Below are 54642 nucleotides of genomic sequence, written 5' to 3'. Positions count from 1 at the left end.
GGCGCGTAGCGCCAAGACGGTTGAGGGGTGTTGGCCGGAGTGCTGTTGGTGCCAAGCTGGAGCACCCCTCATCCGACCGAGCTTCGCTCGGCCACCTTCTCCCACAAGGGGAGAAGGGGGAGCCAAGCTCGAATGTCGGGCGACTATCGCTCATGGCGTTCGGCTTTCAAGCCGCCTGTTTGCGCGTATCAAAAACATGATCGACAAGGCCCCATGTCCTTGCCTCCGCGGCGGTCATGAAATGGTCGCGGTCGAGCGTGCGTTCGACCTCTTCGAACGTGCGACCACAGTGGTGCGCGTAAAGCTCGGTCATGCGCCGCTTGGTCCTGAGGATGCCTTCGGCGTGGCGCTGGATGTCGGAGGCCTGGCCCTGGAAACCGCCTGACGGCTGGTGCAGCAGGATGCTGGTGTTGGGCAGCGCGATGCGTCGCCCCGGGGTGCCGGCCATCAGCAGGAAGGAGGCCATCGACGCAGCAAAGCCCATGCAGACGGTCGATACGGGGCAAGAAACGTACTGCATCGTGTCGTAGATAGCGAAGCCGCTGGTCACCACACCGCCCGGCGAGTTGATGTAGAGGGAAATTTCCTTGTCTGGATTGTCGGATTCCAGCGACAGGAGCTGGGCACAGACCAACGCCGACACATTGTCGTCGATCGGACCGTTGATGAAGATGATGCGCTCGCGCAGCAGCCGCGAGAAAATGTCGAAGGCGCGTTCGCCGCGGCTCGACTGCTCGATCACCATCGGCACCAGGTTGGCAAAACCGCTCATCGCTTTTCTCCGTTGTGCTGCTCAGGCCGCGCGCAGGGAGAGGCGAGGCGTGTTTGCGGCTATGGTCTGTCTGGGGCTGTGTGCGTTGAGCGAAAGCCGGCAACCAGCGCCGGCAACCGCAGGCGTAGCTACTCGCGCAAATCCGTCGTGGACGATGCGCAGATGCGTGCCGCCCGACACAGTGCGGTCAAGCGTGAAGGTGACGATGCTGTCCATTGGGCTGTCTATTGGGCTATCCATTGGGCTGTCCAGCGGGCTGGTGAGCGGATCCGCTGTATTGCCGGGCGCCGGCCGCTCCCGCCAGGAATAACGCAGCAGGCGTTCGGGCTCGGCGTCGAGGATTTCGCACTCGATCGGCGCGTCCGGCCTGGCAAAGGCAAAGCGGCTGCCGATCTCCGGCTTGATGTCGTTCGGCATCATCCAGGCCGCGAGCAGGTCCGGCACCGTCAGCGCGCGCCACACTTTCTCCGGCGGGTCTGGAAGTTCGCACTCGAACTCGATCGAGTCTGCCGCCATGTTTGAATGCTGTTTTGCCGTCATTGGTCCATATCCTTCAAAACCGCCTTGAGCCGTTCGATACGCTCGGGCCAGAACGCACGGTAACGCTCGATCCAGCCGAGCAGAGGCTCAAGCCCTTGCGGATCGGCGCGATAATAGGCGTTGCGGCCGGCTCGCCGCTCGGTCACCAGGCCGGCGCCGCGCAGCACTGTGAGATGCTGCGACACGGCCGGTTGCGACACGCTCATGCCGCTGCGCAGTTCCGACACCGTCATTTCGCCGGCGGCGAGCCGTTCGTACACGGCGCGGCGCGTCGGGTCGGCAAGCGCTCGAAAAATCTCGGCTTCGATCATAGCAAAAGCATAAGTCTACACTTATTGATTTGGCAAGCAGTCTTTTCGCGCCCATATGGAACGGCACGGCGGAACCCATCGATTGCTGACATTCCTTGACAAAACGGATTGGTGGTTTTAGAACGAAAAGAGAACAAAAACCTTGTGGGAAAAGCCAGCCACGGCAGGCGGGGAATGTCCGCAGTCTATAAGGTGGGAGTGAGAAAATTTGTTTCGGATGAGCGCGGAGAAGTATCATGGCGGGTAGCGTCAACAAGGTCATTCTGGTGGGCAATCTCGGGGCGGACCCGGAAATCCGCCGTTTGAATTCGGGTGAGCCGGTCGTCAACATCCGCGTCGCCACGTCGGAAAGCTGGCGCGACAAGACTTCCGGCGAGCGCAAGGAAAAGACCGAGTGGCACAATGTTGTCATCTTCAACGAGCAGCTCGCCAAGGTCGCCGAGCAGTATCTGAAGAAGGGTGCCAAGGTTTATGTCGAGGGCCAGTTGCAGACGCGCAAATGGCAGGACCAGACCGGCAATGACCGCTACACGACCGAAATCGTGCTGCAGAAATTCCGTGGCGAGCTGCAGATGCTCGACGCACGCGGGCAGGGCGAGGGCGGTCAGGTCGGCAGCTATGCCGGTGGCGGCAGCAGCCGCGGTTCCGATTTCGGCCAGTCCGGCCCGGGCGAGAATCTCAATCGCGGCGGCGGCGGCGGCAACAAGGGTGGCGGTGGTTCGTCGCGCGAACTCGACGACGAAATTCCGTTTTGATCGCTTGGAGCGAGCGGCTCTGCGCGAGCTGACAGCCAGCCACTTGAGGCCACGCATTGGCGTCCCGAAGATCTATGTTGGATTTTCGGGACGTTGTGCGTTTGAGCGGTGTGCGGTGAAAGGACGTATCAGGTGAAAGCACGGGTCAAATGGGTCGAGGAGCGCACTTTCGTCGGCGAGTCCGGTAGCGGTCACAAGGTGGTGCTGGGAACCGCGTTCGGACCGGATGGCAAGACGCCGGGGCCGAGCCCGATGGAACTGGTGCTGCTCGGCACTGGCGGCTGCTCAGCCTATGATGTCGTCCACATTCTCGAAAAGGGCCGCGAGGCGGTCGAAGACTGCGTGGTCGAACTCGATGCCGACCGGGCGGAGAAGGAGCCGCGGGTGTTCACCCGCATTCATATGCATTTCATCGTTAAGGGCCGCGCGCTTTCGCATGACAAGGTCAGGCGGGCAATCGATCTTTCGATCGAAAAATACTGCTCGGCCTCGGCAATGATGGCCAAGACCGCCGAGATCACCCACGACTTCGAAGTTATTGATACGACGGCGAAGTAGGATAGCGCCCGCCAGGGGCGGTTCGTTGCGCGAGCTGGACAACGAAAATGACGGCCTCGGCAATCAAGCGCGAGGCCGCTTTCATTTTCATGCCGCCATCAGCGCCTTGACGCCATCGGCGACGAACTGCACGGCGAGCGCCGCCAGGATGACGCCGAGCAGCCGGGTCAGAATCGAGCGGCCGGTCTGGCCGAGGACCCGGTCGATGCGCTCGGCCAGCACGAACACCAGGTAAGTGATGACAAGGCAGATCGCGATGATGCCGACAAGGGCTGCCTGCGCGCCAAGACCTGGAAACGAGCCGGACAGCAGGACCGTCGCTGAAATCGCTCCCGGACCGGCGATCAGTGGGATCGCCAGCGGAAAGGCGGCGATGTTGTGGATCATGTCCTTGGTGATGGCGACGTCGCCGATCTTCTCCTTGCGGTCCTGCCGGCGCTCGAACACCATTTCGAAGGCGATGAAGAACAGCAGGAACCCGCCGGCGACGCGGAACGCCGGCAGCGTGATGCCGAACACCGACAGGATCGATGCGCCGGCGATTGCAAACAGCGCCATCACCAGGAAAGCGATGATCGAGGCACGGACGGAAACCTGGTTGCGCTCCTCGCGGTTCATGCCGCGCGTCACGGCGAGGAAGAGCGGCGCCAGGCCAGGCGGGTCGATGGTCACCAGAATGGTGACGAAGGCGTTGAACAGGCTGTCGAAGCTCGGCATCTCCGACCCTCCCCGCCGGGCCGTGCCCGAGATCCCAGCATTGGTAGAGCAAAGCGGCGTCAGGGGGAACCGTGCAGGTCAGGCGCTGGCGCCGCGCCGCGCCAGGAACTCGACTTCGAGCCGCCAGGTCGCGCCATCGTCCTGAGAGCGTTCGCCTAGCCAGCGGAACGAATTTTCGGTGATCCGGGAAAAGCTCCAGCGCACCGAGGCGCCGGTGCCGTCGGCGCCTTGCTGGACGATGGTGTCGCCCTCGGCGCGGCCGAGCTGGCGGCTGTAATACTGGGTGCGCGGATCGCTCCAGAAGATATGCCAGGCGTCGACGCCGGGGTCATAGACGCGCAGTGTCGTGCCATAAAAGGTCCATTTGCCGAGCGAGCTCTGTGCGCCACTGTTCCGCGCGGGCAAGATCCATACGTCCTGGATCGCCCGGCCCTCGAGCACCCAGCCGAAATGCACCTCGCCGCGTCCGGTCAGAACCTGGCCGTCTTCGAGATGGCGCGTGGCATCGAACGCCCAGGCGCCGACGAAGCGGCCGTAAAGGTTCAGTTTTTCGGCAAGGCCTGCGGCTGGCCCGTCACTGTGCAGGGCTTCGGCAAAGGAAGACGAATTGAACATGGTTTCTGCCCACTTTGTCAGGAGACCGGGAAGAATAGGCCGCGCCAGGCTTCTTGCGCTTGGGAAAAATTGCTACCTTTCGGCCATGACGACGAGCGTGCATACACTGGCGTCCGGAAAAGGCTGGCGGGTGTCGGACGTGGTCTGCACTGCCGGCGTCGCTGATCGCCCGTTCGAGGAAGAGCATCGCGACTTCTGTGTCGCAGTGGTGACCAACGGCACCTTCCGCTACCGCGCACGCCAGGGCACGGCGATGCTGACGCCGGGCGCAGTTCTGCTCGGCAACCCGCGCACTTGCTACGAGTGTGGGCACGAGCATGGCGCCGGCGACCGCTGCATCTCCTATCATTTCAGCCCGGCCTATATGGAGCAGATCGTCGCCGACACGCCGGGCGCGAAGAAGCTGGCCTTCGAGACGGCGCGGCTGCCGCCCTTGCCGGCGCTGGCACGGCTGCTGGCCGAGGCGGAAGCCGCGCGCGAGATGGCCGACATCGAGGCGTTCGAGGAACTCGGACTGCGGATTGCCGGCGCAGCCGTCGCCCCCGGTCTCGCGCCCGCTGCCCGGTCACCGAGCCGCCGCGATCAGAAACGCGTCGCGGAGGCGGTGCGGCGCATCGAAAAGGATGCCGAAAGCCCGGTCTCGCTCGCCGAGCTTGCAAGCGAAACGGCGACCAGTCCTTACCATTTCCTGCGCAGCTTCCGGCATGTCGCGGGCATGACGCCCTACCAGTTCGTGCTGAAAACCCGGCTGCACAGGGCGGCGGTGCGGCTGCGCATGTCGGACGAGGCGATCTCGACGATCGCCTTCGAAGCCGGGTTCAACGATTTGTCGACCTTCAACCGCCGTTTCCGCCGCGTGATGGGGGAGGCGCCCGGTGCCTACCGGCTCCGGCGGCGAGGCGATAAATTGCCGAACGCGTCCGTGGTTCCGGCTTTGTGAAGCAAAAAATTGGCCTGACAATGAGCTTTGCCCCGGCGGCCATGAAAGCGCCTCGGCCATATCGTCGCAATCAGTGATATCCTTTTGAAATCACCACAAAAACCGACACTGGAAAACTGCCGCGGGCGTTGGAGTTTCGGCCCGGCTTCCTATATAAGCACCGAGTGATTCCCGATTTGATTGTGACCTGATTTGACCGACCAGAAGACACCGCGCGGCGCCGACGGCGGGCCCACCGGCATCGAGCCGATTTCCATCATCGAGGAGATGCAGCGCTCCTATCTCGATTACGCGATGAGCGTGATCGTCAGCCGTGCGCTGCCCGACGTGCGCGACGGGTTGAAGCCGGTGCATCGCCGCATTCTCTACGCTGCCCATGAGAGCGGCTACCACTGGAACCGCAAATATGTGAAGTCGGCGCGCCCGGTGGCCGACGTGATGGGTAAATACCATCCGCATGGCGACGCCTCGATCTACGACGCCTTGGTGCGGATGGCGCAGGACTGGTCGCTGCGCGTGCCGCTGATCGACGGGCAGGGCAATTTCGGCTCGATCGACGGCGATCCGCCGGCGGCGATGCGTTACACCGAATCGCGGCTGACCAAGGTCGCGCATGAGTTGCTGGAAGACATCGACAAGGACACCGTCGATTTCCAGGACACTTATGATGCGTCCGGCAGCGAGCCGAAAGTCCTGCCTGCGCGCTTTCCGAACCTGTTGGTCAACGGCTCCGGCGGCATCGCCGTCGGCATGGCCACCAACATCCCGCCGCACAATCTTGGCGAGGTCTGCAACGGCGCGATCGCCCTCATCGACAATCCGGCGATCGATCTGCCGGCGCTGATGGAGATCATTCCAGGGCCGGATTTCCCGACCGGCGGCATCGTGCTCGGCCGCTCCGGCATCTACAGCGCCTATTCGACCGGCCGCGGCTCCATCGTCATGCGCGGCCGCGTCAACGTCGAGGCGCGCGGCAACGACCGTGAATCGATCGTCATCACCGAGGTTCCCTACCAGGTGAACAAATCGTCGATGATCGAGAAGATGGCCGAGCTGGTGCGTGACAAGCGCATCGAAGGCATTTCCGACATCCGCGACGAGAGCGACCGCCAGGGCTACCGTGTCGTCATCGAACTGAAGCGCGACGCGGTCGCCGACGTCATCCTCAACCAGCTCTACCGTTTCACGCCGCTGCAGACGTCGTTCGGCGCCAATATGGTGGCGCTGAACGGCGGCAAGCCGGAATTGCTGACGCTGACCGACATGCTGAAGGCGTTCGTCGCCTTCCGCGAGGACGTGATCAGCCGGCGCACGAAATTCCTGCTGCGCAAGGCGCGCGACCGCGCCCATGTGCTGGTCGGCCTTGCCATTGCCGTCGCCAATATCGACGAAGTGATAAAGCTGATCCGCAGCGCGCCGGATCCGCAGACGGCGCGCGAGCAGTTGATGGAGCGGCGCTGGCCCTCGGGCGACGTCGAATCGCTGATCCTGCTGATCGACGATCCGCGCCACCGCATCAACGAGGACGGCACCTACAATCTGTCCGAGGAACAGGCGCGCGCCATCCTCGAACTGCGCCTGCAGCGGCTGACCGCGCTCGGCCGCGACGAGATCGCCGACGAGTTGAACACGATCGGCGACGAGATCAAGGACTACCTGGACATCCTGTCGTCCCGCGCGCGCATCCAGCAGATCGTCAAGGACGAGCTTGCCGCCGTGCGCGACGAGTTCGGCACGCCGCGCCGCACCGAGCTGTCCGAGGGCGGGGCTGATATGGAAGACGAGGACCTGATCCAGCGCGAGGACATGGTCGTGACGGTCAGCCATTCCGGCTACATCAAGCGTGTGCCGTTGTCGCTCTATCGGGCGCAGCGCCGCGGCGGCAAGGGCCGCTCCGGCATGTCGACCAAGGAAGAGGATTTCGTCACCCGGCTGTTCGTCGCCAATACGCACACGCCGGTGCTGTTCTTCTCCTCGCGCGGCATCGTCTACAAGGAAAAGGTGTGGCGCCTGCCGATCGGCAACCCGCAGTCGCGCGGCAAGGCACTGATCAACATGCTGCCGCTGGAGCAGGGTGAACGCATCACCACCATCATGCCGCTGCCCGAGGACGAGACCAGCTGGGGCGAGCTCGACGTGATGTTCGCCACGACGCGCGGCACGGTGCGCCGCAACAAGCTGTCGGATTTCGTCCAGGTCAACCGCAACGGCAAGATCGCCATGAAGCTGGAAGAGGAGGGCGACGAGATACTCGGCGTCGAGACCTGCACCGACAATGACGACGTGCTTTTGACCGCAAGCTCCGGCCAGTGCATACGCTTCTCGGTCAGCGACGTGCGCGTTTTCCAGAGCCGCAACTCGGTCGGCGTGCGCGGCATCGCCATGGCTGCCAGCGACCGGGTGATCTCGATGGCGGTGATCGAACATGTCGATGCGTCGCCGGCCGAGCGCGCCGCTTATCTCAAGCGGGTGGCGGCCGAACGGCGGCTCGCCGCCGGCATTGCGGCGGGCGAGGACGAAGACTTCCAGCTCACCAATGAGGAGGTCGGCGAGGAGACGGAGCTTTCCGACGAGCGCTACGAATTCCTTAAGGCACACGAGCAGTTCGTGCTGACGGTGACGGAATATGGCTACGGCAAGCGCTCGTCTTCCTATGATTTCCGCCAGATAGGGCGCGGCGGCAAGGGCATCCGCGCCACCGATGTGTCGAAAGTGGCTGAGATCGGCCGCCTGGTGGCGACTTTCCCGGTCGGCAATGACGACCAGATCATGCTTGTCTCGGATGGCGGCACCGTCATCCGCGTGCCGGTCAACGGCATTCGCTTCGCCAGCCGCGCCACCAAGGGCGTAACCATCTTCAACACAGCCGACGGTGAGAAGGTCGTTTCGGTGGAGCGGATAACGGAACCGCAGTCGGACGAGGAAGCAGAAGAGAGTGTCGAGGGCGAGGCAACTCTGGATACCGGCACTGAAGGCGCTGGCCCGGACAATAACGCCTAGTAGGTCTTGATGAGCAATGCCGGCCCGATGGACCGGCGCCGTCAACCGATAGTGGCCGGTCTAGAAGTGGCGTGAAGGCTTGCGGATACCGAAGCCTCCGAATCGCTTGGCATTGGACTTGGCGCGGACGCGCTCTGCTTCCTGATGCAGCCCGAATACGGTGGCGATCAGCATGGCGATGGTCATTGCGGTGGCGAGCATGTAGATCAGCATGTGCGTGTTCTCCTGCACCTAGCAACGATCAAACGGGGTTTTGGTTTCATCTTCTGAAGCTGCAATCTAATGAACGCTGCGTGAAGCCTTCGTGATCGGCCCATTCATTGGTCGTTCATCTCGGCCAAAAGGTTCACTCAAAGCGCATCGCGATTACCGTGGCTCAGGCGATGCGCTTTGAAGCCCCGTTTGGGTGGATGCCGTTGTTCCAAACCGCTGCGCACCCTCGGGTCAGGCCCCAAAGGCAGGCGTTTGCGGCGACTTGCATTGGCGGCTCGCCGATCGGATTTGCCTTTGCGAGAGAGGCTCGCTAGAAGCACCTGCCATGACCGAACGCATCGCCCTTTATGCCGGCTCCTTCGACCCGCCGACCAACGGCCACCTCGACGTGCTGAAGGCGTCGCTGGCTGTGGCGGACACCGTCTATGCAGCGATCGGCATTCATCCCGGCAAGAAACCGCTGTTCTCGTTCGAGGAGCGGGTCGGCCTCATCGAAGCTGCGACGAAGGCCGAATTCGGCCGCGACGGCGCGCGCATCAAGGTCGTCGCTTTCGACGGGCTGGTCATCGACGCTGCCAGGAAGCAGGGCGCCTCGATCATGATCCGTGGCCTGCGCGACGGCACCGATCTCGACTACGAGATGCAGATGGCCGGTATGAACGAGACAATGGCGCCGGAACTGCAGACGGTTTTTCTGCCCGCCAGCCCTTCGGTGCGAACCATTACCGCCACACTTGTCCGTCAGATAGCCTCGATGGGCGGCGACATTCGCCCCTTCGTGCCGGCGGCCGTGGCTGGCGCACTCACCGCCAAATTCGCGAAATAATGCATGTCGCCTAAACGTGGAACCCGGTTTGGGGCAATGACATGCGTGAAACAAAGGTTTTCGGAGAAAGATCCATGCAGCTCAAAAGGCTCGCCACCTGCTTTGTCGTTCTTTTCGGTCTTGTGACCGCCTCCGTTTCGGCGTTTGCCGCCGATCCGGAAAACACGATGATCATCACGCTGAAGGACGGCGACGTGACCGTCGCGCTCAGGCCCGATCTCGCGCCGAAGCATGTCGAGCAGATCAAGAAGCTGGTGCGCCAGGGCGCTTATGACAACGTCGCTTTCCACCGTGTCATCGACGGCTTCATGGCGCAGACCGGCGACGTGAAGTTCGGCAACATGAAGAACGGCTTCAGCGCCGACGCTGTCGGCACCGGCGGTTCCGATCTTCCCGACCTGCCGGCCGAATTCTCGAAGACCGAGCGCTATCAGCGCGGCGTGGTCGGGATGGCCCGCTCGCAGGACCCGGATTCCGCCAATTCGCAGTTCTTCATCATGTTCGCGCCGGCGCCGCCGCTCGATGGCCAGTACACCATCGTCGGCAATGTCGAGAACGGCATGGAGTTGGTGGACAAGATCAAGAAAGGCGACGCGGCGCAGAACGGGGTCGTCACCGATGCCGATCGCATGATCAAGGTGCGCATCGCTGCCGACGGCAAGTAAACCCATTTATTTCAAAAGGATATTCTGACATGGCCGAGATCAAGGACCGCGAGAACGCGCTCATCATGGAAACGACCAAGGGCAAGGTCGTCATCGAACTGTTTCCCGATCTGGCGCCTGGCCATGTCGGCCGCATCAAGGAACTGGCGCGCGAAGGCGCTTATGACGGCGTCGTGTTCCACCGCGTCATCGAGGGTTTCATGGCGCAGACCGGCGACGTGAAATTCGGCAATTCCAGCAAGCCCTCTTTCGCACCGGCGCGCGCCGGCACCGGCGGCTCCGACAAGCCCGACCTGAAGGCGGAATTCTCCAACGCCAATCACGGCCGCGGCACCTGCTCGATGGCGCGCTCGCAGAACCCGAACTCGGCCAACTCGCAATTCTTCATCTGCTTCGACGATGCCGCTTTCCTCAACCGCCAATACACGGTCTGGGGCCAGGTCATCGAAGGCATGGACAATGTCGACAAGATCAAGCGCGGCGAGCCGGTGCCGGATCCCGACAAGATCGTGTCGCTGAAGGTCGCGGCCGACGTGAAATGACCTCCTCCGCTGTCGCGGCTATCACTCGGATACTTGCCGCGGCGGCCGCTCCGGCGCTGGCGACGGGGTCGATCGCTGGCACCTGGGCGGTGGCCTGCCCGGAACTTTGAGGCGGGATTTTCTTGCGCGTCGATCTTTTCGACTTCGATCTGCCGGAGGAGCGCATCGCGCTTCGACCGGCAGAACCGCGCGACAGCGCCAAAATGCTGGTTGTCAGACCGGGTCAGGGCCTCGAAGACCGGACGGTGCGCGGGCTGCCGTCGCTGCTCGAGACCGGTGACGTGCTGGTCTTCAACGACACCAAGGTCATTCCGGCACAGTTGAAGGGCATCAGGCGGCGCGGCGAAGCGGCGGCGCAAATCGAAGCCACTCTGCACATGCGGGTGGCGCCGGACCGCTGGCTGGCTTTCATGCGGCCGGGCAAGCGCATCGCCGCCGGTGACCGCATCCATTTCGGCCATGACGCCAATTCCTGCTTTCTCGGCCAGCTCGATGCCACGGTGATCGAAAAGGGCGAGGCCGGCGAGGCTTTGCTTGGTTTTGACCTCTCTGGTGCGTTTCTCGACGAGGCGCTGCACGCCGTCGGCCACATTCCGCTGCCGCCTTATATCGCTTCGAAGCGCGACGACGACGAACGCGACCGCAGCGACTACCAGACCATATATGCCAGGGAGGAGGGGGCTGTGGCGGCCCCCACTGCCGGCCTGCATTTCACGCCCGAGCTTTTCGCCGCCCTCGATGCCAAGGGCGTCGAACGGCGCTTCGTCACCCTGCATGTCGGCGCCGGCACGTTCCTGCCGGTGAAAGTCGACGACACCGTCGATCACAAGATGCATGCCGAGATCGGTTCGGTCAGTCCGGAAACCGCCAGGGCGCTGAACGCGGCAAAGGCGCGTGGCGGGCGCATCATCGCCGTCGGCACGACATCGCTGCGCCTGCTGGAGAGCGCCGCGCGGAAGGACGGCATGCTGGCTGGATGGTCGGGTCCGACCGATATCTTCATCACGCCCGGCTATCGCTTCAAGGCCGCCGACATGCTGATGACCAATTTCCATCTGCCGCGCTCGACGCTGTTCATGCTGGTTTCGGCGTTTTGCGGTCTCGAAACGATGCGCGCGGCCTATGCGCATGCCATCGAGAACCGCTACAGGTTCTACTCCTACGGAGATGCAAGTCTGCTGTTCAAGCAGGAGAACGATGGACGCGCGCCCGGTATAGAACAAGGAATTCAATGACTAAAGCGTTCACCTTCAAGGTGCTGGCGACCGACGGCAAAGCGCGGCTCGGCTCCATCACCATGCCGCGCGGAGAAATCCGCACGCCGGCCTTCATGCCGGTCGGCACCGGCGGCACGGTCAAGACCATGTATATGGATCAGGTGCGCGGCGTCGGCTCGGACATTATCCTTGGCAACACCTATCATCTGATGCTGCGGCCGGGCGCCGAGCGTGTGGCGCGGCTTGGCGGTCTGCATGAATTCGCCCGCTGGCCGCATCCGATCCTGACCGACAGCGGCGGCTTCCAGGTGATGTCGCTGTCGAAGCTGAGGAAACTGACCGAAAAGGGCGTCACCTTCCGCTCCCATATCGACGGCGCCGCCTATGAGATGTCGCCCGAGCGCTCGATCGAAATCCAGGGACTGCTCGGCGCCGACATCCAGATGCAGCTCGACGAATGCACGGCGCTGCCGGCCATGGAGAAGGAGATCGAGCGGGCGATGGAGCTGTCGCTGCGCTGGGCCGAGCGTTGCAGGACGGCGTTCGGCGACCAGCCGGGCAAGGCGATGTTCGGCATCGTCCAGGGCGGCGACGTACCGGTCCTGCGGCTGCGCTCGGCGCAGGCGCTGAAAGCGATGGACCTCAAGGGCTACGCGATCGGCGGGCTGGCGGTCGGCGAGCCGCAAGCGGTGATGCTCGAAATGCTCGACATCACCTGCCCGGAGCTGCCGGCGGACAGGCCGCGCTATCTGATGGGTGTCGGCACGCCTGACGACATATTGAAATCGGTGGCGCGCGGCATCGACATGTTCGATTGCGTGATGCCGACACGCGCCGGCCGTCATGGCCTCGCCTATACAAGGCGCGGCAAGGTCAATCTGCGCAACGCCCGCCATGCCGACGATCCGCGGCCGCTGGACGAGGAGAGCGACTGCCCGGCCGCCAGAGACTATTCACGCGCCTACCTGCACCATCTGGTCCGCTCGCAGGAGGCGCTGGGAGCGATGCTGCTGACATGGAACAATCTTTCCTACTACCAGAAGCTGATGCAGGACATTCGTGCTGCCATCGAAGCCGGCGCGTTCGAGGCGCGGGCGGCGGAAATTTCCGAGGGCTGGGCCAGGGGCGATATCCCGGCGATGTGATCGAGCCCTCAGGTGCTCAGCAGAGATGCACGGTTTCAGCGCCCGCGTACATCCGCCGTTTGGCTGCACTAAAGCTTCCCCCAGGTCCGCTTCTGCCTGAGCGCTGTCCTGATGCTTGAAAGCCGGGCGGCAGTCTGCCACAAGGGCGGCCTAAGCGTGCAAGCTGAGCAGGATCGGGCAATGAAGGCATTTTTCGTGCAGATAAAGTGCGATCTGGGCAAGTCCTATGACGTTGCCGGCGCATTGGCCGATGCCGAGATCGCCTCGGAAATCTACTCGACAGCCGGCGACTACGATCTGCTCGCCAAATTTTATGTCGACGACGATGAAGACATCGGCCACTTCGTCAACGAGAAGGTGCAGAGTCTTCCCGGCATCAAGGACACGTTTACGGTGGTCACCTTCCGCGCGTTCTGAGTGGCGCCTGCCACCTGCCCGGGCACCAGGCAAAGCCTGACCCAGGCTTATCGGCGCTGCCCTAATTTTAGGCAGGTCGCGACATACTGATCGCCAACATCCTCCAAATCACCGATTGCGCTTGATTTTCTCCGGTGACGCCAGTGAAATGGCCTCACAGGGAGTAAGCGATTGGCAGCGTTCGACGAAATGCTTCCGGAAATCTCCGGATTGAGAAAACCGTATTCGGCTTACGATCGCTGGCTGAAGGAGCAGGATCCGGCCAGGCTTACCGAAAAGATGCAGGACGCCGAACGCGTCTTTCGCAAGACCGGCATCACCTTTGCCGTCTATGGCGAGCAGGAAGCCTCCGAGCGCCTTATTCCCTTCGACATCGTTCCGCGCATCATTTCCGGCAATGAATGGCGACGACTGACGCAAGGCATCGAGCAGCGCGTCCAGGCGCTGAACGCCTTTCTCGACGATATCTACCACCGCCAGGAGATTTTGCGCGCCGGGCGCGTCCCCAAGGAATTGATCGCCAAGAACGAGGCATTCCTGCCGGAGATGATCGGAGTGCGGCCGCCGGCCGGCGTCTACACCCATATCATCGGCGTCGATATCGTTCGCATCAGCGAGAACGAATTCTACGTGCTGGAGGACAATGCGCGCACGCCGTCCGGCGTCTCCTACATGCTGGAGAACCGCGAGACGATGATGCAGCTCTTTCCCGAGCTGTTCCAGCAGATCAAGGTGCGGCCGGTGGAAAACTATCCGCAGCTCTTGCGCCAGTCGCTGGCGGCAGTGCGGCCGCAAGGCACCAAGGGCGCGCCGACCATTGCCGTGCTGACGCCGGGCAGCTTCAACTCCGCCTATTTCGAACATGCCTTCCTTGCCGACCAGATGGGTGTGCAGCTTGTCGAGGGGCAGGATCTGCGCGTCGTCGATGGCCACGTCGCGATGCGCACGACCGAGGGCTACAAGCAGATCGACGTGCTTTATCGAAGGGTGGACGATTCTTTCCTCGATCCGCTGACCTTCCGTCCGGACTCGGCACTGGGTGTGCCGGGCATCATGGATGTCTACCGTGCCGGCAACATCACCATCGCCAATGCACCGGGAACCGGCATCGCCGACGACAAGGCGATCTATTCCTACATGCCCGAGATCGTTGAATTCTACACCGGCCGCAAAGCGATCCTCGGCAACATCCCGACCTGGCGCTGCTCGGAACCGGACAGCCTGAAATACGTGCTCGAACATATAGACGAGTTGGTGGTGAAGGAGGTGCATGGCTCCGGCGGCTACGGCATGCTGGTCGGGCCGGCGGCTACCAAGAAGGAATGCGAGGATTTTTCCAAGAAACTCGCGGCAAGACCGTCGAACTACATCGCCCAGCCGACGCTGGCGCTGTCGACCTGTCCGATCCTGACCGACAAGGGATTGGCGCCGCGCCATGTCGATCTCAGGCCCTACGTGCTGGTATCCGATCGCATCCAGATCGTGCCGGGCGGGCTGACGCGTGTGGCGCTGAAGGAAGGCTCGCTGGTGGTCAATTCGTCCCAGGGCGGCGGGACGAAGGATACGTGGGTGCTGGATGATTAGAGTGGGAAGTAGTGAATAGTGAATAGTGAATAGCGAGTAGGGAATAGCGAGTAGTGAATAGTGAATAGTGAATAGTGAATAGTGAATAGTGAATAGATAAGGATGAGTCGTTGATGTTGGTGAAATGCCCTGAAATAAAGCACGCGGCGTCGTGCCCTGGAAAAATTTGGCCATTCACCATTCACCATTCACCATTCACCGTTCGAAGGACCGCGTAGAATGCTTCTCGGCCGCACCGCCAACGGGCTCTATTGGATGAACCGCTACATCGAGCGGGCGGAAAACATGGCGCGGCTGGTCGATGCCGGGCTGCGCATGGCGCTGACCCGCACCCAGAACGCCTCCGAAGAGTGGAATTCGGTGCTGCTCAGTGCCGGTTCGGACGCCGCCTTCACGCAGAAATATCAGGACTATACCGCCGCTAACGTTGCCGATTTCCTGCTGCGCGACACATCCAACCCGTCGAGCACGATGACGTCGATCGAAACGGCCCGTAACAATGCCCGCATGGTGCGCACCGCATTGACGCGCGAGACCTGGGAAAGCATCAACGAAGCCTGGATGTCGCTGAAGCGCATGCTGGCCAAGCCGATCGACGAACGCGACCTGCCCAGCGTGCTCGACGCGATCAAGCGCGAAACGGCACTGATCCGCGGCTCGTTCTACGGCACCATGCTGCGCAACGAGATCTTCGATTTCTCGCAGCTCGGCACTTATGTCGAACGCGCCGACAACACGGCGCGCATCCTGGACGTGAAATACTACGTGCTGTTGCCGTCGATCTCGTGGGTCGGCTCCACGCTCGACAACTACCAGTGGGAATCGATCCTGCGTTCGGTGTCGGCGCATCGCTCCTATCGCTGGGTCTACGAGGCCGACTACAAGCCGAGCAACATCGCCGACTATCTGATCCTCAACGTTCGCATGCCACGCTCACTGACCTTCTGCTACCGTTTCCTGACGGAGCATCTCAGATTCCTGGGCGACGATTATGGTGAGCGCCATGCCTGTCATGTGACAGCCGGCAAGACCCAGGCCATGCTGGCCGCCGGCTCGATCAAGGACATATTCGACGCCGGCCTGCATGAATTCCTCGCAAATTTCATCCGTGACAACATCAGGCTCGGCGATGAGATCGCGCAGGATTACAGGTTTAATTGAGCATGATCCCGGAAAGTGGAAGCCGGTTTCCGGGAAAGATCATGCTCGGGGGACGTGCATGATCCCGGAAAGTGGAAGCCGGTTTCCGGAAAAGATCATGCTCAGGGGACGAGAGCAATGCGGCTGAAGATCACTCACCGGACCGAATACCGCTACGATGCGCCGGTGCACTATCTGTTGCAGCGGCTGCGGCTGCTTCCAGTCAGCGGACCGATACAGACCGTCTTGTCCTGGGCGCTGAAGATCGAAGGGGCGCGCGAAGAGGTGCGCTTCACCGACCATTTCGGCAACGACACGCGGCTTTTGAGCGTCGAGGGTGAGCGCGATTTCATCACCGTCGAGGCATCGGGCGAGGTGGTGACACGCGACACATCAGGCGTCAGCGGGCCGCATCAGGGCTTCGCGCCGCTGTGGCTGTTTGGCCAGGAAACGCCGTTGACCACGATCGGCGGCGGTATTCGCGAACTCGCGGCCTCGGTCGGCGAGGGGGCCGATATCGAAAGGCTGCACCGGCTGATGGCGGTGATCGGCGAGCGCGTCGCCTATACGATGGGCACCACCAACGCGGCGACCCCGGCCGAGGACGCGCTGGCGCTCAAGACCGGCGTCTGCCAGGACCACAGCCACATCTTTGCCGCCGCCGCGCGGGCCATGGGGTTTCCGGCCCGCTACGTCAGCGGCTATTTGATGATGGATGCGGCGGTCGAGCAGGCGGCGAGCCATGCCTGGGCCGAAGCGCATGTTGCGGGCCTTGGCTGGGTCGCGTTCGACGTCGCCAACGGCATTTCGCCCGACGAACGCTATGTGAAGGTGGCAACCGGCCGTGATTACCGCGATGCCACGCCCGTATCAGGAATTCGGCTGGGACAAGCGGAAGAACAGCTTGCGGTGACCGTCACCGTGGAGCAGTAATCCCCGGCAAGATTGCTGCCAAAGGGATTCGATGACCTATTGCGTCGGCTTGAAGATCGATCGCGGGCTCGTGTTCATGTCGGACACGCGCACCAATGCCGGCATGGATTCGATCTCTACCTTCAAGAAGATGCACGTCTGGGAGCAGCCGGGCGAGCGCGTCATCGTGCTGATGTCGGCCGGCAATCTGGCGACGACGCAAGCTGTCGTCAGCCTGCTCGACGAACGCACCAAGGCGGTGGCCGATCGCCACGCCACGCTGCTTGAAACGCCGTCGATGTACCAGACGGTGCGGCTGGTCGGCGACACCGTCAAGGAAGTCATCGCCAGTTCGTCGCCGGCGGGCGAAAAGGCCGATTCCTACTTCAATGCCTCTTTCATCCTCGGCGGCCAGATCAAGGGCAGCGCGCCGCGGCTGTTCATGATCTATCCGGAAGGCAATTTCATCGAATCGACCGACGACACGCCGTTCTTCCAGATCGGCGAGACCAAATATGGCAAGCCGATCATCATCCGCGCCTATGAGAAGGCGATGAGTTTCGCCGAGACGGTGAAACTGCTGCTGGTGTCGTTCGACTCGACGCTGAAATCGAACCTGTCGGTCGGTCTGCCGCTCGACCTGCTGTTCTACGAAAAGGACGCCTTCAAGGTCAGCCTGAAGAAGCGGATCGCCCAGGACGACCAATATTATCGGACGATCTCGGACGGCTGGTCGAATGCACTGAAGGCTGCTTTTGCGAGCCTGCCTGACTTTCCCGAGTGAAAGCCTCCGTTGTTCGTGCTCTTTGATCGCTGGGCTCGATTTGACGGAGAGCAAGATGAATAGCAACGAATTCCGGGAATGGTCGCTGCGCGCGGCCGAATGGGGTGCCGACTACAGGAGCACACTTCGCGAAAGGCCGGTGCGGCCGCTCGTCGAGCCGGGCGAAATCTCAGAAGCATCGACGTCTCGCCACCGGAACATGGCGAAACGATGCAGGCAATCTTCGCCGACTTCGAGCGCAAAATCCTGCCCGGCATGACGCATTGGCAGCATCCGCGCTTCTTCGCCTATTTCCCGGCCAATGCCGCACCGGTCTCGGTGGTGGCCGAATATCTGGTCTCGGTTATGGCCGCGCAATGCATGCTCTGGCAAACTTCGCCGGCAGCGACCGAACTCGAGACGCGCGTCGTCGACTGGATGCGTCAGGCGCTTGGCCTGCCGGAAGGGTTTTCCGGCGTCATGCAGGATTCGGCATCGTCGGCGACGCTCGCCGCCGTGCTGACCATGCGCGAGCGCGCGCTCGACTGGCAGGGCAACAAGAAGGGCCTGCAAGGCCAGCCGATATTGCGCGTCTATTCTTCCGATCAGGTCCACACCTCCATCGACCGGGCGATCTGGGTGTCGGGCGTCGGCGAGGACAATCTCGTGCGCATTCCGGTTGCCGGCCGCTTCCGCGCCATGGATGTCGCAGCTCTCGAAGCGGCTGTCGTCGCCGACCGGCAAGCGGGCATGCTGCCGGCCGGCATCATCGCCTGCGTCGGCGGCACCAGCACCGGCGGCACCGATGATATCACCGGCGTCGCCGCGGTGGCGAAACGGCACGGCCTCTATCTGCATGTCGATGCCGCCTGGGCCGGATCGGCGATGATATGTCCGGAATACCGGCATTTCTGGGCGGGCGTGGAGCAGGCGGATTCCATCGTCTTCAACCCGCACAAATGGCTGGGCGCGCAGTTCGACTGCTCGATGCAGTTCATCCGCCGGCCGGAAGACCTGGTGCGGACGCTGGCCATAAAGCCGGATTACCTGGAGACGCATGGGCGCGACGGCATCATCAACTATTCCGAATGGTCGGTGCCGCTCGGGCGGCGCTTTCGCGCGCTGAAACTCTGGTTCCTGCTGCGCGCCCACGGGCTGGAAAACCTGCGGACCATGATCCGCAACCATGTCGCCTGGAGCGAAGGGCTGGCCGAGCGGCTGGCCAGGGAACCGGATTTCGAGATCGTCTCGGAGCCGATGCTGTCGCTGTTCTCGTTCCGGCATTTGGCGGCCGGCACCGATTCGGACGAACACAACCTGCGGCTGGTCAACGCGATCAACGACGATGGCCGCATCTACCTGACGCAGACACGGGTGGACGGGCAGGTCGCGATCCGCTTTCAGGTCGGTCAGTTCGAGACGACGGCGGCGGATGTCGACACCGCATTCGGGGTCATCACCGAAATCGCCCGCCGGCTGGCCTGAAAATTGGTCGGCAAAGTTGCGTCGAGGTTTGTTTTTGGACGTATGCAAATTTCGTTAGCCGCCCCATGCCTTTTCACCGCTTTCGTTTTTCGCTATAGACAAGGAAAACGAAAACGGGAGGTCACCTATGTATCTGTCGCCGCGTCATTCCGAGATCATCCAGATGGCCAAGGACAATGGCCGCGTGCTGGTCGAGGATCTGGCAACGCATTTCAACGTGACGCCGCAGACCATCCGCAAGGACCTCAACGATCTGTGCGACCAGCGCCTGCTTTCCCGTATCCATGGCGGGGCGCTGTTCCCGTCCGGCATCGAGAACATGGAATACGAGGCGAGGCGCAAGATCGCAGCCGACGAGAAGGAGGCGATCGGCCGCGCCGCAGCCAGGCTGATCCCGGACAACGCCTCGCTGTTCATCAATATCGGCACCACGACGGAGTCGGTCAGCAAGGCGCTTCTCGATCATGCCGGCCTGATGGTCATCACCAACAATATCAATGTTGCCAACAGGATGCGCATATATCCTTCCATCGAAGTTGTTATTGCCGGCGGCGTCGTGCGTGGTTCCGACGGCGGTGTGGTCGGCGAGGCGGCGGTCGATTTCATCAGGCAGTTCAAAGTCGACTACGCGGTGATCGGCGCCTCGGCGATCGACCATGACGGTGCGTTGCTCGATTTCGATTTTCGCGAGGTGAAGGTGGCGCAGGCGATCATCGCTAATGCCCGGCATGTCATCCTCGTTTCCGACCAGACCAAATTCGAGCGGACGGCGCCGGTTCGCATCGGCCACCTGTCGCAGGTCAACACTTTCATCACCGACCGCTGCGACATCCCGTCGGTGCGCAAGATCTGCCAGGAAGCAGAGGTTCAACTGATCGAAACCTCGCTCTCCTAGGGGCCGTTGATGGTGCCGTTGCGGTAACTCCCGCTGTTTATATTTCGTTTGACATTCGTTCCTATTTCGAAATAATCCCGACACGGTTTCGTAAAAACCTAAAAATGCTGCAATGCGAAATCCGGGAGGACTTTTTGTGAGCGCATCCCCGATCCATGACATCTTCGTCATCGGTGGCGGTATCAACGGCTGCGGCATTGCCCGCGATGCGGTTGGGCGCGGCTTCTCGGTGTTCCTTGCCGAGATGAACGATCTGGCCAGCGGCACGTCCTCGGGCTCGACCAAGCTGATCCATGGCGGCTTGCGCTATCTGGAGTTCTATGAGTTCCGCCTGGTGCGCGAGGCGCTGATGGAGCGCGAGATCCTCTGGAAGAACGCGCCGCACATCATCTGGCCGATGCGCTTCGTGCTGCCCTATGCCAAGGGCCTGCGCCCGGCCTGGCTGATCAGGCTCGGCCTTTTCCTCTACGACCACATTGGCGGGCGCAAATTGCTGCCGGCGACCAAGACGCTGGACATGGCAAACGACCCAGCCGGCAAGCCGTTGAAGCCATTGTTTCGCAAGGCCTTCGAATATTCCGACGGCTGGGTCAACGATGCGCGGCTGGTGGCGTTGAACGCCCGCGACGCCGCCGATCGCGGCGCAACGATACGAACCCGCACGAAAGTCGTCGGCGCACGCCGTGAAGGCGAGTTCTGGACGGTCAGGCTGCAAAACACGCAGACCGGCGACAGCGAGGAGGTCAAGGCGCGGCTTTTGGTCAACGCCGCCGGCCCATGGGTCGACCACGTGCTGTCGGCTACGGTCGGGTTGAACGACGTGCACAATGTCCGGCTGGTACAGGGCAGCCATATCGTCATCAGCAAGAAATTCGACGATCCGCGCGCCTATTTCTTTCAGAACAAGGATGGCCGCATCATCTTTGCCATCCCCTACGAGGAAGAGTTCACGCTGATCGGCACCACCGACCAGGACTTTTCCGGCGACCCGCGCGACGTGAAGATCAGCGATGCCGAGATCGATTACCTCTGTGCTGCGGCGAGCGAATATTTCGCGCAACCGGTCAAGCGTTCGGACATCGTCTGGACCTATTCCGCCGTGCGCCCGCTTTATGACGACGGCGCCTCGAAGGCGCAGGAAGCGACCCGCGATTATGTGCTGAAGACCGACGGCGGCGAAGGCACGGCGCCGATCGTCAACACCTTCGGCGGCAAGATCACCACCTATCGCCGGCTGTCGGAATCGATGCTCGAGAAAATCGAGGGTTTTCTCGGCAAGCGCGGCAAGCCGTGGACGGCAAACGCGCCGCTGCCGGGCGGCGATTTCCCGGCGCGCGGCTTCGACGCCGAAGTGGCGAAACTGAAAACGGCCTATCCGTTCCTCGATGCGCGTCTGGCGCGCCGCCTGACCCGGCTTTACGGGACTCGCGCAAGGATGCTGCTGGGCCTCGCCAGGTCGAATGCCGACCTTGGCCGCAACTTTGGCGCCGATCTCTACGAGGCCGAGGTACGCTACCTCGTTCAAAATGAATGGGCGATGACGGCCGAAGATGTATTGTGGCGCAGGACCAAGCGCGGCCTGCAACTGAGCCGCGAGCAGGCGGCAGCGCTCGACGAATTCATGCGCGGGATAAGCCGGCGCCATGTCGCGGCTGCCGAATAGTCATGCAGAAAGCCTGGGAGGAGGCATCATGCTGGAACTGAGAAACGTGTCGAAGACGGTCGGCGCGGCGGAGCACATACGCGACGTGTCGCTGACGCTTCAGCATGGCTCGCTCAACGTCCTGCTCGGGCCGACGCTTTCCGGCAAGACCAGCCTGATGCGGCTGATGGCCGGCCTTGACGTGCCGACATCCGGCTCGGTCTGGTTCGATGGCAAGGATGTCACCGGCATCCCGGTGCAGAAGCGCAACGTCGCCATGGTCTACCAGCAGTTCATCAACTATCCGGCGATGACCGTTTACGAGAATATCGCCTCGCCGCTGAGGGTGGCCGGTGCCGAGCGGGCAAAGATCGACAAGGAGGTGCGCGATGCCGCAGCCCTTCTCAAGCTGACGCCCTTTCTCGACCGCACGCCGCTCAGCCTCTCCGGCGGCCAGCAGCAGCGCACCGCGCTGGCGCGCGCCATCGTCAAGAACGCCAGCCTCGTGCTGCTCGACGAGCCGCTCGCCAACCTCGACTACAAGCTGCGCGAGGAGTTGCGCGCGGAATTGCCGAAGATTTTTGCGGCAACCGGCACCATCTTCGTCTACGCCACGACCGAGCCGCACGAAGCCTTGCTGCTCGGCGGCAACACGGCGACGCTTTCCGAAGGCCGCATCACCCAGTTCGGCCCGACGATCGACGTCTTCCGCAGGCCGAACGACCTCGTCACGGCCAGGACGTTCGCCGATCCGCCGCTCAACACGATCGTGCTGAAGAAGAGCGGTTCGAGCTTCCTTCTTGAAGGTGGGGTGAGCCTCCCGGTGCCGGCTGAACTCGTCGGTATTGCCGATACGAGTTACACGATCGGCTTCCAGCCCCACCATCTCTCCCTTGCCCGGCCGAGCCCGTCGGCGGTGGCGGTGAGAGCCAAGGTCTCGGTCACCGAGATCACCGGGTCTGAAAGTTTCGTGCATCTCGATTTCGCCGATGTCCGCTGGGTCATGCTTGAGCACGGCATCCTGGTGTTCGAGCCGGACCAGACCATCGAGGTGTTCATCGACCCGCGGCACATCATGGTGTTCGACGCGAACGGCCGCTCGGCCGCGCCGCCACAGAAGCTGGCGGCTTGAGGAGGAGGGCACATGGCGCGCATCGACTGCAATCACATCCGCCACGCCTACGGACCGCATCCGAAGTCGGACAAGGACTATGCGCTGAAGGAGGTGCATCACGCCTTCGAGGACGGCGGCGCCTATGCGCTGCTGGGGCCGTCGGGCTGCGGCAAGACCACGCTGCTCAACATCATTTCCGGCCTGTTGTATCCGTCGCACGGCGAGCTTCTGTTCGACGGCAAGGACGTCACCAATCTGTCGACGCAGGAGCGCAACATAGCTCAGGTGTTCCAGTTCCCGGTCATCTACGACACCATGACCGTCTACGACAATCTGGCCTTCCCGCTGCGCAACCGCGGCGTTGCGGAACCCGACGTCGACCGCAAGGTGCGTGAAACCCTTGACATGACCGGTCTGGCCGACATGGCCAAGCGAAAGGCGAGGGGGCTGACCGCCGACCAGAAGCAGAAGATCTCGCTCGGACGCGGGCTGGTGCGCTCCGATGTCAACGCGATCCTGTTCGACGAGCCGCTGACCGTCATCGACCCGCATATGAAGTGGGTGCTGCGCTCGCAGTTGAAGCAGTTGCACAGGCGCTTCGGTTTCACCATGGTCTATGTCACGCACGACCAGACCGAGGCGCTCACCTTCGCCGAGAACGTCGTCGTCATGTATGAGGGCGAGATCGTTCAGATCGGCTCGCCAGCCGAACTGTTCGAGCGCCCCAAGCATACATTCGTCGGCTATTTCATCGGCTCGCCGGGCATGAACGTCATGCCGGTCGCGGTCGAAGGCAGGAGCGCGCGGCTCGGCAGCCAGACGATCGAATTGCCGGGCGCGCCCAAGGCCGGGATCACCGGTGCGATCGAACTCGGCATCCGCCCCGAATATGTCAGGCTTGGCGCCAGCGGCATGCCGGTTTCAATCCGCAAGGTCGAGGATATCGGCCGCCACAAGGTGGTGCGCGCCAGTTTCGAAGGCCGCGACATCGCGGCGATCATCGGCGAGGACGAGGACATTCCCGCCGATCCGAAGATCGCTTTCGACCCGGCCGGCATCAACATCTATGCCAATTCCTGGCGCGTCGAGATGGGAGGCTGAGCATGGGAAGGACCTGGAACAACAAGGCTTGGTTCATGGTGCTGCCGGTGCTGTTGCTGGTGGCTTTCTCGGCGATCATCCCGCTGATGACGGTCGTGAATTATTCGGTGCAGGACACTTTCGGCAACAACGTCTTCTTCTGGGCGGGCTCGGAATGGTTCGAGGAAATCCTGCATTCCGACCGGTTTTGGGAAGCGATGGGCCGCAACCTGATCTTCTCGGCCATCATCCTGGTCATCGAGATTCCGCTCGGCATCTTCATTGCGCTCAACATGCCGAAGAAGGGCTGGGGCGTTCCGGTCTGCCTGGTGCTGATGGCGCTGCCGCTGCTCATCCCGTGGAACGTCGTCGGCACGATCTGGCAGGTGTTCGGCCGCGTCGACATCGGCCTGCTCGGATATACGCTGCGCGCGCTCGGCTTCGACTACAACTATGTCAACGACCCGTTCGACGCCTGGATCACCGTCATTGTCATGGACGTCTGGCACTGGACGAGCCTCGTCGTCCTGCTCTGCTACGCAGGATTGGTCTCGATCCCCGACGCCTATTACCAGGCGGCCAAGATCGACGGGGCGTCGCGCTGGGCGATCTTCCGCTACATCCAGCTGCCGAAGATGAACCGCGTGCTGCTGATCGCGGTTCTGCTGCGCTTCATGGACAGTTTCATGATCTACACGGAACCGTTCGTCGTGACCGGCGGCGGGCCCGGCAACACCACCACTTTCCTGTCGATCGATCTGGTGAAGCTGGCCATAGGCGAGTTCAACCTCGGTGAGGCGGCGGCCATGTCGATCATCTATTTCCTGATTGTCATGCTTCTGTCCTGGGTGTTCTACACCGTCATGACAGCCTACGATGCGGAGCGGTGAGATGGCACGCCTCGAGGAAACTACGACCAACGAACGAACGCTGATGCGGCAGACTCCCGCTACAGCGGAAGCGCAGACGGCGAACGCCGCGCTGGCCCGCAAAATGCGGCGGCGCGGCGAGGAGTCACGGTTCTGGTGGCTGGTGCCGACGATCTACATCATCTTCCTGATGCTGCCGATCTACTGGCTGGTCAATATGAGCTTCAAGACCAACCAGGAGATCCTCGGCGCCTTCTCGCTTTGGCCGAGAAACCCGACGCTTGCCAATTACGCGGTCATTTTCAATGATCCGTCGTGGTACAGGGGCTACATCAACTCGATCATCTATGTGGTTATGAACACGGTGATTTCCGTCGCCGTGGCGCTACCGGCAGCCTATGCCTTCTCGCGCTACCGCTTCCTCGGTGACAAGCATCTGTTCTTCTGGCTGCTGACCAACCGCATGGCGCCGCCGGCGGTGTTCGCGCTGCCGTTCTTCCAGCTCTATTCGGCTTTCGGCCTGATCGACACGCACATCGCGGTGGCGCTGGCGCACTGCCTGTTCAACGTGCCGCTGGCGGTCTGGATACTTGAAGGCTTCATGTCGGGCGTGCCGAAGGAAATCGACGAGACTGCCTATATCGACGGCTATTCCTTCCCGCGCTTCTTCCTCAGGATATTCATGCCGCTGATCGCGAGCGGCGTTGGCGTGGCGGCCTTCTTCTGCTTCATGTTCTCGTGGGTGGAACTGCTGATCGCGCGGACGCTGACCACGACCGCGGCAAAACCGATCGCCGCCATCATGACGCGCACGGTCTCGGCCTCGGGCCTCGACTGGGGCGTGCTGGCTGCAGCCGGCGTGCTCACCATCCTTCCGGGCGCGCTCGTTATCTGGTTCGTGCGAAATTATATCGCCAAGGGCTTTGCCCTGGGGAGGGTATGATCATGAGCTTCACCTGGATGGCCTGGACCTGGCCGACCGCCGCCTTCTTCGGCACCATCTTCCTGCTGCTCTGCGGCATGGCTGTCTGGGAATACGCCTCGCCGGGCGGCAATCCGCGCATCGGCGTCTTACGCTTCGAGACGACGCGCGGCGACCGTCTCTTCCTATCGCTGCTTGGCAGCGCCTTTATCCATCTCGCTTGGTTGGGTCTTGTCGGACCCAACCTGTGGTGGGCTCTCGCTCTCTCCGTGGTCTACGCCATCGGCGTGTTCCGCTACGTATAGAGGGGGAAACTGTTGGAGCATGCCAGGGGGCTGCTCCAGATAGCACTTGGAACTGAACAGTGGAGGAAACACATGCGAAGGCAATTTCTGACGTCAACGACTGCTCTGGTCCTGCTCCTAGGAGCCGGCCAGGCCTATGCTGGAATGGACGAAGCCAAGGCGTTTCTCGACGCCGAGATCAAGGACATGTCGACGCTCGATCGTGCTGCCCAGGAAGCAGAGATGCAATGGTTCATCGATGCCGCGAAACCTTTCGCCGGCATGGACATCAAGGTCGTCTCGGAAACCATCGCGACGCACTCTTATGAATCGGCGACGCTGGCCAAGGCGTTCACCGACATCACCGGCATCAAGATCACCCATGATCTGATCGGCGAAGGCGATGTCGTCGAGAAGCTGCAGACGCAGATGCAGTCGGGCGAAAACATCTACGACGCCTATGTCAACGACTCCGACCTGATCGGCACCCATTGGCGCTACCAGCAGGCACGCAGCCTGACCGACTGGATGGCCAACGAGGGCAAGGACGTCACCAACCCGAACCTCGACCTCGCTGACTTCATCGGCACCAAGTTCACGACGGCTCCAGACGGCGACCTTTACCAGCTGCCCGACCAGCAGTTCGCCAACCTCTACTGGTTCCGCTACGACTGGTTCAACGACGAGAAGAACAAGGCGGACTTCAAGGCGAAGTACGGCTACGACCTCGGCGTTCCCGTCAACTGGTCGGCCTATGAGGACATCGCCGAATTCTTCACCGGCCGCGAGATCGATGGCAAGAAGGTCTACGGCCATATGGACTACGGCAAGAAGGACCCGTCGCTCGGCTGGCGCTTCACCGATGCCTGGCTTTCGATGGCCGGCAATGGTGACAAGGGGCTGCCGAATGGTCTTCCGGTTGACGAATGGGGCATCAAGGTCGACGAGAAGTCGCGGCCCGTCGGTTCCTGCGTGGCTCGCGGCGGTGACACCAACGGTCCGGCGTCGGTCTATGCCATCCAGAAGTATCTCGACTGGATGAAGGCTTACGCTCCGGCCGCTGCCCAGGGCATGACCTTCTCGGAATCAGGACCAGTTCCGGCGCAGGGCGAAATTGCCCAGCAGATGTTCATGTACACGGCCTTCACCGCCAACATGGTGGAGGACGGCCTTCCCGTCGTGAACGAGGACGGTACGCCGAAATGGCGCTTCGCTCCGTCGCCGCATGGCGTGTACTGGAAGGACGGCATGAAGCTCGGCTACCAGGACGTGGGTTCCTGGACGCTGCTCAAGTCGACGCCTGACGACCGCGCCAAGGCAGCTTGGCTTTACGCGCAGTTCGTCACCTCGAAGACAGTCGACGTTAAGAAAGCCCATGTCGGCCTGACGCTGATCCGCGAGAGCACGATCCAGCACAAGAGCTTCACGGACCGCGCCCCGAAGCTCGGCGGCCTGATCGAGTTCTACCGCTCGCCGGCCCGCGTCCAGTGGTCGCCGACGGGTACGAACGTCCCTGACTATCCGAAGCTGGCACAGCTTTGGTGGCAGGCGATCGGCGATGCCTCGTCGGGTGCCAAAACTCCGCAGGAGGCGATGGACTCGCTCTGTGCCGAGCAGGAAGAGGTGCTTGAGCGCCTCGAGCGCGCCGGCGTGCAGGGCGACATCGGACCGAAACTCGCCGAGGAAAAGACCCTGGAGGAATGGAACGCCGATGCCGTCGCCAAGGGCAATCTCGCGCCGCAGCTGAAGATCGAGCCGGAGAAGGACAAGCCGCAGACCATCAACTACGACGAGCTGGTCAAGAGCTGGAGCAACTGAGCATCGGTCCGGGCGTTCGCGCCCGCATCGCAACAATCGGGGGAGGCGGCAAATTGCCGTCTCCCCTGTTTGCGCCGAGGGAGTGGTGCCGAGGGAGTGAGAATGACTGGCTTTATCCTAGCAATCGACCAGGGAACGACATCGAGCCGGGCGATCCTGTTCGACGGTGACATGAAGGTCGTAGGCAGCGGGCAGAAGGAATTTACCCAGCATTATCCGGCCTCCGGCTGGGTAGAGCATGATCCGGAGGAAATCTGGTCGAGTGTCGTTGCGACGGCGAAGGCTGCGCTGAAGAGCGCCGGCCGCGATGCATCGGATGTCGCGGCCATCGGCATCACCAACCAGCGCGAGACCGTCGTCATCTGGGACAGGGCGACCGGCAGGCCAATCCACAACGCGATCGTCTGGCAGGACCGCCGCACCGCGCCGCTGTGCCAGAAATTGAAGAAGCAGGGGCTGGAGAAGAAGTTCACCAGAAAGACCGGCCTGCTGCTCGATCCCTATTTCTCCGGCACCAAGATCGCCTGGATGCTGGACAAGGTGAAGGGCGCCAGAAAACGCGCCGAGAACGGCGAATTGCTGGCCGGCACCGTCGACAGCTTTCTGATCTGGCGGCTGACCGGCGGCAAGGTTCACGCCACCGATGCCACCAACGCCTCGCGCACGCTGGTCTACAACATCGAAATGAATGCCTGGGACGACGAGCTCCTGGCCATTCTCGGTATACCGGGAAAGATGCTGCCGCAGGTGAAGGATTGCGCCGACGACTATGGAATCACGGAGAAAAGCCTGTTCGGCGCAGAGATAAGGATCCTCGGTGTAGCCGGCGACCAGCACGCGGCGACCATCGGCCAGGCCTGTTTCGAGCCGGGCATGATGAAATCGACCTATGGCACCGGCTGCTTCGCGCTGCTCAACACCGGCAGCGATCTGGTGCGCTCGAAGAACCGTCTGCTGACGACCATTGCCTACAGGCTGAACGGCAAGACCACCTATGCGCTGGAAGGGTCGATCTTCATCGCCGGTGCTGCCGTGCAATGGCTGCGCGACGGCATCAAGGTGATCGGCAAGGCCGAGCAGAGCGGCGTGCTGGCGGAGAGCGCCGACCCGACCCAACAAGTCTACCTGGTGCCGGCTTTCGTTGGGCTTGGCGCGCCGCACTGGGACGCCGAGGCGCGCGGCGCCATCTTCGGGCTGACCCGCAATTCGGGCCCGGCGGAATTTGCCCGTGCCGCACTCGAGTCCGTCGCGTTCCAGACGCGCGACCTGCTCGACGCGATGCGCAGGGACTGGAAGAGCGCGTCAGCGAAGACCGTTCTCAGGGTCGATGGCGGCATGGTGGCGTCGGACTGGACGATGCAGCGGCTTGCCGACATCCTCGATGCACCGGTCGACCGCCCGACCATCCTGGAGACGACGGCGCTCGGCGCGGCATGGCTGGCCGGCTCCAAGGCCGGCGTCTGGCCGAAGACAAGGGAATTCGCCAGGAGCTGGGCGCTGGAGCGACGGTTTCGACCGGACATGGATGCATCGGTTCGTTCCGCAAAGCTGGCGGGTTGGCGCCATGCTGTGCGACGGACACTGAGCACGCTGTAGATTCGCGCTCCGAAAAGAAAAGCCTGCGCCGTTGCCGGCGCAGGCTCTTCAACAAGCTTTATTCAACTCTGCCCCTGGCTTATCAATAGGGCGAGATGCACTGCCGGCGGGGGCCGTAGTAAGGCTTAAACGTGTTGTCGTAGGCCCGGTAAGATCTGTAGCGGCTGTAGCACCACTCCACGTGGGCATCGCCGCGATAGATGCGGCGGCTCTGGTTGTTGATGATCGCGCCGGTGATCAACGCGCCGGTAGCGAAGGCCGCCAGCGGGAACCAGTAGTCGTTGTAGCGACGATAGCCAGGACGATAATAGCGATAGCCGCGATAGCCGCGATAGTACCTGAAATCGTCACCGGCGAAACGACGAAAATCGCGGCGGGAAAAATCGCGGCGGGAAAAATCGCGACGGGAAAAATCGCGACGGAACTCACGGCGGAATTCGCGGCGGGAGAAATCGCGGTTGAAACCACGCCTCCACCGTCTGTGCTCAACGGTCTGGACATCCGACGAGACGTTCTGACCCAGCGGCACGTAGATGGGCTGAGCGTTGACGGGCACGATCTGCGCTACAGCGAATGACGCTGACAGCACGGTCGCCAGCAAGCCCGACATGATCCTGTTCATGGTCTTCTCCTTGAACACGTCGTCCCTTGTAGCGATAAAAACGGGGATGTTGCGCAATTGTTCCGCGAAAAATAGCAAGCTGCTGATTTGTAATAGATCTCGGCATTTGTGCGAGACAGCCACTCCGATCTTGTCGAGACGGTTTGCGAGGCGTCATGAGACCGCGAAAAGTCCGGCTCGCGAGGCCTCTTTTTCCGGTTGACCGTTCGTGACACTCTCCCTATGTTCCGCGCAATTTCGAGGGCGGCATCCTGAGCCCGCGGGAGCGCGTAGCTCAGCCGGTAGAGCAACTGACTTTTAATCAGTAGGTCCAGGGTTCGAATCCCTGCGCGCTCACCAAAAATCAAGCAAAATCAAACGGTTGTGGAAGGTCAGGCGGCATAATTCTGTGTCCGCAAATTCGTGTCCGCACTGTGTCCACAAAAAGGGCAGGGGACAGAATGAATCGTTCCTGTCACACTCGGCTGACATGAACGCGACATGGGGGCTTTATGCGTCTGATCAGATCGCTGGTGAACTGGGGCTGGCAATGGCTGCGGCTGCAACTGGCGAAGGCCAAACGGCGATAAGCCCGCCACCGTGAGGCAGCGGGCCATGTCGCAAACTTTGCGACTTGATCAGTTCGCCTTCTCGCGGATCGCCTGGAAAACAAAGGAACGGAACTCGGCGGCCAACTCGGGCGAAACGCGGAATGAGCGTCCGCCCTTGCCGTCCTCGATCCGATACACCAGGATCATATCACCATTCGCCGGATCGAACGTCGGGATGAGTAGTTCCAGGCGCTCGGCTTTCTCCAGGTAGTGGGCAACGTTGTCTTTCATGACACGGCCTCTGCTGATGAAGCGGCAGTGCCCGCGACGAAGAGCCTACCCGTGGCTCCGTCAAGAATAGTGCTTATAAGCTCTAGGTCGGCCTTGGCCTGAATGATCCTTTCGGTCACTTCCATCGCGGTTTCTGGATCTGCTGCGAACCAGGCTACAAGTTCCGCCTTGGGCTTGAACATAGTCAGCCAGGCAAGCCGAATCGTGACCAATGTCGGGTTACACCAATCAATGTTGGAAGGCGGCGTCCACTCGCCCTCCTTATGCGTCCATTCTTCGAACTGCACAGTAGCAAATTCGGTATCGGTCATTTCAGGCTTGTCGGCGTCCGCGCTTTCGAAGTGCGCTCCTGTCAGTCCAGTTGATTCGGCTTTACCTAGGGTTACTGCCGCGGCGGTCGTCGCGGCGCCGAACCCGGTGAGAATGGTGCGGCGGTTGATTGCGGGCACGCCTTCGGCGGCTGCCCGAACAGGTGTGTTCGGCATTTGGTTTTCTCCCGTGGTTTAGTTGCTTACCCTCTCACAATCTCATACAATGTCGTCAATCGTCAACTACATTGTATGAGGATCGCACACCATGGTCAGGACGGCTCCGATTTCGTTCCGCATCGAACAGGGATTGAAAAATGCTCTGGAGGAAGCGGCGAAGGATGACATGCGGTCTGTGTCATCGATGGTCGAGAAAATCCTGACCATGTATCTGCGGGACAAGGGCTACCTGCCGAAGGGCGCGGCTGAGTAGCGCGCCCCTTGCGGGGGCGAAGCTTGCGCTGCATCCTTGAGTTGTGGGAGTAATAAGAGCGTGGTATTTGACCACGCTTGAAACGACAGCGGTGGGGATCGCAAATGAGTTACAGCAGGGAAGCACCAAGCCCGAGATACTACGAACTTGCCGGTCTTTACCGGGATTACCACGTTGCAAGGCAGGACCGGTACCTTGGCCACAGCCTGCGGCCGCACGTCGCCACGATCAAAAAGCTTATTGACGAAACCGGCTCAAAGAGCGTTCTGGACTACGGTTCTGGCAAGGGCCAGCTTTACAAACAGCAAGAGCCCAGCATCCCCGGTGGATTGATCCAGTCGTATTGGGGCGTCGATGAGATCGCCTGCTATGATCCTGGTGTTGCCGAATATTCAGCCATTCCAGACCGCCAGTTCGACGGCGTGATTTCCACCGACGTTATGGAGCACATTCCGGAATCGGATGTTCCGTGGATCGTTGCTGAAATGTTTTCGCATGCGAGACGCTTCGTCTACGCCAACATCGCCAATTATCCGGCGCTGAAGAACCTGGCAAATGGCGAGAATGCCCATTGCACCCAAAAGCCAATCGGCTGGTGGAAGGCCATTTTCGACGCCGCCGCAACCCCCGGTGTGGTCTATCGCATCGAAGTGCAGTCTCGCTACCGAATACCGATCATCGGCAAGGTCATTCGGAGGGATGCGGTCGCGACGGGTTAGGCGGTGCGCCAGAACCTGACGCGGGCGTAGCGCGCGTACACGTTGACAGTGCGCATCGATCGATTTTGACCGACTGCGCTGCCCACTGAAAATGCGGACTCCTGAATGACCCGACTATCTGTTGCAGAAGAGCTCGAAGGCGCTGCCGATCGCATCGCCGATATGTCACGCGCGGATCTACAGATCATCTTGCGGCGGGCTGCATTGATGCTCAGGAACGTCTCCGGCGTGCCGCTGGAGCCGGCGACCGCGGACACACTAGATTCAATAGCGGCCGAAATGAAAATCAGCAGATCCGATCTCATTCAGATCGTGCTGCGCGAATGGCTGGAAGCCAACGCCTATTTGCCAGTTCGAACGATCGACGAGGAAAGCGAAACCGGCGGCAGCGCCTAGGGACTTCCGCGATAACGCAATTACTTGATTTGCCAAGATCGGTACTATCCAACGGCGGCGGACCCCAATCCGTCAGGCCGGCGCCGTCAAGCGTCCTTACCCCAACGCCCCCCAAGCGGCGCCGGCCACCCTCAGCCCCTTCGTTCGAAAGTTGGCTTCCAATCGCAATTGCGTGCCCGCTGCTGGCCTTCGTAGTCAGGAACGCATGTGAAGAACACCGGCCGGCGGTCGCGGCCGGCAGCCTTGCAATTTGAGCAGACAAAGAGCCCGACCAGGTCGTCATGCATCGATCCGTGGTCACGGCCAAACCTGTCAATCAGCGCCTGGATGTCGAGCTTCGTCGATTTGCAGCACATCGGGTGTCCGCAATTGACATAGATGGTTTCGCGGGCGGCCAAGGTGTCGGCGAGGGTCTTTCGAGGCATGGCGATTCTCCGTTGAAGGGGCTCGCCGCAACCGGAGGATTATAATCCTAATATTTCTGCCGTCACGGCCAAAGCCCAAGGTGGAAAAGCAGTTTTTTGTTCGGGCGACCCTCTATTATTTCATCGAACGCATCCCTTAGCAGTTCGCCATCATATCGCACTCGCAGACATGGGATCTGGTCCTTTCCCTCCCAAGGGAATTCAAGGCGCGGGATGCCTGCCATATCGTCGGCTATTTGCCTCCGCACCCACCACGCCAGGAGATCCGCCGCCTGAAGGGGCAAGACCTTTTCGTCATCTTGAAACGACGGCGGGCCACCAACGTAGTCCAGCATTCGCGGCGCTTGACTGGCGAAATATTCCCACGCCTCCGTGATGCGTGACATTGCCCCAAGCTGCGTGTCGAAAATAAACTCGGCTTCACGGGCAAGCCCGATTTGCTTGCAGTTGTTTTTGTAGTTGCGGATCAGCACAAAAAACAGAAACAGATAGGGGTTTCGCCACGGCCCTTCCTGACCAAAAATATGCCGGTAGGCATCCAACGGCATTGAGAGGATGATCGATCCCTTGACGTGTTTCGTTAGGATTTTTCGGAAGCGGGCCACGCGGGCCTTAGTTTCGTCGCCCCAGCTTTCGGCCATTTCAGTCATATGAAAAGCCTTTAAGCGCGGCTTCATATCTAGGCACTCTTGCCACTCGTCGGAAAAGTCGGCCCATGATTGAACGTCCGAGATCAGCCCGGCCATCACCATAACTGGCCCTTGGCCGTTCCCGCTCTCGTCAACAAAGCATTGCAGCATGAACAAATCCCGCGCGCGCCGCGCGCGGTGAGGCAGCCCGGACGCAAAGCTATATAACGTACTGAATATAAATCCTGGATGCTGATCCCTTGCCACTGATCTCTAACTCTCATCCCAAAAATCCTGCAGTGATGCGTGCCGAAGGTCTTCCTCGCCCCTTAGATGCTTCACGCGGGCCTTGATGCCCGGCTTGACCCACTGCGTTGCCGGCCGCTTTGGCATATCCTTGGGCGGTGGCCCGGCATGTTCCTGGACCCGCTGCCAAAGCCGTTCGCGCATCTCGCGGTTGACGCTCACGAACGCACTGCCGACATATTTCCGGGTTCCAGGCTCAGCCATCAGAGCAAACGCCGGCTTGCCCCTCTCGCGTTCAACTCCGAGAAGTTCAAACTCGCTTTCGGTGAAGGATTTTGTCTTCAGCCAATTGGTGGTCGGGCCGCTTCGATATTTGCTGTCTCGACGCTTCGATACCATCCCCTCCAGGCCGGCCGCGTCGATCAGATGATAGATCGCATCAGCCTCGCCTGGCATTGTCTCACTGAACTGGATGCGGCTGTCAGACCCAATAAGGCCGGCCAGGATTTCCCGCCGATCCTCAAGCGCCATGTCGCGCAAGTCGTGGCCATTGAGATGCAGCAGATCGAACGCGACAAAATAGAGGTCGTGCTGGCGCTTGGTGATTGCCTTGCGCAGCGCGGCAAAGTCCGACAGGCCAGCCTCATTCAGGACGACGACTTCGCCGTCGATGATGGCGTTCTGTACGCTGAGACCTTTAGCTGCCTCGACCAGATCGCGGTATTTGGATGTCCAGTCTAGGCCGCGGCGGGTGAAGATCCGCACACCGCCGGCGTCGATGATGATTTGGGAGCGGTAGCCGTCGAATTTGGCTTCATGCATCCAGTCATCGCCTTGGGGCGGCTTCGCTACCAAGGTGGGCATCATCGGTCGAATGAACTCAAGCCGGCCGACGCCGGTACTTACAATTTTACGCACTTATTCGAACCTAGGCTCATCCGATTTGATGGCTAGGAGAACGGACCATGACCATTTTACTAAATTAGCAATGATGCATGTAGCGGCATATAGTTCGCGTGGCCGGCGACCCCAACGCCCCCGCTGGCCCCGCGGCCCGATAGTCGCCCCCCAAGTGGCTGTCGGGCCGTCCCTTACTCGGGCGAGAGATACATCTCCGCCTCCTTAGCGGCAGCCACGAAAGCCTTTCGGATCATGTGAGGGTCAATCGGATCGCCCTCCAGTGCTGACAGGCAGAGAGTCCACGCCTTGTGCCAGTGCGGTCCTCTCCGGGTCCACGTCTTGAGCTGCTCAAGGGCTGCCCTCGCACTGTTGCAGCCATGCCTGCCACCTGCCGTTTCAGTCTTCACGAACACCGGAGGGACGAACCAAAGGGACGCCATGATATCTCCTACTCAGGCGAGAGATATACGCTCGCCTCCTTGGCCGCCGCCTCAAAGGCTTTACGGACCTCTTGGGGGGACGCTCTGCCCTCCAATGCGTCAACGCATAATTGGACCGCTTTCGTCCACCTCGGCCCCATTGTGTCCCACGCCATGAGTTCCTCGGCGGCTCCCTCGACGTGGCTGACCCCGTGGCGAATGCCCGGACGGTTCGCCTTCACGTAGACAGGGGAGAGAACCAGAGAAGCCTCCATTGAGGGGTAAATTGGGGGTGCTCAAATGTTTGGTAGAGGGCGAGGATAACTGGCGCTGTAGATTGGACGGCGACTACTCGCCTGCATCGGAAGCCCCGCCTTGGCGGGTGGTCCGTGCGGCTGACCAAGTCCGTTTAGGAGGCTTGTCAGCAGTTTAAGGTCGCGCGGCAGCATCACCTCACAGCAGGTCTTCGGCAACCCCGTCGAATTGCCTGAGGCCTGCGCTTGGAGGCTTTCGCTTAAGAAGCCCCTGTTCACTTGCTGCCGCCTTGAAGGCATCGAACGCGGCTTGTTGGGTGCAGTGTCCGGCCAGGCATTCCTCGATCATTCGAATTGCTTCAAGTCGGGATGGCTTGTCCATGAATGGCCATGGTTGCTGAAGCGCCGTCTCAGCATCAGGGATCGACGCAACCAGCATCGATCTGCTATTCAGGTAGATTGTAATCGGAATAAACGCCGGCATCTTTGTCGCTCTCCAGAATTGAAGTGGCTAAACGCGAAGACATGGCGGTGGTTGCATGAACGTTCGTCGGGGCAGTGGTTGCTCTTAATTCGCCTGCCGAGGTTGCGTTGCTCGGTCCCAGCGGCTGGACGTCCGAAGGGCCTTCATCGTTTCGATTCCCTGAACGAGGAAGCCCGCGCCTCACGGAGGGAGGGCGCGGGCTGATCGGAGCATCGCCCGACCGGCAGCAATCTTGAGAGGGAACAAAGACAGCTGCACGTGCCGAACTTCCGGACTAAAGCTATGTTCCAGCGAAGGTCGAAAAAAGGTGGTGAAAGCAGGACCTATTTGCGTTGCGTCTAACGACCCAACGGCAGTTTCGACGCTGAGACAAGCTCGTCCTCGTCAGTGATACCGGCCGTATAATTTGCAAGGATCCGGGACGCGAGAGCCTCACGTAAATGTTCGGAGTCGCCCTCCCTCTTGAGCCGGTCGAACACACGGCCCAGCGTAGCTACTTCGGATGCGCTGAAGACGCCAGCTTCTTTAGCTTTTCGATAAATCGGCATACCACCCCCTCCGGCTAAAAACATTCCGCACAACTAATACGGTTCAGGACATCTCGGACAACAAGAAAGATCAACGCGCGTTTTGACGCGGCGGGCGAGGCGCCTTAGTCGTTCACCGAGCGGCGATTATAATCTGAACAGACCCGCCTACCGCTTGGCAGCTAGGGCCTTAGCTTCCCGGAGCAGCGATGCCCAATGGAGCCCGAGGAACACGATAAGCTCTCGGGCCTGTTCTTCGGTGATGCCGGTTTCTTTGACCAAGCGTCGAACGACGATATCAATGTTGTTCGGCGCGCTATCCTGTTCGTCAGCCATAGGAAAGCTCCTTACGCCGAACTTCCCTATCTCGCACTTGTTCCCAATCGCGCGACAAAAAAATCACCGAGCTAAAGCCCGCGCCTCTGGCGGAGAGCGCGGGCTCGATCGGGTGCGGCCCGATCTGCAGCGGGCAACGGAGGTCGTAACCGCTGGTCACAGACAATCATTAGGATTTACTAAAGTTCCGCTTGAGAAACACACCCGCTAGGAATCTTTATCTGGCCTCGATAGGAGCGAGAATCGCGTCAGGGTCGAGGCCAAGAGCCGTGACGAGCAGGATGGCGTCCGGGTCGTCGCAGTAGACCTCGGGTCGATCGGGAGCAAACCAGCGGGCGAAATAGACCGCGTTTTGCGTCAAGGCGGCGTAGGCATCGGGCATCTTGCCAGCGTCGATTATCCTCGCCTGCACAAGCGATTTCAGAACTGTCTTACGAGGCGGCGGCGTTGGCTCTGGGCCGGTGAATTTCTTACCATCGAATGAAAAGCCGGCGAAAACATCGTCGGGAACCTTTGTCCATCCCGGCTCTGGGCCGCCTTCGAACGAAATCGAATCCACCACGCCGTCAATGATGCGAGCGTATTTCATGTCGTCCTCCAGAATTTCACCCGGGCGTAGACTTCTGTTCCCTGCGAAAGAGCCAGGCCAAGGCCGTTCGCGACGGCGACCGAGGCGTAGTATTGGATCGCAAAGGCCTTGCTGGCGACGACCGCCGCACTGCCTGTCGATGTCGCACCTGAGCTTGGCCCGTTGTTTCCGTTACCCAGCATACCCATCCCGGCGGTCGTGCCATCGGTGATGTTTTGCAGGCGTGAGCCGAAACTGCCGACGGTATAGGATCTAATCTCCCATTCGACCCAACCATCAACGGTCGGTGTGAACTGGTCGGAGGAGATCGACACGAGGCCTGACGGGTCGCGAACTTCGGTGTTGAGAGCATGCGTTGTCCATGTCGTGGCGACCGGCGTTCCGCCTCCTGTCCCGGACGACTTCTGATCCTCCATAACTGCATCAGGAGTGCCGCCGACACGAGCCGAGCCGACATAAAAGCCGCCTGAAGCGGTTACCTTGTCGCTGTCATCGATCGTGGCGCCCGAAGTCTGGGTTGCGCCCTTTGTGCCGTCAAAGCGCGGGACAGTGTTGTCAACGGTCGTCGCCGGTCCCTTGGCAAAAACAGCTTGGGCTGCGCCATCGCCAACCACTATTCGATTGTCGTCAGGATCCCACTGGATATCACCTTCAGCGGTCGGGGTAGGAGCTGCGCCCTGCTTCAGGGTCAGCGTGGCGGATGCAATCGTACCGCCATTAACGGTCGGGCTGGTCAGCGTCTTGTCGGTGAGAGTCTGCGGGCCGGTCAGCGTGACGTAGCTGGAATGGTCCGTCGCATCGAAGGTAACGGAAATATCGTCATTGCCAATCACCGGCTCATCGGTCGCAAATATAAACATCCGGTCGGCATTGACCGCCCCAATCTGGGCGCGAACCGTCGTGCCCTTCTGCAGGGTGCGGGCGGTGCGGGCATCGGCGGCACGGAACCATTCGCCTTCGCTTACGGTATAGATGCCGTTCTGCGTCGCGTCGGTCTGATCCTTCACAAGCACGCGATCGCCAACGGCTGTCACGACGCCATCGATCGTCAGCAAGCCGCCGGCTTCGACCCAGATCGGGCCGGTCGTGGCAAGGCGGACAGGCTCACGCTCTCCCGTCAGGAGTCTCACCGCAGCGGTAGCTGGTCGGGCCATGAAATGGCTCCCTATCTTTTTGCCTGTGCAGTGTCTGGGAGGCCCAAGGCGTCGCCGGTGGCAGCCTCCACCCTGTCGAACAGCGTGCGTAGCCAGAAAAGGTTTTGCGTCGGGATCAACTGGCGGACGGTGTGAAGGTCACTCTGCTTGAAGTCGCCCGCGGCAAGCGCGCCCGTTGCCTGGAAGATGTCGGACGCGGCGTCGAGTGTCGGGCCGAGCAGAGCGCCAGGAGCGTTCCGGGTCGCATATCTGGAAATCGGCTTGCCGGTGATCATCGACAGGCCCAGGGTGCCCCGCGTGGCCTTCTCAATGCCACCATTGGCATCCATCAGCCAGCCGGTGAGGCCTGACCAGTCCAGCGCCTCGACAGCCCAAACCTTTGGATCTTCGGAAGTCTCGCGACCGGCGATCGTTTCCTTTGCCCAATAGGTCACGGCGCCCAAGCCGAGCGAGAGCACCACGCCATTAAGGGTTGCTGCATCCCGCTGCTGGAAGCCTGCGAGCATCGTCTTCTGCATGCTCGAGATCGAAAATGACTTGAACTGGCCCACGGTCTTTCCAAGTTCGGTGCTCATCCAGAGCGGGCGATCTTGCCCCGGGGTGACGATGGTGCGGTCGACTTCGCGCACCACAGCAGTCCTGAAGGCGTCACGAGCGCCTTCATCGGTCCAGTCACCGGCCTTGGCGAACAGGATGCCGTTCTGTTCGTCACCGTGTTCGGCATACTGTTTGACGATGCGGCCGGCGAGATCGGCATCGATGCCCGAGGATGCGAGATTGCGGATGTCCCTCGCGGTGCCTTTACCTTCGGCGACGCGCTGAGAGGCGCGCATGATGTTCGTCATGGTGATCAGGCCGGAGAACTGCTTCAGGGCCGCATTCCAGGGCGCCATAAGCGAGACGATGCCGAACCGGGTTGAGAGCGAGGACAGGCCTCGTTCGAACGCTGTGTGGCGCCCGAAATCGTCCGTGATGTCGTAGATGGCCATTGCCCGGCTATCGAGCACCATATCAAGTGCCGTGCCCGCGTCCTTCACTTCCTGAGCGGCCAGCTTGAAGGTGCGAAAATTCCGCACCATTGGGATGAAACCATCCCTGAAAGTGCTGGTGAGGCCATGGCTGAAGACGACTTTGGCCATGTCCGGAATGGCCGAAATGGTCATACCTCCCACAAGCTGGAGCGGATGCACCGTCATTGCTGGTACTCCTTGGGCTGCCAGGCAGGATTGATCGGGGCTCGTGCTTCGGCTGCGGTGACGAACGGAACCAGCAGTTCAAATGCCGCCAGATCCTCATCTGTGAAGGCGGCCTTGTTAGCGAGGATTCCGGTTTCGGCGCATCGGTGCATTGCCTTGATCGCGCTTGCTGGGATCGGCGAAATCACCGGCGGGTTGAGCTGCGCGACTAGGTGGACGGTCTCACCATGTCGCGAGACGTGCGAGCCGAGGTAGATTTTGCAGACGCCAAGGAAGCCGCCGGCGCCCATGCCGTTGATGAACCCGGCAAAGGCCCCGCCTGCATCGGGATCGAGTAGCACGGCAACCACATCCAGCGGCCGAATCTCCAGCGTGGGATCGACCTCGACATCGCTGCCGTTCGGAATGACGGCGCCAAGGCAGTTGCCGCAGAACTGGAAGCCATAGGCCTGCATCGATCAATCTCCAGCTTGGTGCCGATAGTCGGCGTTGGACGTGACACCCTTGATTTGAGCGCGAACGCCGGCTCGGCCGTCGAGTGGTCCGCCGAGGCTTAGAAACGACAACAGCAGCGTGTCAGCCTGGATTGCAGGGCGGCTCAGTCGTGCCGGGATAGACGCCCGCGGGCCGGCCATCGCCTCACGGCGAAGGGTTGTGAGGTTGATGCGCAGATCAGGGCGTCTGGCCTTCTCAAACTCGCCATCGGTGCCGATCAAGGACCGCCTGAGAGCATCGCACTCGAACAGTTCGGCCCGGGCCTGCTCGATGAGGCCATAAACCTTTTTCCAACGCTTCGAGAGGTCGGCGGCCTTGGCTTTCGCATCCTTGCCAAGCGCCTCGATATCGATTGCGGCCTCGTCTTGAGCAGCCTTGGCGCGGCGTGTTTCCGCGCCCTCGATGGCCTTCTCGATGAGTTCGATCTCAGCATTGCAGTCCGCGATCGACGCGCGAACCTCGGCAAGGTTGCCATCGCCGAAAATCGCCTTGTCTTCGGCCTTCTCCAGTTCGGCCTTGCGAGTGATGGCCGCGTTGAGGTCGCTGTCGAGCGCGGAAATCACCGCGGCGTACTCGCCGGAGGTGCGGGCGGCGTGAAGTGCTTCAGAGTGCGTAGAAAGTTGCATAGTTGCCATCGGTCTTTTCCTCATTTCGGGTTGGTCGGGAACCAGGCGTCCAGATTTTCACCGGCGGCCTTGCACAGCTCGATCGCCCGGCGCGGATTCTCGCGGGCAATCGCGGTGATCGCCGACAGGCTCTTGATCTTGCCGTCTTCGCCGCGAACAAACGGGTTCGAACGCTCGCGGCCATCAGGCCCGAATACATCGCCAATCGTGGTCATTTCCGGGCTCCTTTCGCGGTGCGAGCCTTCGCCTTGGCAACGGCGGCTTTCTGGGCGGCGCGCAACTTTCTCGCGTTGGCGGGCGCTGAGTTGGTGCTCTTTCCGGACATGGCGATCTCCTTTATCGGTAGTCGGCGAGTGGATCGGAAAAGGTCGGTTGAGGGCGCGGGCCGTAGTAGTAGGTCCGCTTGGCGGCTCCCGCGTTCGGCGCATTGACGATGGCACCTAGTGCGGCGTTGGCGAGATCGTCGGACATACCGCGCATGTGGTCGACCGCATCGCGCCCGGAACGCATCGTGCGGCGCTCAAGCTGGGAAATCTGGCCGACTAGGCGCGGGTTATCGAGCAGGACGGCAGAGCGGCCCATCAGTGCGGGCAACGCGTCCAAATAGAGCTCGCTCCGGTTGCGCTCGGAAGGCACATAGCGGATGCCGACCTTGTCGAATGCTTCCTTCACCCAGCCGACGGCATATGCATCGCCCTTCACGGAAGTGCATTGGTACATCCGCAGCACCTTGCTAAATTCGTCGACAACATCGGTCGGGCTGAATGGCGCCTTGACCTCGCGCAGACAGTCCAGGACAGCCCGGGCGCCCTCGCGGTGACTGATCGCCAGCGTCATGCTGTCGCTTGCACCTGAACTCGGGTCACAAAAGGCGGTGTAGCGGTAGTCGCGAACGTAGCCGCGCTCGAAAACTCCGGGCTCGATGCACGCCTCGACAACGCGACGGTCGATATAGTTCGACAAGTCGCCTCGAAACTCGGCATCCCATTCGGCAGACGCGCTTTCCGGGTCTTCCCGGTGCGCCTGTTCGATGATTGTGTGATCGATGGTCGGATTGAACGTGGCTGTTGGCGCCTTGACGACGAGGACATTGGCGACGTTCTGCCCATAGCCATCCTGAAACTTGCTGTAGAGTAGGCCAGCTTGCCGATACGGGCTGCTGATGCCGACCAACAGGCCGCCCGTCGTGGACAACGCCGGGATGACGGCTCTGAAGGTTTCGACGTCGGGCGCGCTGCTGCTTTCATCCCTCCAAAACGCCACCTCGTCAAAAATGCACGCCACCAGGCTCCGGCCTCTGACTGTCCGGTAGCTGCTCGAATGCACAGCGATGGCGATGTTGCCGGCAAGCCGGATCTCGTCGCTCGTCGTGGTCTCGATCAGGCCGGAGAGGATCGGGCTGCTCTCGAAGAAGGCAAGAATGTAGCGAAAGACAGCGTTCGCCTGCGCCTTTGAGGCGGCTAACACCAGGACCGTGCCCACTTCGCCGGGGCTAAGCTTCGAATGGTCAATGCCGAACGCTGCCATGTAGGCGGCTGTAGCGGCGGCCATGCGCGATTTGCCGCTTCGCCTGCCTACGATCGCCCAAAGCTCGCGGACGCGCTTCTCGGGCACGTCCCTGGCCCCGGCAACCTGCTTGAACGTGGCAAGGTCGGATTCAGTCATGGGAAGGGCGAAGGCGGCGCGAAGGACCGCAATCCAAGTGTCCCATGTTGGCGACGTGCCGAGTGCAGCGCCAAGCAAGTTCGGATCGCGCAACGCCCTGTCGATGGTGATGTTTTCGAGGCTCACGATGCCGCCCCTGCATATTGGGTGGCGGCGTAGTCACGCAGCGATGGTGTGATGTCTTTCAGTGCCCGGCGCTCAAGGCCCAGATCGGCCAGGAGCCGCCGCTGGGCATTGGTCAAGCTCATGAACTCGTTGATGTCGATAGGCTTGCCTTCGAGATAGTTGGCAGCGGCATCCTTCAGCATGGCGCCGAGACAGGCCACGTTGTCGATTAGCTCCAGCTTCATGACGCTGAGATTGGGCTTGCCGCCAAGATCGGCCGCCAGGCTGTCACGCAGTTCGAACACCACGCGGGCCGCGGTCGTGCGCCGGTCCAGATCGTCCAGCGTTTTAAGCCGCACCTTTCCGCCACCTTTCGCGGGGGATTCGCCTTCCATCTCTGCTGCGTCTAGGGCCAATTCTCTGCCTCAATGCTGGACACTGTGCGGACACAATCGGATTGAAATGACGTAAAAGCAAACTAAATCAAAGTACTTGTCGTGTATTGTCTACTGATAACACATCAGTTTCATATCTTTTCAGAGGGCGCGCTGGAGGAGCAAAAAGAGGGCAGGGGATGAACGGGCCGGCAGAAAAACATCCGGCTGCAATGAAGATGGAAAGTGGGTTCCGTGACACTTATGACGCTTGCTCTGCTTATAGGCGTCGCGCGCGCGCGCATAACGGTGATAACCGGATTTGCCGTCACATCTGTCACGCTCGCCATTATCGGTCGCTCCAATGGGACTGCGGTTCATCGGAACGGTCGATAGCAATGCCTTGGAAACCTCGGCCATTGTGCTTGCGCAGCATATTGAAACCTCGTGTCTCCAGGTTTTGAGTGAAGCGCTTTGCCGAACCCGCGAATTCGCTTTGCTGGTCGGCCCATGCCTTCCATGATGCAAACAGATCGTTCGAAGGCGTCCACGCGTTAGCGTCGCGTTGGCAGCACTCGTCAACCCATGCGGAAAGAGCGTCCTCTGCATCCAGATAAGCCGCGGTGGCGTCGACAACCGCTTTGGGCGGGCACAGGCCGATCTGCTGCCACGACAGACAGCCATCAATCAACCATTGCAGGATTCCCGGCCACTCGGCTTTCAGCTTGTCCCGTAGGTTCAGGTCTCGTTCCTCGGGCGGGATCGTGACGGTGAAGGGCACAAGGTGGAAGCGGCGGCGAATGGCCTCGTCGACGGAGCGAAGGCCGGGCTTGTGGTTGCCCGCGATGATCAGCTTGAACTGCGGCGCGAACTCGAAATAGTCCTGTCGCATAAAGCGCGCGGCTATCTTGTCGCCGCCGGTGAGGGCCTTGATCCTGCTTTCCGCCCAACGTCTCCCTTCCTCTGTTTCGACCGCTGAAACGAGGCGAGATCCGCGAAGGCTGGCAAGTTCGGTTGGATGCCGTTCCGTCGTCGAGGCCGTGAAGGTTTCGATAGGGGCAGTGCGGTGATAGTCGGCCAGTATTCCGGCAATGGTGTCGATAGCGACGCTCTTGCCGTTGGCGCCCGTCCCAAACAGGAAGAACAGCGCATGTGCCGAAGTGTCGCCTGTCAGGGCATAGCCGAACATGCGCTGCATGAAAGCCTGCAATTCCTTGTCGCCGGCCGTCACGCGATCGAGGAAGGCAAGCCAGGTCGGACACGAGCCGCCCGGAGCAACCGCTGCCATCTTCGTCAGATGGAGATCGGGATCGTGCGGGCTGGCCCTGCCTGTCTTGAGGTCAATGACACCGCCGGGTGTGTTGAGCAGCCAAGGGTCCGTATCCCACTGGTCGACGGTCGCGGCCAGCCTGCGGTCGGCCTTTGCCAGCCGTTCGACCGCCGCAACGGTTTTCGCGCTGGCCAGGACGGCGGCGATCTTTTCCTTGTTGCACTCGGCAGCCGCCTCACGGCAAACCGCCCGGGCGAGATCGAAGGCAAGAAGCGTGTCGTCGAGCCGCCAGTGCGTGCCAACCCAGTTAAGCCACTTGCCCCAGGCTGCGACGAACCGCAGATTGTCCGCATGGTGCTCCGCAAATCGCATTGCCAGCGCCTCGTCGGTGAAGGAAGGCGGGCGAGGTTTCGTTTCCCAGGCCGGTAGCTCGTCCCGGTCCCATCCGTTTACTGCGTCCATCATGAAGGCCGCCTCGCAATTGCATCGGAGGCCGCGCGAATGGCCTGCATCGCCTCGTCTTTTGAAATCTTGAATTTGCGCACGAGCACCGGCAGCAGCGGCCGCGCCGCTGTCCACCAATGCGCTGTTGCCCAAATCGCGGCATCGTCCACGGGATCAGGTCGGAGATCGCTCATCGCCTCGATCTCCTGTCTCGCTCGTTGCGCCAAGAGGCCGCCGCGTCTGCGATCCAGGCCGGCACGTCTGGCGCCGGGTTCGGCCTCTCCCTGCCCGCCCACTCGGCGAGGAGGGTCGCGGCGCCGTCTTGGAGGCCGTCCAGAAGCCGGCAGGAATAGCCGCGGTCGTCCAAGCGGAACTGCGCGTCGAGCAGGCATGCACGCGCCACGCGGACGGCGGCGATAACAGGGCCAGGAATGGGTTCATTCATGCGGGCGCCCGCCCGTAGGCAAGATCAGCCACGACACTGGCCAGAGGCCACGACAGGTCAAATCGGGACTGCAATCGTTTTGCTTGAAAATAAACCGGATTATGGTTATTTTCCAAAACGTCATCAGCCGCCAAGCGTGACATTTCCTGAAGGCCGGTTCGCGCCAGATACGCGGCCGGCTTTCGCTTTTCTGATGCCCTCATGCTGCGCGCTGACCCCTCAGAACGGAGGCGATGCGAACAGCCTCGACGGCTTCGTTGACCGTCAAGCCGAATTTGCGCCTCAACAAGGGAACGATTGGCTGGGCGATCTGTTCGCGGCTGGTCTGCGAATACCATTCTCCAGCAAAGGCAACGGCATCGCTCGTTTTCTGGTCGGTGGTCGTCATGCCGCCCTCCGCTTGTTTGGAGTGCGTTCGCGAGATTCCAGCCATGCCTTGATGCTGGCGATCCGGTAAAGGATGCGGCCACCGACCTGGACGTGAGGAATCCCATCCGGCATTTCCTGCCAGCGGCATAGGGTCCGGGAGGTTACGTTAAGCTCAGCCGCAAGCTGGTCGCGGGTGAGATATTCATCGAGGATCTTTGTCATTTGGTGTCCTTCCAAAGTGATGGAACGACACCCAATCTGACGATATTTTCAGCGCATAAGAGGGGGCAGAAGGCGCAGAAGGTTCTGCGTCAAATCTCCTCGATGGCCCGCCTCAGCGTGTCCTTGCTCACCGGTGGCTTACCTTCTGCTTTGAGCGCCTGATTCACTTCGTCCAGAAGGGCCAATCTTTTGCCTCTCAGACTGTTCTCTGACAATGTGCGCAGCACGGCTTTGGCCGCTTCTCTCTCCATAGGATGTCGATGGTTGAGCCGGGCAGACTTCGCCACCGCCACTTGGCCACCTGGGAAACTCTGCAGCCAGTGGTTCAGCGAACCAAGCTCGATTTTGCGGAAGTCGCGGACATGGCGGTTGTAGCTTTCGGGGCCAAGGTCGGGCACATAGTCTAGCGCCATCACCGTCCTCCTAAGGCTGTTGTTGTTTCTGATAGAGCCGTGCACTTCGACGTCGCCAAACCTCACGGCTTCTTCAAGCAGGTCCTCGGCCTCACGAAGCGACGCCAATTTGCGCCGTTCGCGTACAATGTCGGCAGCTCGTTTGAATGGTACCCATTCAGACATTTGCGCCACCATGCAGTTCGACGACTTCGGCGCCCTTGTCCTTGGCCATTACGATCGATCCGGCGCGCTCGGTGGCCTGTCGCAGAGGGTCATCCATCAAATGGCTGTAGCGGGCCGTGGTGGCCGGCTGTGAGTGTCCTAGCAGTGCGCCGATGATAGGCAGGGAAAGGCCAGCGCTGGCCAGCACAGAGGCATAGGTGTGGCGAAGGTCGTGAATCCGGGCTGATGGCTTCACCAACACCTTTTCACCGGAGATCTCGGTTTCCACGATGCCGGCGGCGATGCAGACTTCCCGCCATTCGTTCTTGATCTCGACGCGGTGATCAGCGCCACGGCCAGGGAATACGTAGATCGCATCCGGCTTGGCCTTGTCCCGAAGATCTTTGAGCAAGAGCCGGGCAGGGGCCGACAGGGGTACCCGGTGCATGGTCTTCTGTTTCGTGGTTGATCCCGGCTTCGTCCAGACGCCAGCAGCAAGATCGAACTGTTCCCATTTCGCCGCCTGTACCTCGCCACGGCGCGAGCCGGTGAGCAGCAGGAGTCGGAAGATGTTCGCTGCCTGTTGATCCTCAAGCGCGATCAGTGCCTCTGTCAGCTTCGCAAGTTCGGCCGGGGACAGATAGCGGTGGCGCTTCTGCTCGTCGTTTCGCTCGATCCCCTTGGCAGGGTTGTCAGTGCGCCACTTCCACTTGATGGCGAGCCCAAACATCTTTGAGAGAACGGCGACCGTTCTGTTGGCCAGATAGGGCGCATGCTTCGAAATCTTCCGGTGCAGGCCGTCGATGTCCGTGAACTCCACCTCGGCCACCTTCTTGTTTTTGAGGGCCGGCAGGATGTGGTTCTTGATCAGCGCCTTGTAATCGCGAGAGGTCGAATCCCGCTTCTTGGTGAGGTGCTCCTTTTCGAAGCGGTCGCATAAGTCGGCAACCGTCTTCGCGTCCCTTGCCGACTTAAGCTCGCCCATTGGGTCGAAGCCCACGTCGATGCGCCTTTTCAGATCTTTCGCTTCCTCCCGTGCCGCCGCACACTTCCAGTCAGAGAATGAGCCGATCGTGTAGCGGCGCTCCAGGCCGGAGCGGGTGCGATAATTCAGGATGAACGCCTTGGCGCCGGCGGCAGTGACCCGGATGCCGAACCCTTTTATGTCGTCGTCATAGGTGATCTTGTTCCCGCTGGCGGGTTTCTCCAGCGACTTGATGGTGGCGTCCGAGAGTTTCACGGCAGGCTCCTGTGTCCGCACTGTGTCCGTCACATCGACGGTTGTTCATGTGCGGTGATTGTCTCACAGTGTCCTGATTTGTCAAAGAGTGTCCCTTTTGAATCAACAACTTATGTGCGGACACGGCATAATATCAAACGAAAGCAAGGGCTTGCCGAAATGGGCGAAAATGAACTTTTAATCAGTAGGTCCAGGGTTCGAATCCCTGCGCGCTCACCATTTTTTCCCTGAAAATCAACAGGTTAGCGTTCCTGTTCCCGATCTAAAGCGAGATGCTTCGTGACGCCTTGGGTTTTCCAGCGGCGTCGAGCCAGGTTCTCTCAGGAATCGTCTCGATCACACCAGCGAGACATTGCCGCCGGCGTGGCGCTCCAGCCGGCCGGCTAGGTCGAGTTCCAGCAGCACCATGAAAACCTGGGCGGGATGCAGGCCGGTGTGGCGGATGATTTCGTCGATCGCCACCGGCGTTGGGCCGAGCGCTTCGATGACGCGGGCGCGGTCGCCTTCGCCGGGTGGCGGCGTTGCCGAAAAGTCGGGCGGCTCTTCGAGCAGCGGCGTCCTTGGCGCCAGTTTGCCGACCAGCGGCGCGATCGCACCGGTAATGTCCGATGCCTCGGTGACCAGGGTGGCGCCGTCCTTGAGCAAGGCGTTGGCGCCGGCGGCGCGCGGATCGAGCGGCGAGCCGGGGACGGCGAAGACCAGCCGGCCCATCTCGCCGGCAAGCCTGGCGCTGATCAGCGAGCCGGAGCGCAGCGCCGCCTCGACCACGACCAGCCCCAATGCCGCACCGGCGACAAGGCGGTTGCGGCGTGGAAAATCCTGGGCGCGCGGCTGCCAGCCGAACGGCATCTCTGAAATGATGGCACCGCCGCGCTCGGCAATCTCGTTGCACAATGCGGCATTTTCGGGCGGGTAGGGCAGGTCGAGGCCGCCGGCCAGCACACCGATCGTGCCTGACGCAAGGCTGCCCTGATGTGCTGCCGTGTCGATGCCGCGCGCCAGGCCGGAGACGATGCCGAAGCCGTCGCGGCCGAGTTCGGCGGCGAGCGTCCGCGCCATCTTGATGCCGGCCAGCGAGGCGTTGCGGGCGCCGACTATGGCGACCGCCGGCAGCCGGAACACCGCACCTTCGCCCTTGACCGCGAGCAGCGGCGGCGGATGGTCCATGCTTCTCATCAGCGGCGGATAGTCGGCCTCGCCAATGCCGACGAAGCGGGCGCCGGCGCGCCGTGCGGTCTCCAGTTCCGCCTCGGCCTCGGCCACCGTCGGGATGCGGACGGCCTTTCTGGCGCCGCCCGAAACCATCAGCTCGGGCAGCATCTCGAGCGCCGTCTCGGCCGAGCCAAAACGGTTGATCAGGTCGCGAAAGGTGGCCGCACCGACATTCGGCGTGCGGATCAAACGAAGCCAGCTCAACCGCTGCCGGTCGCTGAGCCGCGTCCCGGCGGCGCGCTGGCTCACTCCCTGGCTCCGATCTTGTTCTCGGTGCCGGCCAGCAGCCGGGTAATGTTGGCCCGGTGTTTTATGATGACGATCAGGCTCATTAGCGCGAACAGCCCGGCAATCTCGGGCGTGCTGAGGACATAGAGCGCGGTCGGCACGACGATTGCTGCCGTCAGCGCCGCCAGCGAGGAGTAGCGGAACAGGAAAGCCATGGCCAGCCAGACGACGGCAAAGATCAGCGCCACCTGCCAGGCAAGAGCGATCAGCACGCCGAGATAGGTGGCGACCCCCTTGCCGCCCTTTAAACCGAGCCAGACCGGGAAGAGATGGCCGAAAAAGGCGCCGAGGCCGGCCCAGAGCCCGAGCTCCGGGGCAAAGTAACCGGCGATCAGAACCGCCGCCGTGCCTTTCAGCGCGTCGAGCAGCAGCGTGGCGGCAGCCAGGCCCTTGTTGCCGGTGCGCAGCACATTGGTGGCGCCGATATTGCCGGAGCCGATGTTGCGGACGTCGCCAAGGCCAGCGGCACGGGTGATCAGGAGGCCGAACGGGATCGAGCCGAGCAGATAGCCGAACACCAGCGCCAAGACGATGCCGTAAGCCATTGTTCCCCCGGATATGCCCTAAAGCGCGTCGCGTTTGACCGGCCTCATGCGACGCGTTTTAGGTTGTTCTCTTATGCATGTCGTAATCGCAAAACCGCTGCGCACCCTCGGGTCAGGTCCGAGGGCATGCTTTTGCGCGACATGCATTAGGCTGAAAACACTGTGCGGCCCGCCACCATCGTTTGCAAGACCTTGCCCTGCAGCCGAGCGCCTTCGAAACAGGTGTTTTTCGAGCGCGAACGGATGCCGCTTTCGCTGACGATCCATGGCTCGTCGAGATCGACCAGCGCAAGGTCGGCGACCGCACCCGGCTTCAGCGTGCCGCCGGGCAGGCCGAACAGTCTTGCCGGCGCAGTGGACAACGTCTCAACCAACCTGAGCAGCGCCATATCGCCATTGTGGTAGAGCCGCAGCGCCGCGCCGAGCAGCGTTTCCAGTCCGATGGCACCGGCCGCGGCGTCGGCGAAAGGCAGCCGCTTGGTGTCGACGTCCTGCGGGTCGTGCGAGGATACGATGATGTCGATGGTGCCGTCCTTGACCGCCTCGATCATCGCCAGCCGGTCCTCCTCGGCGCGCAACGGCGGCGTCAGCCGGAAGAAGGTGCGGTATTCGCCGACATCGTTCTCGTTGAGCGACAGATTGTGGATCGAGACGCCTGCTGTGACTTTGGCGCCGTCGGCCTTGGCCCTCGTTACCGCGTTTGCCGCCATCGCAGTCGAAATCTTGGCCGCGTGATAGGCGCCGCCAGTCAGCCGCGCCAGCGCAAGGTCGCGCTCCAGCGGAATGGACTCGGCCTCGCGCGGAATGCCGGCAAGGCCGAGCCAGCTGGCATAGAGGCCTTCGTTCATGACGCCTGACGAAGCGAGTTCGGCGTCCTGGGTTTCATGCGCGATCACGCCGCCGAAATCGCGCGCATAGGTCAGCGCGCGGCGCATCACCAGTGCGCTTGCTATGGTGTGCCGCCCGTCGGTGAAGGCGATCGCGCCGGCCTCGCGCAGCAGGCCGAATTCGGTCATCTCGCGGCCTTCGAGCCCCTTGGTGATCGCCGCCGCCGGAAAGATGTTGACGATGGCCGTGTCCTTGGCGGTGCGCAGCACGAATTCGACCAGCGCGACATTGTCGATCACCGGGTCGGTGTCGGGCATCATGACGATGGAAGTGACGCCGCCGGCCGCCGCCGCCACGCTGGCCGAAGCGATGGTCTCGCGGTGTTCGCCGCCCGGTTCGCCGATGAAGACGCGCGCATCGATCAGGCCGGGAATGATTGCCTTGCCGGCGCAGTCGATGACGTTAGCATCTTGCGGAGCGCCCTGGTTCAAGGCCGCCTTGCCGGCAGCGACGATCTTGCGGCCCTCGACAATGACAGAGCCGACCTCGTCAATGCCGCGCGACGGATCGACGATGCGGGCCCGGCCGAACACCGTTGTGCTCATGCGCCGCGGCCCTCATAATTGCGGCGGGGATCGAGCAGCGCTTCCATCACCGCCATGCGCACGGCAACACCCATCTCCACCTGTTCCTGGATGACGCTCTGCGGACCGTCGGCGATTTCCGAAGCGATCTCAACGCCGCGGTTCATCGGGCCGGGATGCATGACCAGAGCGCCGTCCTTGGCCGCCTTCAGCTTCTCGGCGTCTAGGCCGAAATAGTGGAAATACTCACGCACCGAAGGCACGAAGGCGCCTTCCATGCGCTCGCGCTGCAGCCGCAGCATCATCACCACATCCGCGTCCTTGAGCCCTTCGGCCATCGAACGGGTGACGATCACGCCCATTTTCTCGATGCCGGCGGGCAAAAGCGTCGACGGCGCCACGACGCGCACCTGCGCGCCGAGCGCATTGAGCAGCATGATGTTGGAACGCGCAACGCGCGAATGCAGGATGTCGCCGCAGATCGCCACGATCAGCTTCGACAGCGGGCCCCTGGCGCGACGGATGGTCAGCGCGTCGAGCAGCGCCTGCGTCGGGTGCTCATGGGCGCCGTCGCCGGCATTGATCACCGAGCAGCCGACCTTTTGCGCCAGCAGCGCGGCGGCACCCGCCGACTGGTGGCGGATGATCAGGATGTCGGGATGCATGGCGTTCAGCGTCATCGCCGTGTCGATCAGCGTCTCGCCCTTCTTCACCGAAGAACTGGCCACCGACATGTTCATGACGTCGGCGCCGAGCCGTTTTCCGGCCAGTTCGAACGACGATTGGGTACGGGTCGAAGCTTCGTAGAACAGATTGATCTGGGTGCGGCCACGCAGCGTCGAGGCCTTCTTCTCCGACTGCCGCGAGATCGCGACCGACCGGTCCGCCCTGTCCAGCAAAAGCTCGATGTCGGCGGGGGAAAGATCGCGGATGCCCAGAAGATGGCGGTGGGGATAGAGTGGCAGGGACGAAGCGTCGGTCATCTCAAGGCGCTGCTATAGGGTGGAGGACCTTTGGCTGCAAGCACCAGCTTTGGATTGCGGCCTTTCTCCCCGGTATTTTCGTCGCGCGCGCAGCAACGCTTGGGATATATCTAGCTGATGGCTTCGGATTCGTGGCCTTGTGATGATAAGGACAGTGTGTGACCGACGACGTGACGAACCAGCCGCCGCCGCTGGCAGGCGGCAACGCCTGGCGAGGCGATCCGTTGCTGATCCAGCTTGCCGAGCGTTTTTCCGATCCCGTGCGCAAGGATATCGATGGGCTTGGCCGTTTCGTGCTGACGCAGGAGGCGCAGGAATTGGCTCGCCTCGCCAATGTCGAGACGCCGAAGCTCAGGACCCACGACCGCCAGGGCCGGCGCATCGATCTGGTCGAGTTCCATCCAGCCTATCATGCGCTGATGCGCCGGTCGGTGGCGAATGGGCTGCATTCGTCGGTCTGGGAAAATGGCGATGCCGAGATCGGCCGCCGTCATCAGGTGCGGGCCGCCCGTTTCTACCTGACGGCGCAGCTCGAAACCGGGCATCTCTGTCCCATCACCATGACCAGCGCCTCGCTGGCAGCGCTGATGGCAAGCCCAAAACTGTTTCGCGAATGGGCGCCGCGGGTGACGACACGCAAATACGACCAGAGCCAGAAGCCACCGGTCGAAAAGGCCGGGCTAACGCTCGGCATGGGCATGACCGAGAAGCAGGGCGGCACCGACGTCCGCGCCAATGTCACCAGGGCCGAGCGCGCCGGCAGCAGCTTCTATCGGCTGACCGGCCACAAATGGTTCATGTCGGCGCCGATGTCGGATGCGTTCCTGGTGCTTGGACAGGCGCCGGAAGGACTTTCGTGCTTTCTCGTTCCGCGTATTCTCGGCGATGGCTCGGGCAACGGCTTTCGCTTCCAGCGGCTGAAGGACAAGCTTGGCAACCGCTCCAACGCCTCGTCCGAAGTCGAGTTCGTCAATGCCATCGGCGAGATGGTCGGCGAGCCCGGGGCAGGCGTCAAGACGATCATGGATATGGTGACGCTGACCCGGCTCGACTGCGCGATCGCCTCGTCGGCGATCATGCGAGCCGGGCTGGCCGAAGCCGTCCACCACACCCGTCACCGCCAGGTGTTTGGAACCAATCTGATCGAGCAGCCGCTGATGCAGCGCGTGCTGGCCGACATGGCGCTCGACGTCGCCGCCGCCACCGCGCTGTCATTCCGACTGGCGCGCTCTTTCGACGAGGCGGCCGGCGATCGCGGCGAGGCGGCTTTTGCGCGCGCCATGACGCCGGTCGTCAAATACTGGGTCTGCAAGATCGCACCGCCGCTGCTCTATGAGGCGATGGAGTGCCTCGGCGGCAATGGCTATGTCGAGGAGGCGCCGCTCGCCCGCTACTATCGCGAAGCTCCGGTCAACGCGATCTGGGAGGGATCCGGCAACGTCATGGCGCTCGACGTGCTGCGCGTGCTGGGGCGTGCACCCGGCCTGTTCGAGGAGGTGCTGGCCGGCATCGATCGCGATCTCGGTGCCGGCGGGCGCGGCACCGTCGGTGTGCTCAAGGCAGCCATGCAGGTCGCGGCAACCGACGAGGGCTCGGCGCGTCTGCTCACCGAGCAACTGGCGCTGTCGGCGGCGGCGGCGGAGCTTCGCAGGCTGGGGGCAGGGCGGATCGCCGACGCCTTCGTCGAGACGCGCCTCGCCGGCCAGTGGCGCAACACCTATGGCATGCTCGATTCACGCCATGACGCGCGCATGATCATCGACACGCTGTACCCACCGGTCACCTGAAGCGACTTCGGCAAGGTTTCTCGTCGTCTGTCACGCCGCTAAATGATTGCGAGCGCGGCGCAAACAATCTGAGACTGTGGGAACTCCCACGTTCGCGCCCGATTAGATAGGGTTGTACACGGCGACGACAGGCTCATGCGCAGCGAGATGGCAATGGCAGTCAATTTCAGCGAGCTTCTGGATGCGTTCGAATTCGTGAGTTCCGGCGGAGCCGGCGAAAATCAGGCCTATCTGTGCAAGGAGACAGGCAAGATCTACTGGCATTCCGACTGGGCGGACGATGTTGAAGAACTGCCTGACGACGTCGAGGACAGCGAGAGATACATCCCCATCCCGGACAAGCGGGAACTCGATCTCGGCAAACCGCTGGTGCTGTCCTTCGCGCGCCACCACCTGCCCGACGATTTCGACAAGGTTCGGGAGATCTTCAGCCGGGCGGGTGCCTATGCCCGCTTCAAGGATCTTTTGGAGCACAGGGGCGCCGTTGATCGATGGTACGACTTCGAGCAAAAAGCCACGGAAGAAGCGTTGAAGACCTGGTGCGCGGATAATGACATCAAGGTCAGCAGCTGAGGTAAGAAGGCAAGCGCGGTTCTCCCTTCTCCCCTTGTGGGAGAAGGTGGCCGCGAAGCGGCCGGATGAGGGGTGTTCCAGGGAACGCCCACGCCTCATTTCTTCCAGCACCCCTCATCCGTCTCGGCGCTGCGCGCCGATCCACCTTCTCCCACAAGGAGGGCTTTGCACAGAATCGGATTGGTGATTCCGTGGGCAAGGAAGAGAGGGAGATGATTCGGATGATCGATCGTGT

Annotated in this window: 63 protein-coding genes, 1 tRNA gene and 1 pseudogene; 30 read left to right on the top strand and 35 right to left on the bottom strand. The window is 61.6% G+C overall.

Annotated features, from left to right (window positions below; genetic code table 11):
- Window positions 1-166 precede the first annotated feature (166 nt).
- Genes AC0L17_RS19645 through AC0L17_RS19635 form a run of 3 tightly spaced genes read right to left on the bottom strand, consistent with a single transcriptional unit; the run spans window position 167 to window position 1623 of the window.
- Window positions 167-772, bottom strand: coding sequence for an ATP-dependent Clp protease proteolytic subunit (locus AC0L17_RS19645; protein ID WP_473517062.1), 606 nt, complete (start codon window positions 770-772; stop codon window positions 167-169).
- Between the two features lie 21 nt (window positions 773-793).
- On the bottom strand, window positions 794-1312 hold the full coding sequence (locus tag AC0L17_RS19640; protein WP_473517061.1) for an SRPBCC family protein: 519 nt from the start codon (window positions 1310-1312) through the stop codon (window positions 794-796).
- Window positions 1309-1623 (bottom strand): ArsR/SmtB family transcription factor, encoded by a 315-nt coding sequence (locus AC0L17_RS19635; RefSeq protein ID WP_473517060.1) that lies wholly within the window; start codon window positions 1621-1623, stop codon window positions 1309-1311. Before AC0L17_RS19635 ends, AC0L17_RS19640 begins: the two co-directional genes overlap by 4 nt.
- 236 nt (window positions 1624-1859) lie before the next feature.
- Between AC0L17_RS19635 and ssb the strand changes: the two genes are divergently transcribed.
- Together ssb and AC0L17_RS19625 are read left to right on the top strand one after the other, a co-directional pair.
- The gene (gene ssb, locus AC0L17_RS19630; protein ID WP_128172377.1) at window positions 1860-2378 is read left to right on the top strand and encodes a single-stranded DNA-binding protein; all 519 of its coding nucleotides are present in this window, start codon (window positions 1860-1862) and stop codon (window positions 2376-2378) included.
- A gap of 132 nt (window positions 2379-2510) precedes the next feature.
- Entirely contained in the window at window positions 2511-2936 is a 426-nt protein-coding gene (locus AC0L17_RS19625; RefSeq protein ID WP_023801163.1) for an OsmC family protein, read from the top strand.
- An 87-nt stretch (window positions 2937-3023) separates the two neighbouring features.
- Here the strand turns inward: AC0L17_RS19625 and AC0L17_RS19620 are convergent, their stop codons facing one another.
- The gene (locus AC0L17_RS19620) at window positions 3024-3653 is read right to left on the bottom strand and encodes a MarC family protein (RefSeq protein ID WP_473517059.1); all 630 of its coding nucleotides are present in this window, start codon (window positions 3651-3653) and stop codon (window positions 3024-3026) included.
- A 78-nt stretch (window positions 3654-3731) separates the two neighbouring features.
- The gene (locus AC0L17_RS19615) at window positions 3732-4268 is read right to left on the bottom strand and encodes a hypothetical protein (RefSeq protein ID WP_473517058.1); all 537 of its coding nucleotides are present in this window, start codon (window positions 4266-4268) and stop codon (window positions 3732-3734) included.
- An 85-nt stretch (window positions 4269-4353) separates the two neighbouring features.
- On the opposite strand from AC0L17_RS19615, the gene AC0L17_RS19610 reads away from it, so the two are divergent.
- Window positions 4354-5208, top strand: a complete 855-nt coding sequence (locus AC0L17_RS19610; RefSeq protein WP_473517102.1) for a helix-turn-helix transcriptional regulator — start codon at window positions 4354-4356, stop codon at window positions 5206-5208.
- A gap of 192 nt (window positions 5209-5400) precedes the next feature.
- Complete coding sequence (gene gyrA, locus AC0L17_RS19605) at window positions 5401-8208, top strand: DNA gyrase subunit A (protein WP_473517057.1); 2808 nt, start codon at window positions 5401-5403, stop codon at window positions 8206-8208.
- Window positions 8209-8268: 60 nt separating this feature from the next.
- On the opposite strand, the gene AC0L17_RS19600 is transcribed toward gyrA, so the two are convergent.
- The gene (locus AC0L17_RS19600; RefSeq protein WP_084646649.1) at window positions 8269-8421 is read right to left on the bottom strand and encodes a hypothetical protein; all 153 of its coding nucleotides are present in this window, start codon (window positions 8419-8421) and stop codon (window positions 8269-8271) included.
- 325 nt (window positions 8422-8746) lie between these two features.
- On the opposite strand from AC0L17_RS19600, the gene coaD reads away from it, so the two are divergent.
- The 20 genes and pseudogenes from coaD (at window position 8747) to glpK (ending at window position 29337) form a co-directional block, all read left to right on the top strand.
- Window positions 8747-9247, top strand: a complete 501-nt coding sequence (gene coaD / locus AC0L17_RS19595; RefSeq protein ID WP_027151950.1) for a pantetheine-phosphate adenylyltransferase — start codon at window positions 8747-8749, stop codon at window positions 9245-9247.
- A gap of 74 nt (window positions 9248-9321) precedes the next feature.
- On the top strand, window positions 9322-9912 hold the full coding sequence (locus AC0L17_RS19590) for a peptidylprolyl isomerase (RefSeq protein WP_473517056.1): 591 nt from the start codon (window positions 9322-9324) through the stop codon (window positions 9910-9912).
- A 29-nt stretch (window positions 9913-9941) separates the two neighbouring features.
- The gene (locus AC0L17_RS19585; RefSeq protein ID WP_473517055.1) at window positions 9942-10454 is read left to right on the top strand and encodes a peptidylprolyl isomerase; all 513 of its coding nucleotides are present in this window, start codon (window positions 9942-9944) and stop codon (window positions 10452-10454) included.
- Between the two features lie 122 nt (window positions 10455-10576).
- The gene (gene queA, locus AC0L17_RS19580; RefSeq protein ID WP_473517054.1) at window positions 10577-11689 is read left to right on the top strand and encodes a tRNA preQ1(34) S-adenosylmethionine ribosyltransferase-isomerase QueA; all 1113 of its coding nucleotides are present in this window, start codon (window positions 10577-10579) and stop codon (window positions 11687-11689) included.
- On the top strand, window positions 11686-12816 hold the full coding sequence (gene tgt, locus AC0L17_RS19575; protein WP_473517053.1) for a tRNA guanosine(34) transglycosylase Tgt: 1131 nt from the start codon (window positions 11686-11688) through the stop codon (window positions 12814-12816). Before queA ends, tgt begins: the two co-directional genes overlap by 4 nt.
- 180 nt (window positions 12817-12996) lie before the next feature.
- Window positions 12997-13233 (top strand): Lrp/AsnC ligand binding domain-containing protein, encoded by a 237-nt coding sequence (locus tag AC0L17_RS19570; RefSeq protein ID WP_023801175.1) that lies wholly within the window; start codon window positions 12997-12999, stop codon window positions 13231-13233.
- Between the two features lie 171 nt (window positions 13234-13404).
- Window positions 13405-14817 carry a circularly permuted type 2 ATP-grasp protein gene (locus AC0L17_RS19565; protein WP_287222125.1) on the top strand — a complete coding sequence of 471 codons (1413 nt, stop codon included), beginning with the start codon at window positions 13405-13407 and terminating at the stop codon, window positions 14815-14817.
- Window positions 14818-15036: 219 nt separating this feature from the next.
- On the top strand, window positions 15037-15978 hold the full coding sequence (locus tag AC0L17_RS19560; RefSeq protein ID WP_473476767.1) for an alpha-E domain-containing protein: 942 nt from the start codon (window positions 15037-15039) through the stop codon (window positions 15976-15978).
- A gap of 117 nt (window positions 15979-16095) precedes the next feature.
- Window positions 16096-16890, top strand: coding sequence for a transglutaminase family protein (locus AC0L17_RS19555; protein WP_473517052.1), 795 nt, complete (start codon window positions 16096-16098; stop codon window positions 16888-16890).
- A 31-nt stretch (window positions 16891-16921) separates the two neighbouring features.
- Window positions 16922-17653 carry a proteasome-type protease gene (locus AC0L17_RS19550; protein WP_128172385.1) on the top strand — a complete coding sequence of 244 codons (732 nt, stop codon included), beginning with the start codon at window positions 16922-16924 and terminating at the stop codon, window positions 17651-17653.
- 55 nt (window positions 17654-17708) lie between these two features.
- A pseudogene (locus AC0L17_RS19545) lies at window positions 17709-19117 on the top strand (pyridoxal phosphate-dependent decarboxylase family protein).
- Between the two features lie 127 nt (window positions 19118-19244).
- Window positions 19245-20012: a DeoR/GlpR family DNA-binding transcription regulator gene (locus tag AC0L17_RS19540; protein WP_128172387.1), complete on the top strand. Its 768-nt coding sequence runs from the start codon at window positions 19245-19247 to the stop codon at window positions 20010-20012.
- 136 nt (window positions 20013-20148) lie between these two features.
- Window positions 20149-21675 carry a glycerol-3-phosphate dehydrogenase gene (gene glpD, locus AC0L17_RS19535; RefSeq protein WP_473517051.1) on the top strand — a complete coding sequence of 509 codons (1527 nt, stop codon included), beginning with the start codon at window positions 20149-20151 and terminating at the stop codon, window positions 21673-21675.
- 28 nt (window positions 21676-21703) lie between these two features.
- Complete coding sequence (locus tag AC0L17_RS19530; protein WP_473517050.1) at window positions 21704-22786, top strand: ABC transporter ATP-binding protein; 1083 nt, start codon at window positions 21704-21706, stop codon at window positions 22784-22786.
- 12 nt (window positions 22787-22798) lie between these two features.
- Complete coding sequence (locus AC0L17_RS19525) at window positions 22799-23869, top strand: ABC transporter ATP-binding protein (RefSeq protein WP_473517049.1); 1071 nt, start codon at window positions 22799-22801, stop codon at window positions 23867-23869.
- 2 nt (window positions 23870-23871) lie between these two features.
- Window positions 23872-24738, top strand: a complete 867-nt coding sequence (locus tag AC0L17_RS19520; protein WP_473517048.1) for a carbohydrate ABC transporter permease — start codon at window positions 23872-23874, stop codon at window positions 24736-24738.
- 43 nt (window positions 24739-24781) lie between these two features.
- Window positions 24782-25660: a carbohydrate ABC transporter permease gene (locus tag AC0L17_RS19515; RefSeq protein WP_473517101.1), complete on the top strand. Its 879-nt coding sequence runs from the start codon at window positions 24782-24784 to the stop codon at window positions 25658-25660.
- Between the two features lie 2 nt (window positions 25661-25662).
- Window positions 25663-25944, top strand: a complete 282-nt coding sequence (locus AC0L17_RS19510; RefSeq protein ID WP_128183044.1) for a DUF2160 domain-containing protein — start codon at window positions 25663-25665, stop codon at window positions 25942-25944.
- Between the two features lie 72 nt (window positions 25945-26016).
- Window positions 26017-27741 (top strand): ABC transporter substrate-binding protein, encoded by a 1725-nt coding sequence (locus AC0L17_RS19505; protein WP_473517047.1) that lies wholly within the window; start codon window positions 26017-26019, stop codon window positions 27739-27741.
- Between the two features lie 102 nt (window positions 27742-27843).
- Complete coding sequence (glpK, locus tag AC0L17_RS19500; RefSeq protein ID WP_473517046.1) at window positions 27844-29337, top strand: glycerol kinase GlpK; 1494 nt, start codon at window positions 27844-27846, stop codon at window positions 29335-29337.
- An 82-nt stretch (window positions 29338-29419) separates the two neighbouring features.
- Here the strand turns inward: glpK and AC0L17_RS19495 are convergent, their stop codons facing one another.
- Window positions 29420-29959 carry a BA14K family protein gene (locus tag AC0L17_RS19495; RefSeq protein WP_473517045.1) on the bottom strand — a complete coding sequence of 180 codons (540 nt, stop codon included), beginning with the start codon at window positions 29957-29959 and terminating at the stop codon, window positions 29420-29422.
- Between the two features lie 263 nt (window positions 29960-30222).
- Here AC0L17_RS19495 and AC0L17_RS19490 point away from each other — a divergent pair.
- Window positions 30223-30298 (top strand) — tRNA-Lys (locus AC0L17_RS19490).
- A gap of 278 nt (window positions 30299-30576) precedes the next feature.
- On the opposite strand, the gene AC0L17_RS19485 is transcribed toward AC0L17_RS19490, so the two are convergent.
- Both AC0L17_RS19485 and AC0L17_RS19480 read right to left on the bottom strand, forming a co-directional pair.
- Window positions 30577-30780: a hypothetical protein gene (locus AC0L17_RS19485; protein ID WP_473517044.1), complete on the bottom strand. Its 204-nt coding sequence runs from the start codon at window positions 30778-30780 to the stop codon at window positions 30577-30579.
- On the bottom strand, window positions 30777-31265 hold the full coding sequence (locus AC0L17_RS19480; protein ID WP_473517043.1) for a hypothetical protein: 489 nt from the start codon (window positions 31263-31265) through the stop codon (window positions 30777-30779). Before AC0L17_RS19480 ends, AC0L17_RS19485 begins: the two co-directional genes overlap by 4 nt.
- 91 nt (window positions 31266-31356) lie before the next feature.
- Here AC0L17_RS19480 and AC0L17_RS19475 point away from each other — a divergent pair, with 91 nt between their 5' ends.
- The 3 genes from AC0L17_RS19475 (at window position 31357) to AC0L17_RS19465 (ending at window position 32636) form a co-directional block, all read left to right on the top strand.
- Window positions 31357-31521: a type II toxin-antitoxin system antitoxin gene (locus tag AC0L17_RS19475; protein ID WP_473517042.1), complete on the top strand. Its 165-nt coding sequence runs from the start codon at window positions 31357-31359 to the stop codon at window positions 31519-31521.
- Between the two features lie 104 nt (window positions 31522-31625).
- Window positions 31626-32240 carry a methyltransferase domain-containing protein gene (locus AC0L17_RS19470; RefSeq protein ID WP_473517041.1) on the top strand — a complete coding sequence of 205 codons (615 nt, stop codon included), beginning with the start codon at window positions 31626-31628 and terminating at the stop codon, window positions 32238-32240.
- 105 nt (window positions 32241-32345) lie between these two features.
- Window positions 32346-32636 carry a ribbon-helix-helix protein, CopG family gene (locus AC0L17_RS19465; RefSeq protein WP_473517040.1) on the top strand — a complete coding sequence of 97 codons (291 nt, stop codon included), beginning with the start codon at window positions 32346-32348 and terminating at the stop codon, window positions 32634-32636.
- Between the two features lie 131 nt (window positions 32637-32767).
- Here AC0L17_RS19465 and AC0L17_RS19460 read toward each other — a convergent pair whose 3' ends face one another.
- From AC0L17_RS19460 to AC0L17_RS19335, 26 genes are all read right to left on the bottom strand, one after another.
- The gene (locus AC0L17_RS19460; protein ID WP_473517039.1) at window positions 32768-33061 is read right to left on the bottom strand and encodes a hypothetical protein; all 294 of its coding nucleotides are present in this window, start codon (window positions 33059-33061) and stop codon (window positions 32768-32770) included.
- A 62-nt stretch (window positions 33062-33123) separates the two neighbouring features.
- Window positions 33124-33861, bottom strand: a complete 738-nt coding sequence (locus tag AC0L17_RS19455; protein WP_473517038.1) for a DUF3800 domain-containing protein — start codon at window positions 33859-33861, stop codon at window positions 33124-33126.
- A 102-nt stretch (window positions 33862-33963) separates the two neighbouring features.
- Entirely contained in the window at window positions 33964-34803 is an 840-nt protein-coding gene (locus AC0L17_RS19450; protein WP_473517100.1) for an ATP-dependent DNA ligase, read from the bottom strand.
- 224 nt (window positions 34804-35027) lie between these two features.
- Window positions 35028-35276, bottom strand: coding sequence for a DUF982 domain-containing protein (locus AC0L17_RS19445; RefSeq protein ID WP_473517037.1), 249 nt, complete (start codon window positions 35274-35276; stop codon window positions 35028-35030).
- A gap of 8 nt (window positions 35277-35284) precedes the next feature.
- On the bottom strand, window positions 35285-35530 hold the full coding sequence (locus AC0L17_RS19440) for a DUF982 domain-containing protein (RefSeq protein WP_473517036.1): 246 nt from the start codon (window positions 35528-35530) through the stop codon (window positions 35285-35287).
- A 178-nt stretch (window positions 35531-35708) separates the two neighbouring features.
- Entirely contained in the window at window positions 35709-35993 is a 285-nt protein-coding gene (locus AC0L17_RS19435; protein WP_473517035.1) for a DUF982 domain-containing protein, read from the bottom strand.
- Between the two features lie 695 nt (window positions 35994-36688).
- A complete protein-coding gene (locus AC0L17_RS19430) occupies window positions 36689-36856 on the bottom strand; it encodes a hypothetical protein (RefSeq protein WP_473517034.1) in 168 nt (55 codons plus the stop codon).
- A gap of 217 nt (window positions 36857-37073) precedes the next feature.
- Complete coding sequence (locus AC0L17_RS19425; RefSeq protein WP_473517033.1) at window positions 37074-37445, bottom strand: hypothetical protein; 372 nt, start codon at window positions 37443-37445, stop codon at window positions 37074-37076.
- Window positions 37442-38599, bottom strand: coding sequence for a hypothetical protein (locus AC0L17_RS19420; RefSeq protein ID WP_473517032.1), 1158 nt, complete (start codon window positions 38597-38599; stop codon window positions 37442-37444). The genes AC0L17_RS19425 and AC0L17_RS19420 overlap by 4 nt, the downstream gene beginning before the upstream one ends.
- 11 nt (window positions 38600-38610) lie before the next feature.
- Window positions 38611-39795, bottom strand: coding sequence for a hypothetical protein (locus AC0L17_RS19415; protein ID WP_473517031.1), 1185 nt, complete (start codon window positions 39793-39795; stop codon window positions 38611-38613).
- A complete protein-coding gene (locus AC0L17_RS19410) occupies window positions 39792-40250 on the bottom strand; it encodes a hypothetical protein (RefSeq protein ID WP_473517030.1) in 459 nt (152 codons plus the stop codon). Before AC0L17_RS19410 ends, AC0L17_RS19415 begins: the two co-directional genes overlap by 4 nt.
- A gap of 3 nt (window positions 40251-40253) precedes the next feature.
- Window positions 40254-40925 carry a hypothetical protein gene (locus AC0L17_RS19405; protein ID WP_473517029.1) on the bottom strand — a complete coding sequence of 224 codons (672 nt, stop codon included), beginning with the start codon at window positions 40923-40925 and terminating at the stop codon, window positions 40254-40256.
- 11 nt (window positions 40926-40936) lie between these two features.
- Window positions 40937-41131, bottom strand: a complete 195-nt coding sequence (locus AC0L17_RS19400; RefSeq protein WP_473517028.1) for a hypothetical protein — start codon at window positions 41129-41131, stop codon at window positions 40937-40939.
- Between the two features lie 121 nt (window positions 41132-41252).
- Window positions 41253-42707, bottom strand: coding sequence for a terminase (locus AC0L17_RS19395; protein ID WP_473517027.1), 1455 nt, complete (start codon window positions 42705-42707; stop codon window positions 41253-41255).
- On the bottom strand, window positions 42704-43081 hold the full coding sequence (locus AC0L17_RS19390) for a hypothetical protein (RefSeq protein WP_473517026.1): 378 nt from the start codon (window positions 43079-43081) through the stop codon (window positions 42704-42706). The genes AC0L17_RS19395 and AC0L17_RS19390 overlap by 4 nt, the downstream gene beginning before the upstream one ends.
- 328 nt (window positions 43082-43409) lie before the next feature.
- Window positions 43410-44795: a phage/plasmid primase, P4 family gene (locus AC0L17_RS19385; protein ID WP_473517025.1), complete on the bottom strand. Its 1386-nt coding sequence runs from the start codon at window positions 44793-44795 to the stop codon at window positions 43410-43412.
- Window positions 44792-44968, bottom strand: a complete 177-nt coding sequence (locus AC0L17_RS19380; protein WP_473517024.1) for a hypothetical protein — start codon at window positions 44966-44968, stop codon at window positions 44792-44794. Before AC0L17_RS19380 ends, AC0L17_RS19385 begins: the two co-directional genes overlap by 4 nt.
- Window positions 44965-45219, bottom strand: a complete 255-nt coding sequence (locus tag AC0L17_RS19375) for a hypothetical protein (protein WP_473517023.1) — start codon at window positions 45217-45219, stop codon at window positions 44965-44967. Before AC0L17_RS19375 ends, AC0L17_RS19380 begins: the two co-directional genes overlap by 4 nt.
- Before the next feature lie 199 nt (window positions 45220-45418).
- Window positions 45419-45607: a hypothetical protein gene (locus AC0L17_RS19370; RefSeq protein ID WP_473517022.1), complete on the bottom strand. Its 189-nt coding sequence runs from the start codon at window positions 45605-45607 to the stop codon at window positions 45419-45421.
- Entirely contained in the window at window positions 45604-45810 is a 207-nt protein-coding gene (locus tag AC0L17_RS19365) for a helix-turn-helix domain-containing protein (RefSeq protein WP_473517021.1), read from the bottom strand. The genes AC0L17_RS19370 and AC0L17_RS19365 overlap by 4 nt, the downstream gene beginning before the upstream one ends.
- 89 nt (window positions 45811-45899) lie before the next feature.
- The gene (locus AC0L17_RS19360) at window positions 45900-46388 is read right to left on the bottom strand and encodes a hypothetical protein (RefSeq protein ID WP_473517020.1); all 489 of its coding nucleotides are present in this window, start codon (window positions 46386-46388) and stop codon (window positions 45900-45902) included.
- A complete protein-coding gene (locus AC0L17_RS19355; protein WP_473517019.1) occupies window positions 46381-47607 on the bottom strand; it encodes a tyrosine-type recombinase/integrase in 1227 nt (408 codons plus the stop codon). The genes AC0L17_RS19360 and AC0L17_RS19355 overlap by 8 nt, the downstream gene beginning before the upstream one ends.
- Window positions 47608-47943: 336 nt before the next feature.
- Window positions 47944-49068 (bottom strand): DNA-processing protein DprA, encoded by a 1125-nt coding sequence (gene dprA, locus AC0L17_RS19350; RefSeq protein WP_473517018.1) that lies wholly within the window; start codon window positions 49066-49068, stop codon window positions 47944-47946.
- Window positions 49065-49652 (bottom strand): glycerol-3-phosphate 1-O-acyltransferase PlsY, encoded by a 588-nt coding sequence (plsY, locus tag AC0L17_RS19345; protein WP_473517017.1) that lies wholly within the window; start codon window positions 49650-49652, stop codon window positions 49065-49067. The genes dprA and plsY overlap by 4 nt, the downstream gene beginning before the upstream one ends.
- 146 nt (window positions 49653-49798) lie before the next feature.
- Window positions 49799-51085 (bottom strand): dihydroorotase, encoded by a 1287-nt coding sequence (locus tag AC0L17_RS19340; RefSeq protein WP_473517016.1) that lies wholly within the window; start codon window positions 51083-51085, stop codon window positions 49799-49801.
- Complete coding sequence (locus AC0L17_RS19335; protein WP_128168134.1) at window positions 51082-52047, bottom strand: aspartate carbamoyltransferase catalytic subunit; 966 nt, start codon at window positions 52045-52047, stop codon at window positions 51082-51084. The genes AC0L17_RS19340 and AC0L17_RS19335 overlap by 4 nt, the downstream gene beginning before the upstream one ends.
- Before the next feature lie 158 nt (window positions 52048-52205).
- Between AC0L17_RS19335 and AC0L17_RS19330 the strand changes: the two genes are divergently transcribed.
- Both AC0L17_RS19330 and AC0L17_RS19325 read left to right on the top strand, forming a co-directional pair.
- On the top strand, window positions 52206-53834 hold the full coding sequence (locus AC0L17_RS19330) for a DNA alkylation response protein (protein ID WP_023801194.1): 1629 nt from the start codon (window positions 52206-52208) through the stop codon (window positions 53832-53834).
- A 153-nt stretch (window positions 53835-53987) separates the two neighbouring features.
- Window positions 53988-54407, top strand: a complete 420-nt coding sequence (locus AC0L17_RS19325; RefSeq protein WP_473517015.1) for a UPF0158 family protein — start codon at window positions 53988-53990, stop codon at window positions 54405-54407.
- Window positions 54408-54642: the final 235 nt, after the last annotated feature.

It is taken from the genome of Mesorhizobium sp. WSM4829 (assembly GCF_055811475.1).
This window is presented reverse-complemented; position numbering and strand designations above follow the sequence as displayed.

Excerpts from the sequence above, each read along its gene's own strand:
- AC0L17_RS19645 (WP_473517062.1), bottom strand. The coding sequence starts at position 772 with ATGAGCGGTTTTGCCAACCTGGTGCCGATGGTGATCGAGCAGTCGAGC.
- AC0L17_RS19640 (WP_473517061.1), bottom strand. The coding sequence starts at position 1,312 with ATGACGGCAAAACAGCATTCAAACATGGCGGCAGACTCGATCGAGTTC.
- AC0L17_RS19635 (WP_473517060.1), bottom strand. The coding sequence starts at position 1,623 with ATGATCGAAGCCGAGATTTTTCGAGCGCTTGCCGACCCGACGCGCCGC.
- ssb (WP_128172377.1), top strand. The coding sequence starts at position 1,860 with ATGGCGGGTAGCGTCAACAAGGTCATTCTGGTGGGCAATCTCGGGGCG.
- AC0L17_RS19620 (WP_473517059.1), bottom strand. The coding sequence starts at position 3,653 with ATGCCGAGCTTCGACAGCCTGTTCAACGCCTTCGTCACCATTCTGGTG.
- AC0L17_RS19615 (WP_473517058.1), bottom strand. The coding sequence starts at position 4,268 with ATGTTCAATTCGTCTTCCTTTGCCGAAGCCCTGCACAGTGACGGGCCA.
- AC0L17_RS19610 (WP_473517102.1), top strand. The coding sequence starts at position 4,354 with ATGACGACGAGCGTGCATACACTGGCGTCCGGAAAAGGCTGGCGGGTG.
- AC0L17_RS19600 (WP_084646649.1), bottom strand. The coding sequence starts at position 8,421 with ATGCTGATCTACATGCTCGCCACCGCAATGACCATCGCCATGCTGATC.
- coaD (WP_027151950.1), top strand. The coding sequence starts at position 8,747 with ATGACCGAACGCATCGCCCTTTATGCCGGCTCCTTCGACCCGCCGACC.
- AC0L17_RS19590 (WP_473517056.1), top strand. The coding sequence starts at position 9,322 with ATGCAGCTCAAAAGGCTCGCCACCTGCTTTGTCGTTCTTTTCGGTCTT.
- AC0L17_RS19585 (WP_473517055.1), top strand. The coding sequence starts at position 9,942 with ATGGCCGAGATCAAGGACCGCGAGAACGCGCTCATCATGGAAACGACC.
- tgt (WP_473517053.1), top strand. The coding sequence starts at position 11,686 with ATGACTAAAGCGTTCACCTTCAAGGTGCTGGCGACCGACGGCAAAGCG.
- AC0L17_RS19570 (WP_023801175.1), top strand. The coding sequence starts at position 12,997 with ATGAAGGCATTTTTCGTGCAGATAAAGTGCGATCTGGGCAAGTCCTAT.
- AC0L17_RS19560 (WP_473476767.1), top strand. The coding sequence starts at position 15,037 with ATGCTTCTCGGCCGCACCGCCAACGGGCTCTATTGGATGAACCGCTAC.
- AC0L17_RS19555 (WP_473517052.1), top strand. The coding sequence starts at position 16,096 with ATGCGGCTGAAGATCACTCACCGGACCGAATACCGCTACGATGCGCCG.
- AC0L17_RS19550 (WP_128172385.1), top strand. The coding sequence starts at position 16,922 with ATGACCTATTGCGTCGGCTTGAAGATCGATCGCGGGCTCGTGTTCATG.
- AC0L17_RS19540 (WP_128172387.1), top strand. The coding sequence starts at position 19,245 with ATGTATCTGTCGCCGCGTCATTCCGAGATCATCCAGATGGCCAAGGAC.
- AC0L17_RS19530 (WP_473517050.1), top strand. The coding sequence starts at position 21,704 with ATGCTGGAACTGAGAAACGTGTCGAAGACGGTCGGCGCGGCGGAGCAC.
- AC0L17_RS19525 (WP_473517049.1), top strand. The coding sequence starts at position 22,799 with ATGGCGCGCATCGACTGCAATCACATCCGCCACGCCTACGGACCGCAT.
- AC0L17_RS19520 (WP_473517048.1), top strand. The coding sequence starts at position 23,872 with ATGGGAAGGACCTGGAACAACAAGGCTTGGTTCATGGTGCTGCCGGTG.
- AC0L17_RS19515 (WP_473517101.1), top strand. The coding sequence starts at position 24,782 with ATGCGGCAGACTCCCGCTACAGCGGAAGCGCAGACGGCGAACGCCGCG.
- AC0L17_RS19510 (WP_128183044.1), top strand. The coding sequence starts at position 25,663 with ATGAGCTTCACCTGGATGGCCTGGACCTGGCCGACCGCCGCCTTCTTC.
- AC0L17_RS19505 (WP_473517047.1), top strand. The coding sequence starts at position 26,017 with ATGCGAAGGCAATTTCTGACGTCAACGACTGCTCTGGTCCTGCTCCTA.
- glpK (WP_473517046.1), top strand. The coding sequence starts at position 27,844 with ATGACTGGCTTTATCCTAGCAATCGACCAGGGAACGACATCGAGCCGG.
- AC0L17_RS19495 (WP_473517045.1), bottom strand. The coding sequence starts at position 29,959 with ATGAACAGGATCATGTCGGGCTTGCTGGCGACCGTGCTGTCAGCGTCA.
- AC0L17_RS19485 (WP_473517044.1), bottom strand. The coding sequence starts at position 30,780 with ATGAAAGACAACGTTGCCCACTACCTGGAGAAAGCCGAGCGCCTGGAA.
- AC0L17_RS19480 (WP_473517043.1), bottom strand. The coding sequence starts at position 31,265 with ATGCCGAACACACCTGTTCGGGCAGCCGCCGAAGGCGTGCCCGCAATC.
- AC0L17_RS19475 (WP_473517042.1), top strand. The coding sequence starts at position 31,357 with ATGGTCAGGACGGCTCCGATTTCGTTCCGCATCGAACAGGGATTGAAA.
- AC0L17_RS19470 (WP_473517041.1), top strand. The coding sequence starts at position 31,626 with ATGAGTTACAGCAGGGAAGCACCAAGCCCGAGATACTACGAACTTGCC.
- AC0L17_RS19465 (WP_473517040.1), top strand. The coding sequence starts at position 32,346 with ATGACCCGACTATCTGTTGCAGAAGAGCTCGAAGGCGCTGCCGATCGC.
- AC0L17_RS19460 (WP_473517039.1), bottom strand. The coding sequence starts at position 33,061 with ATGCCTCGAAAGACCCTCGCCGACACCTTGGCCGCCCGCGAAACCATC.
- AC0L17_RS19455 (WP_473517038.1), bottom strand. The coding sequence starts at position 33,861 with ATGCTGCAATGCTTTGTTGACGAGAGCGGGAACGGCCAAGGGCCAGTT.
- AC0L17_RS19450 (WP_473517100.1), bottom strand. The coding sequence starts at position 34,803 with ATGATGCCCACCTTGGTAGCGAAGCCGCCCCAAGGCGATGACTGGATG.
- AC0L17_RS19445 (WP_473517037.1), bottom strand. The coding sequence starts at position 35,276 with ATGGCGTCCCTTTGGTTCGTCCCTCCGGTGTTCGTGAAGACTGAAACG.
- AC0L17_RS19440 (WP_473517036.1), bottom strand. The coding sequence starts at position 35,530 with ATGGAGGCTTCTCTGGTTCTCTCCCCTGTCTACGTGAAGGCGAACCGT.
- AC0L17_RS19435 (WP_473517035.1), bottom strand. The coding sequence starts at position 35,993 with ATGCCGGCGTTTATTCCGATTACAATCTACCTGAATAGCAGATCGATG.
- AC0L17_RS19430 (WP_473517034.1), bottom strand. The coding sequence starts at position 36,856 with ATGGCTGACGAACAGGATAGCGCGCCGAACAACATTGATATCGTCGTT.
- AC0L17_RS19425 (WP_473517033.1), bottom strand. The coding sequence starts at position 37,445 with ATGAAATACGCTCGCATCATTGACGGCGTGGTGGATTCGATTTCGTTC.
- AC0L17_RS19420 (WP_473517032.1), bottom strand. The coding sequence starts at position 38,599 with ATGGCCCGACCAGCTACCGCTGCGGTGAGACTCCTGACGGGAGAGCGT.
- AC0L17_RS19415 (WP_473517031.1), bottom strand. The coding sequence starts at position 39,795 with ATGACGGTGCATCCGCTCCAGCTTGTGGGAGGTATGACCATTTCGGCC.
- AC0L17_RS19410 (WP_473517030.1), bottom strand. The coding sequence starts at position 40,250 with ATGCAGGCCTATGGCTTCCAGTTCTGCGGCAACTGCCTTGGCGCCGTC.
- AC0L17_RS19405 (WP_473517029.1), bottom strand. The coding sequence starts at position 40,925 with ATGGCAACTATGCAACTTTCTACGCACTCTGAAGCACTTCACGCCGCC.
- AC0L17_RS19400 (WP_473517028.1), bottom strand. The coding sequence starts at position 41,131 with ATGACCACGATTGGCGATGTATTCGGGCCTGATGGCCGCGAGCGTTCG.
- AC0L17_RS19390 (WP_473517026.1), bottom strand. The coding sequence starts at position 43,081 with ATGGAAGGCGAATCCCCCGCGAAAGGTGGCGGAAAGGTGCGGCTTAAA.
- AC0L17_RS19385 (WP_473517025.1), bottom strand. The coding sequence starts at position 44,795 with ATGATGGACGCAGTAAACGGATGGGACCGGGACGAGCTACCGGCCTGG.
- AC0L17_RS19380 (WP_473517024.1), bottom strand. The coding sequence starts at position 44,968 with ATGAGCGATCTCCGACCTGATCCCGTGGACGATGCCGCGATTTGGGCA.
- AC0L17_RS19375 (WP_473517023.1), bottom strand. The coding sequence starts at position 45,219 with ATGAATGAACCCATTCCTGGCCCTGTTATCGCCGCCGTCCGCGTGGCG.
- AC0L17_RS19370 (WP_473517022.1), bottom strand. The coding sequence starts at position 45,607 with ATGACGACCACCGACCAGAAAACGAGCGATGCCGTTGCCTTTGCTGGA.
- AC0L17_RS19365 (WP_473517021.1), bottom strand. The coding sequence starts at position 45,810 with ATGACAAAGATCCTCGATGAATATCTCACCCGCGACCAGCTTGCGGCT.
- AC0L17_RS19360 (WP_473517020.1), bottom strand. The coding sequence starts at position 46,388 with ATGTCTGAATGGGTACCATTCAAACGAGCTGCCGACATTGTACGCGAA.
- plsY (WP_473517017.1), bottom strand. The coding sequence starts at position 49,652 with ATGGCTTACGGCATCGTCTTGGCGCTGGTGTTCGGCTATCTGCTCGGC.
- AC0L17_RS19340 (WP_473517016.1), bottom strand. The coding sequence starts at position 51,085 with ATGAGCACAACGGTGTTCGGCCGGGCCCGCATCGTCGATCCGTCGCGC.
- AC0L17_RS19335 (WP_128168134.1), bottom strand. The coding sequence starts at position 52,047 with ATGACCGACGCTTCGTCCCTGCCACTCTATCCCCACCGCCATCTTCTG.
- AC0L17_RS19325 (WP_473517015.1), top strand. The coding sequence starts at position 53,988 with ATGGCAGTCAATTTCAGCGAGCTTCTGGATGCGTTCGAATTCGTGAGT.